We start from the raw sequence: 56,269 nt of genomic DNA on the forward strand, positions 1-56,269 counted from the left end.
CGGTTGCTCCGGTGCGCGCATCTCTGGCACCCTGTTGAACGTGATGAAGCAGAACGGCGGTGCTCTGGGCGTGTCCACCATGTGTGTGGGGCTTGGCCAGGGGATCACCACGGTGTTCGAGCGCGTCTGATCGCGTATCGTCGACCGAAACCGGGGCCACGTGCCCCGGTTTTTCTTTTTGAGGACGGCACATGCAAATACAGCCCGGGCGCTATCGCCATTACAAGGGGCCCGAATACCGTGTGTTCGCCGTGGTCCGCCACTCCGAGACCGAGGAAGCGCTGGTGTTCTATCAGGCGCTGTATGGCGAGCAGGGCCTCTGGGTTCGCCCGCTGTCGATGTTCACCGAGACGGTGGAAGTCGATGGCGAGACAGTTCCGCGCTTTGCCTTGATCGAGGCCGAACCGGCCCGTTTCTGACGCAAAGGGCAGGACGCTCGGCAGGCCATGCGCTTGACCTCGGCTTCGTCGCCACTATATATAGCGGTGCTTTTGCGGCTCCGTGAATCCGCCAATGCCTGTTCTGGCACCCGGCGATGGGCCGCACACCCTGGCGTCATCGTGTCGCTTCAGCTCTGGCTGCGCACGAACGCCGGTTTGCTTTACTGCAGTTCGGGCATCTACCGCCTTCACATCTCGATTCAGGAACTCTCCTCTCCATGGGTAAATCGCTGGTCATCGTGGAATCACCGGCCAAGGCCAAGACCATCAACAAGTATTTGGGCAACCAGTACGTGGTGAAGTCGAGTATCGGCCACATCCGCGACCTTCCCACCAGCGGCTCGGGCACTGCCAACAAAGAGCCGGCCAAGCGCACCAAGAGCGCCGAAACCGCTGCCCTGTCGCCAAAGGAAAAATCCAAGCGCCAGCTCTTCGCACGCATGGGTGTCGACCCCGAGGCGGGATGGAAGGCCAAGTACGAGATCCTGCCGGGTAAGGAGAAGGTGATCGAGGAACTGCGGCGCCTGGCCAAGGAAGCCGACACCATCTATCTCGCGACCGACTTGGATCGCGAGGGGGAAGCCATTGCCTGGCACCTGCGCGAGTCCATCGGTGGCGACGACAGCCGCTACAAGCGCGTGGTGTTCAACGAAATCACCAAGAAGGCGATCCAGGAGGCCTTCTCCAAGCCTGGCGACCTGGACATCAATCGCGTCAACGCCCAGCAGGCGCGCCGCTTCCTCGACCGCGTCGTCGGTTACATGGTCTCGCCGTTGCTCTGGCAGAAGATTGCCCGCGGGCTCTCGGCTGGCCGCGTGCAGTCGGTGGCGGTAAAGCTGGTGGTCGAGCGCGAGCGTGAGATCCGCGCCTTCGTGCCCGAGGAATACTGGGAAGTCCACGCCGATCTGGCGACCGCGAAAAAGGCCACCGTGCGCTTCGAGGTCGCCAGGCAGAATGGCGAAGCCTTCAAGCCGCTCAACGAAGCCCAGGCCAACGCGGCGCTGGAGAAGCTCAAGGGCGCCAGCTATAGCGTCGTCAAGCGCGAGGACAAGCCCACCAGCAGCCGTCCCTCGGCGCCGTTCATCACCTCCACGCTGCAGCAGGCGGCGAGCAACCGCCTCGGTTTTGGCGTGAAGAAGACCATGATGATGGCCCAGCGTCTCTATGAGGCCGGCTACATCACCTACATGCGTACCGACTCGACCAACCTCTCGGCCGACGCCCTCGGCATGGCCCGGGGCTTCATCGAAAGCGAATTCGGATCGCAGTATCTGCCGGAGAAGGCGAACGTCTACTCCAGCAAGGAAGGCGCGCAGGAGGCCCACGAGGCGATCCGCCCGTCTGATGTGAATCTGCGGCCGAACCAGCTTTCAGGCATGGAGCGCGACGCCGAACGCCTCTACGATCTCATCTGGCGCCAGTTCGTCGCTTGTCAGATGCCGCCAGCCGAGTACCTGTCCACCGGCGTAACGGTGGCCGCCGCCGATTTCGAACTGCGCGCCAAGGGCCGTATTCTCAAGTTCGACGGCTACACCCGGGTGCTGCCGCAGCAGAGCAAGTCCGGCGAAGACGACGTGCTCCCTGAGATGAAGCAGGGCGATGCGATGACCTTGCTCAAGCTCGACCCGAGCCAGCATTTCACCAAGCCGCCGGCGCGCTACTCCGAAGCCAGCCTGGTCAAGGAAATGGAGAAGCGCGGCATTGGCCGACCTTCGACCTATGCGGCGATCATCTCGACCATCCAGGACCGCGGTTACGTCTCGCTGCATAATCGCCGGTTCTACTCGGAAAAGATGGGCGATATCGTCACCGAGCGCCTGTCGGAGAGCTTCAACAATCTGATGGACTACGGCTTCACTGCCGCCATGGAAGAAAACCTGGACGACGTCGCCCAGGGCGAGCGTGAGTGGAAGCACCTGCTCGATGAGTTCTATGGTGATTTCAGGGGCAAGCTCGAGGCGGCTGAAAGCGGTGAGGGTGGCATGCGAGCCAACCAGCCGACGCTCACTGACATTCCCTGCAAGGTCTGCGGGCGTCCGATGATGATCCGCACCGCGTCCACCGGCGTCTTCCTTGGTTGCTCCGGTTATAGCCTGCCGCCGAAAGAACGCTGCAAGTCGACGGCCAACCTGATTCCGGGTGACGAGATCGCTGCCGATGACGAAGGCGAATCGGAATCGCGAGTGTTGTTGGGCAAGCACCGCTGCCCGATCTGCAGCACGGCGATGGATGCCTATCTGCTCGACGAAAAGCACAAGCTGCATATTTGCGGCAACAACCCCGATTGCTCCGGCTACGAGGTCGAAGAGGGGCAGTACCGTATCAAGGGCTACGAAGGTCCGAGCCTGGAATGCGACAAGTGCGGCAGCGAAATGCAGCTCAAGACTGGCCGCTTCGGCAAGTTCTTCGGCTGCACCAACAGCGAGTGCAAGAACACCCGAAAGCTGCTGAAAAGTGGTGAGCCTGCGCCGCCCAAAATGGACGCAGTGAAGATGCCCGAGCTCAAGTGCGAGAAGGTCGACGATACCTACGTTCTGCGCGACGGTGCCTCTGGGCTGTTCCTCGCTGCCAGCCAGTTCCCCAAGAACCGAGAAACCCGTGCGCCGCTGGTGGTCGAGCTACTGCCGCACAAGGACGAGATCGACCCGAAGTACCACTTCCTGCTGCTGGCGCCGCAAAAGGATCCGGAGGGGCGTCCCGCGGTGATTCGCTTCAGCCGCAAAACCAAGGAGCAGTACGTGCAAACCGAGGTCGAGGGCAAGCCGACCGGCTGGCGCGCCTTCTACGACGGTGGCAAGTGGAAGGTCGAAGACAAGCGCTGAGCCGAGCGCCCTGAGAGCAGTCGCCCAGCGGCGACTGCCTTCAGTCTCTATCGGCTTGCCGTCTGGGCGTCGCCGAATCATGCTGCTTTCGATCCTGTTGCGGAGAATGCCCCATGGCCCACGAGCTCTATACCCGAACGAATCAGAAGATGTACTTTGCCGGTCTGTCGCTGGAGAGCTGGCGCCAGGGCGAGCAGGGCGGATCAATGAATGCCCAGGGCCTGATTCAGGCGGAGCGGGAAGCCTGCCTGTTTCACCTGTACGGCGCGCTGCTAGGCCTCTGTCACGAGATCGCCGGCTATTACCGCTCAGCCGATGCCGGCGCGCCACAGGCCGAAGCAATGCTTACGCCTGCTTCATTGGAGGCGTATCCGAGTCCGGAGCGTGGTGAACTGGTGGAGCTGGCAAACCACCCGGAAACCTGGCTCGGACAGCTGTTGGCGGCTTATGCGGCGCTGTTCCAGCCTCCCCAGGTTCCTGCAAAAGTCAAAGTCGACCCTCGCACTCCCTTGATCGAAGCGGTCAGCATGGATGCCGAGGAGGAGGCACCTGGCCTGTCCCGCGAAGAGGTCGAGGCATGGCGGCAAAACCTCAAGCGCCTGGCGCTGCGCTTTCGCGAGTCGATGACTGAGTGGTGATGCCGGCGGCGGGCGCTGGGCTCGACTACTGAGGCGAGCCTGTGGCAATCGCGCTCGGCTGGTACAATGGGCTCTTTCATGGAGAGTGATCTCATGCCTACGTCTTTTCTGGAAATTGTCGAACTGCCCGACGGGCGCATCGTCCTGCGCCGTGCGGACGACGAAGAAGCGCTGCTTACGCTGGACTTTTCAAGCGACGCGAAACTCTTTCTGCAGGGGCAACACGTTGAAGTTGCCAAGGCGATGATCAATGTTGGGGTGCAGATGGCGGGGCGGATGTCGGAAGGGGAGTTGGAGCGGGAAGAGGAAGGGTCGCGGGTCTTGCATTGAGGTCGGCACGTCCCTGTGCTGACAGATTTAGCAGCCCAGCCTGATATTGAGGCTCTGGGCGCTTCCCCTACGTGCCGCAGCACGCAGCTTCTGTCGTGTGGCACCGTCGAGTTTTCCGAGCCAGCTGATAACCGTATGGCTGCAGCCTGACATCAGGGCTTTGCAGGCCAGGTCGAGCGCATTGTGCGTGCCCCTTGGCTGCAATAGCAGAATACGTTCGCGATTGAGCCCGTTTTCCTTCAGCCATTCCTGAGTCAACACCGAGGGTGGTGCGATCAACGTCAACCAGCGGCTGTCGGCCGCTTCGCTCAGATCCCGCAGGATCGGAGCCAGCAGCAACTGGCAATGCGTGCTGCTGCCGCTGAGGCTCATCTCGCTGAGCCTTTCCGATTCGGATTCACTGTCCTTGAGCGGCAGCGTCGAGAAAGACGCCATGTTGTGGGCCAGGAAGCCCTCGAACAAGGACAGCTGCGAGCGTGATGGAATGCTCTGATACTGCATGGTTTCTCCTCAGCGGCGAATTACGCCGACACTCAAACCTTCGATGACCAGTTCCTGCTGCTCGAGGTCGACCTCGATTGGAGCGAATTCGGGATTTTCCGCAACTAGCCAGACCTTCTTGCCGTCGCGCTTGAAGCGCTTGACGGTGACCTCGTCACCGACGCGGGCGACGACGATCTGGCCGTTGCGGGCTTCACGGGTGGTATGCACGGCAAGCAGGTCGCCATCGAAAATCCCGACGTCCTTCATGCTCATGCCACGCACCCGCAAAAGGTAGTCGGCACGTGGATGGAAAAATGCAGGGTTGATCTGGCAGGATTCCTCGACATGTTGCTGGGCCAGGATGGGCGCGCCAGCAGCCACGCGGCCAATGATCGGCAGGCCGGTCTCTTCGTTCGCCGCTTCGAAGCCTGGGATGCGGATGCCGCGCGATGCGCCGGGAGTCATCTCGATGGCGCCTTTCTTGGCTAACGCCTTGAGGTGATCCTCCGCGGCATTGGGCGATTTGAAGCCAAGCGCCTGGGCTATCTCGGCACGGGTCGGGGGATAGCCGTTGTCTTCCAGGCAGCTTTTGATGAAGGCTAGGATTTCCGATTGGCGCGGCGTCAGCTTGATCATGGCGGGCTCTGTGCGTTTATCCAGTAGCTGGGATTATATACAGTGGCCTGTGGTTGGCAATCGCTGTTTTGCCTCGTCAGGGTTTGCCCTGTGGCACTTTGGGATATGATCCTGGACCCGGCGAGCAGGTTGTCTGTTGACTTGGCGCCGTTTGAAACGTAAGTTTCAAACAGGTGTTTGTCTGGCGGAGGGGTCAATGGCGCAGTCCGAAACGGTGGAGCGCATTCTGGATGCTGCGGAACAGCTGTTCGCGGAGAAAGGCTTCGCCGAAACGTCGCTTCGCTTGATCACCAGCAAGGCCGGCGTCAATCTGGCTGCGGTCAACTATCACTTCGGCTCGAAGAAGGCCCTCATCCAGGCCGTTTTCTCGCGCTTCCTCGGACCGTTCTGCGCCAGTCTGGAAAAGGAGCTCGATCGGCGAGAATCCGAGTCGGATGTACCCGACACGCTCGAGCAGCTGCTGGAAATCCTTGTCGAGCAGACCATAGCGGTGAAGCCGCGCAGCGGCGACGACCTGTCGATCTTCATGCGTCTTCTGGGACTTGCCTTCAGCCAGAGCCAGGGCCATTTGCGGCGTTACCTGGAAGACATGTACGGCAGGGTGTTTCGCCGCTACATGCATCGGGTACACGAGGCGGCCCCGTCGATCCCTCCGATCGAGCTGTTCTGGCGCGTCCATTTCATGCTTGGCGCTGCCGCGTTCAGCATGTCGGGCATCAAGGCGCTGCGTGCCATCGCTGATAATGATTTCGGTGTCGATACTTCCATCGAACAGGTGATGCGCATGATGGTGCCGTTCCTGGCCGCTGGTATGCGTGCCGAGAGCGGGATACAGGACGCCTCGCTCGCCGGCGCCCATCCGCGCGCACGTCGCAACGCGGTAGCCATGCCGGCCAAGGCCTGAGCCTTCGGCTGGGCAGCAGTTACCGCCTCGCCCGAGTTTGCGGCGCCTGTTAAGCTTGCCGCCATGGCTACTCTCGATCACCTCCATATTTCCATCGCCGATCAGCAGCTCTATGGCTTTTGCCAGGGTCGGCTGCGCTGCCGGCTGCCTGTATCGACTGCCCTGAACGGGGCTGGCGAGCGCAATGGCTCCGGTTGTACGCCGCGCGGACGACATGTGGTGCGCGCCCGTATTGGCGACGGGCTGCCGGCCGGCGCGGTGTTGCGGGGCAGGCGCTGGACTGGCGAAACCTGGACGCCGGAGCTGCATGAGCAGCATCCCGGTCGTGACTGGATACTCAGTCGTATCCTCTGGCTAAGCGGTTGCGAGCCGGGCTTCAATCGCCTTGGCGCGGTCGATACCTTCCGTCGCTACATTTATCTGCATGGCACGCCCGACCGTGAACCGCTGGGCGTACCGCTCTCCCACGGTTGCGTGCGCCTGCACAGCGCCGACCTGCTCGAGCTGTTTCCGCAAGTTCCGGCCGGTTGCTCCGTGCAGATCGAGGAAGACAGCCGCCCAGACTGGGCAACGGCCCCTCTCGAATAAGGATTAAGCAAGACATGCAAGGCTCTCTGATGCTGGACATCGCCGGCACCTGGCTCACCGCCGAGGACCGTCATCTGTTGCGCCAGCCGCAGGTCGGTGGGCTGATCCTGTTTGCCCGCAATATCGAGGACCCTGCGCAGGTCCAGCAGCTTTGCCGCTCGATTCGTGCGGTGCGCCCGGACCTTCTGCTCGCGGTCGATCAGGAAGGCGGGCGGGTCCAGCGGCTGCGCCAGGGCTTCGTGCGCCTGCCGGCAATGCGCCGCTTGGCTGCCTGTGCCGATGCGCTGGCGCTGGCCAAATCCTGCGGCTGGGTAATGGCCACTGAGGTGTTGGCAGTCGGGCTGGACATCAGTTTCGCGCCGGTGCTGGACCTCGATCACCAGCGTAGCGCGGTGATTGGTGCTCGGTCATTCGAGGCCGACCCTCGGCGGGCGATCGAGCTGATCGGCGCCTTTATCGAAGGCATGCACGAGGCCGGCATGGCCTGCACCGGCAAGCACTTCCCCGGACACGGGTGGGCCGAGGCCGACTCGCATGTGGCCATTCCCGTCGACGAGCGCGACCTGGCGACCATCCGCAACCATGACATGCTGCCGTTCCAGGCGTTGAGCTCGAAGCTGGATGCGGTGATGCCCGCCCATGTCATCTATCCGCAGGTGGATGATCAGCCGGCAGGCTTTTCCCGCCGCTGGTTGCAAGACATCTTGCGCGGCGAACTCGGTTTCGACGGCGTGATTTTCAGCGACGACCTCTCCATGGCCGGCGCCCATGTCGCCGGCGATGCAGCCGGCAGGATCGAGGCAGCGCTGGACGCCGGCTGTGACATGGGGCTGGTCTGCAACGACCGTGGCGCCGCCGAGCTCGCGCTGGTCGCCTTGCAGCGCCGCTCGGTTCAGCCGGCTGCGCGCCTGGCTCGGATGCGCCGTCGCACCAGCGTTTCGCTCGACTACAAGCAGGACCCACGCTGGCTCGCCGCCATCGGTGTGCTCAGGTCCGCTGACCTGATCGACTGAGGTCCACGCCTCCACGTTTGCAAGACCAAGGATAACGCCATGACCATTCACGCCATCATCGGCGGCACGGGCCTGACCCAGCTGTCCGGGTTCAATCTGCGCGATGCGATCGCCATCGACACGCCTTACGGAGCGCCTTCGGCCCCCATCCTGCGCGGTGAATTCGCGGGTCGCGACGTGTTGTTCCTGGCCCGTCACGGGCATCCGCATCGCATTCCACCGCACCAGGTGAACTACCGGGCCAACCTCTGGGCACTCAAGGAAGCGGGTGCCGAGGCGGTGCTTGCGATGAATGCCGTGGGCGGGATCCATGCGGCGATGGGTGCCGGGCACTTCTGTGTGCCGCATCAACTGATCGACTACACCTCGGGGCGCGATCACACCTTCTTCGAGGGGGAGCTCGAACATGTTACCCACGTGGATTTCAGCTACCCCTATGACGAGGCGCTGCGCAGCCGTCTGGTCGCCGCGCTGGCAGTCGAAGGCTACGCGTTCAGCAGTCATGGCGTGTATGGCTGTACTCAGGGGCCCCGGCTGGAAACGGTCGCCGAGATCGCCCGCATGGAGCGCGACGGCTGTGACATCGTCGGCATGACCGGCATGCCCGAAGCGGTACTGGCGCGGGAGCTGGAGCTGCCCTACGCGTGCCTGGCGCTGGTGGTCAACCCTGCTGCGGGTAAATCCACCGGGATCATCACCATGGAAGAGATCGAGGCCGCGTTGGCCGAGGGGATCGGCAAGGCGCGCGCCGTGCTCGGTCGCGTATTGGCCGGCTAGCCGGGTCAGGGCAGGGGGGCGAGCAGGGCGTCGATGTCGCTTTGCTGCAGGTTCCAGCCTTCCTTGTCGCTGCCTTCGAGCAGTCCGGCGGCCAGATCGGATTTCTCCGCCTGCAGCTGCAGGATGCGTTCTTCGACGGTGCCCCGTGCGATCAGCTTGTAGACGAACACCGATTTATCCTGGCCAATGCGGTGCGCGCGATCCGTGGCCTGGTTTTCGGCGGCCGGATTCCACCAGGGGTCGTAATGGATCACGGTGTCGGCGGCGGTCAGGTTAAGCCCGGTGCCGCCAGCCTTGAGGCTGATCAGGAAGACGGGAACCTCGCCAGCCTGGAAGCGCTCGACGGGCTGACGCCTGTCCTTGGTGGCGCCAGTGATCTGCACGTAGTCGATGCGACGCTGCTTGAGCTCGCCCTCGATCAGCGCGAGCATCGAGGTGAACTGGGAAAACAGCAGCACCTTGCGGCCCTCGGCCAGCAGGCGCTCGAGCATTTCCACCAGACGATCCAGCTTACCCGAGGTGGTCCCGCGTGCCGGCTTGGCATCGCTTGCGACCAGGCGAACATCGCAGCACACCTGGCGCAGTTTGAGCAGGGCCTCGAGGATGATCAGCTGGCTGCGCGCCAGGCCCTTGCGGTCGATTTCTTCCTGGACCTTGCGGTTCATCGCCTGGCGCACGTTCTCGTAGATCTCACGCTGCGCCGCGTTCAGTTCGATCCATTGGATGATTTCGTTCTTCGCTGGCAGTTCGCGCGCCACGTCTTCCTTTTTGCGACGGAGCAGGAACGGGTTGATCCTGCCTTTGAGATGCGCGAGACGGGCGCTGTCGCCATGCTTCTCGATCGGGATGCGGTAGTCCCGGTTGAAGGCATTGGCTTCGCCGAGCCAACCGGGCATGAGGAACTGGAACAGAGACCACAGCTCCCCCAGGTGATTTTCCAGGGGTGTGCCAGTCAGGCACAGTCGCTGGCGCGCGACCAACTGACAGGCCGCGACCGCAGCCTTGCTGCCGGGATTCTTGATGTTCTGCGCCTCGTCGAGAATCAGCACGTGAAAAGCCTGCAGCTTGAGCTTTTCGATGTCCCGGGGCAGCAGCGCATAAGTGGTCAGCAGCAGGTCATAGTCGGCGAGCTTGGCGAAATGGGCCTTGCGCCCTGCACCGTGTAGGGCAGCAACGCGAAGTTGCGGGGTAAAGCGTGCCGCTTCGTCCTGCCAGTTGGGGATCAGGCTGGTGGGCATGACCACCAGCGCCGGTCGGTCCAGGCGCCCGGCGTTCTTTTCCTCCAGCAGGTGGGCAAGGCTCTGCAGGGTCTTGCCCAGGCCCATGTCGTCGCCGAGGATGCCGCCCACCTGCAACTGGCGAAGCGTCTGCAACCAGCCAAGCCCCTCGCGCTGATAGGGGCGCAGCGCGGCGCCCAGTCCGCTCGGTTCGTCGGCGCTTGGCCGGTCCGCCAGTGCGTGTGCGAAATCCAGCAGTTGCGATCCTTCATGCCAGTGCAGTCCCGCCTCTTCGAGGCCGCTCAGGCGGGCGGCGTCGGCCGTGCTCAGCTCCAGCGTGTCGGCCATCGGTTGCTCGGAAAGGTAGAGCTCGCCAAGGGTGGCGAGGATCGGTTTGATCCGTGCTAACGGGACCGCCACCTGCAGCGGACGGCTGTCCCGATTGCTGCGATCGAGTTGCAGGCGTACCCATTCATCGTCGCTGCGGCGCTTGAGCTGCAGCGGGGCGAACTGGCCGGGCTTCTGGTGAACCAGACGGGCCAGCAGGGGCAGCAGGCTGACGCGCTGCCCCCTGATCAGGATGCCCACCTCGAGCTCGAAGCGCAGGGCGTCCGCGTCCGGGCGGGCGCTGGCGTACCAGCCATCCACCGGCGTCAGGTCGAACAGAAAGCCTGGACGCACGTCCACTTCCCAGCCTTGCGCGCGCAGCTGCGGCAACTGCTCGATGGCGAAACGCAGCCAGTCTTCCTCGCTGGCGCGGTCGAACATTTCCGCCGAATCCTTGGGTAGCGCCAGGCTCTGGCGCAGCGCGGTTCTGAAGCCGAGCTGCAACAGCTGCTGGCGCAGCGCCTGTTCGGCCTGGGGCTGTCGGTCGACGGTCGGGCGCGGTTCGCTTCGCAACGTGGGGCCGTGTACGGCGCTATCGCCGTAGATGAAACTCAGGCCGGCGCGATGCTGGTGCTCGCTGACCATCCGCCCGTTGCCCGCGTGATAGTGGGTCGTGAGGCAACTGCCCAGGGTCAGGCGCGGTGTCGGCGCCTGGTCGCTGCTCGGCTGACGCTCCGCTTGGTGCATCATGTGTTCCCGCCGGGATAAGTCCGGCGAGCCCGGTCGGGACCGGGCTCGCCGTCGGACAAAAGTGGGAAGCGGCGCGGCGGCTGTATCGGCAATCGAGGCATGCGGTTCCTAATCAGGTGGGTGCCAGGCGTTCCATCAGCGCCTCGAGGGTATTGAAGCGCTCTTCTGGGCGTTCCATGGGAACCTGGAATTTGAACACGGTAGCGCCTTCGAACTTGTAACGGTTGGGCTGACTCTGGATCAGCTTGATCAGCACCAGCGGATCGACCCGGGTGTCGGCGGCGAACTCGATACGTCCGCCTTGCGGACCGGCATCGATCTTGGTGATGCCAAGCGTTTCGGCTTGCAGCTTGAGCAAGGTCAGACGCACCAGGTTCTTGGTCGGTTCCGGCAGCAGACCGAAGCGGTCGATCATTTCCACCTGTAGTTCCTTCAAGCCGTCTTCATCGGCGGCCGAGGCGATGCGCTTGTAGAGAATCAGCCGCGCATGAACGTCCGGCAGGTAATCCTCGGGGATCAGCGCCGGCAGCCTGAGGTTGATCTCCGGTCCGCCGCCCAGCGGCTGGTCGAGGTTGGGTTCCTCGCCCTTGCGTATCGACTTGACGGCGCGCTCGAGCATTTCCATGTAGAGCGTGAAGCCCACTGCCTGGATCTGCCCGCTCTGGCCTTCGCCAAGCAGCTCACCGGCGCCGCGGATTTCCAGGTCGTGGGTGGCCAGCACGAAGCCGGCGCCCAGATCCTGAGCGTTGGCGATGGCTTCCAGCCGCTTTTCCGCATCCGGCGTCATCGCCTTGCGCGGCGGCGTCAGCAGATAGGCGTAGGCCTGGTGATGGCTTCGGCCGACCCGTCCGCGCAACTGATGCAGCTGGGCCAGGCCGAACTTGTCCGCGCGTTCGATGATGATGGTGTTGGCGTTGGGCACGTCGATTCCGGTCTCGATGATGGTCGAGGCGACAAGCACGTTGAAGCGCTTGTGGTAGAAGTCGCCCATCACCTGTTCCAGCTCGCGCTCATGCATCTGACCATGTCCGACGGCAATGCGCGCTTCGGGCACCAGCGCTGCAAGGTCCGCGGCGCATTTCTCGATGGTCTTCACTTCGTTGTGCAGGTAGTAGACCTGGCCGCCACGCAGCAGCTCGCGCAGCAGGGCCTCCTTGATCACGGTGTTGGCCTGCTCCATGACGAAGGTGCGCACCGACAGTCGGCGCGCCGGCGGGGTGGCGATAATCGACAGGTCGCGCATGCCGGCCACCGCCATGTTCAGCGTGCGTGGAATCGGCGTGGCGGTGAGGGTCAGAATGTCCACCTCGCTGCGCAGTGCCTTGAGCTGCTCTTTCTGGCGCACGCCAAAACGGTGCTCTTCGTCGATGATGACCAGGCCAAGGTTCTTGAACTGGACGTCGCCCTGCAGCAGCTTGTGGGTGCCGATGAGGATGTCCACCTTGCCTTCGGCCAGCTCCGCGATGGCGGCTTGCACGTCCTTGGCGGACTTGAAACGGCTCATCACCTCGACCCGCACGGGCCAGTCGGCGAAGCGGTCGCGGAAGCTGTTGTAATGCTGCTGGGCGAGCAGTGTGGTCGGCACCAGCACGGCGACCTGTTTGCCGCCATGTACGGCGATGAACGCGGCGCGCATGGCCACTTCTGTCTTGCCGAAGCCCACGTCGCCGCAGACCAGACGGTCCATCGGCTTGGCGGCCAGCATGTCCTCGCGTACGGCTTCGATCGCGGACTGCTGGTCGGGGGTTTCCTCGAACGGGAAGCCGGCGCTGAAAGTGGCGTAATCGGCCTGCGGATCCTTGAAGGCGTAGCCCTCGCGCGCGGCGCGTCGGGCATAGATATCGAGCAGTTCGGCTGCCACGTCGCGCACCTGCTCGGCCGCCTTGCGCTTGGCCTTCTGCCAAGTCTCGGAACCAAGTCGGTGCAGCGGCGCCAGCGCATCGTCACTGCCGGTGTAGCGGGCGATCAGGTGCAGGCTTGAAACCGGCACGTAGAGCTTGGCCTCGTCGGCGTAGGCAAGCATGAGAAATTCAGCGGCCTGGCCTTCGACCTCGATGGTGACCAGGCCCTGGTAGCGGCCGACACCGTGATCGATATGCACCACCGGTGCGCCTTCGCGCAGTTCGGTGAGGTTCTTGATGACGTTCTCGCCAGCATCGCGGCCCTTCTCGCGGCGACGGCGTTGCATCACGCGCTGGCCGAACAGCGGGCTTTCGGCGATCAGTGCCAGTCCGGGTTGCTCGAGCAGAAGTCCCTCGTCGAGCGGGGCGATGGCGATCGCCAGACGCTCGTCACTGTCGATGAACTCCGGCCAGCCTTCCAGCGTCTGAGGGCGCAGCTTGAGCCTGGCGAGCAGTTCTAGCAGCACCTCGCGACGGCCGGCCGACTCGGCGGTAAACAGGACGCGGCCGGGGAACTCATCGAGAAAGCGGCGCAACGCGCCCAGTGGCTCGCTGGCCTTGGCTTCTATCGCCAGCTCCGGCAGCGCCTTGGCGGGGAAGCGCTCGCGGCCGATACCGGTTTCCACGTCGTCGCGACTAGCGACCACGCGTGGCCAGCGCTTGAGCAGGGCAAAACAATCCTCGACGGGAAGGAACAGATCGGCGGGCGGCAACAGCGGGCGTTCCGGATCGACTCGGCGTTCCTCATAGCGATTGCGCACATCGTTCCAGAACTGCTCGGCGGCCTGCTCGATGCCCGGCAGCGAGAACACCTGAGTATCTTCGGGCAGATAGTCGAACAGTGTGTCCGTCTCGTCGAAGAACAGCGGCAGGTAGTACTCGATGCCCGCTGGCGTGATACCGGTGGAAAGGTCCTGATAGATCGGGCAGCGGCGGAAATCCACGTCGAAACGCTCGCGAAACCGTGCGCGAAAACCGGTGACCGACTCTTTCTTCAGCGGGAACTCGCGCGCCGGCAGCAGGCGGATGGACTCCACCTTGTCGATCGAGCGCTGGTTTTCCGGATCGAAAGTGCGCAGCGTCTCGATCTCGTCGTCGAACAGGTCGATCCGGTAGGGCAGGGCGCTGCCCATTGGATACAGGTCGATCAGCGCGCCGCGCACGGCGAACTCGCCATGCTCGTAGACGGTATCCACGCAGCGGTAGCCCGACGCCTCCAGGCGCAGCCGCATCTGCTCGACGTCGAGCGTCTGGCCGACGTCCAGCACCAGGCTCGATCCGAGCAGGAAGCGCCGCGGTGCGAGTCTGTGTAGGGCCGTGGTGATCGGGACTACCAAAACACCGTGACTGAGCTCCGGCAATTGGTAGAGCGCCGCGATGCGCTGCGAAATGATGTCCTGGTGCGGCGAGAACAGGTCGTAGGGCAGGGTTTCCCAGTCGGGGAAATGCAGTACGGGCAGCTGCGGCGCGAAGAACCCCAGCTCCTGTTCGAGGCGCTCGGCGCTCTGGCTGTCGGCGGTCAGCAGCAGGGTAAAACGTTGGGCGGCGCTGGCGGCTTCGGCAATGGCGAGGCTTAGCGCGGCCCCTGGGAGGTTGCCCCAGAGTTGCTTGCCGCTGGCGGCAGGCAAGGGCGGAAGGCGCAATACGGACACGAGAGGGCGTGACTCCGGTCTTAAAAATGGACCGGGTCGATTGTAACTATCCGCACGCTTCGCTGTCAGTGTTTCGTCCGCTGCAGATTGCCGGCGCTAGGGTGCGTCGTCATAATGTAGCCCCTTTTATCAGCCCCTACATGTGGAAGGAACTGCCCCGTGACCCAGAAGCCCGACCAGTGCCTTGGTGAATGGATTGATCGAGAAGCGCTCGCTGAAGCGATGATCCCGTTAATTGGTCAGCTGTATCGCAACAACAACGTGGTGACATCGATTTACGGCCGTGGGCTGATCAATCGCTCGGTCATCGACATCCTCAAGGCGCATCGTTTCGCGCGCCATCGTCAGGCTGACGAGGCCGAACTCTCGGTACATGAGACCTTCCAGATCCTCAAGACCATGAGCGACATGAACCTGGGCGCGGCTTCGGTCGACCTGGGCAAGGTTGTCGCCAAGTTCAAGGCCGAGGGCAACGGTCGTAACCTTGAGCAGTTCGTTCGCGAAGAACTCGCCGAAGTGGCCGGCAAGCGTCCGAGTGGCGCGCAGAAAGGCACCGACGTGGTGCTGTATGGCTTCGGTCGTATCGGGCGTCTGCTGGCCCGTATCCTGATCGAGAAAACCGGCGGCGGCGAGGGGCTGCGCCTGCGCGCAATCGTGGTTCGCAAAGGGGCGGAGAACGATCTGGTCAAGCGCGCCAGTCTGCTGCGTCGCGACTCGGTACACGGCCCGTTCGACGGCACCATCACCGTCGATGCCGAGAACAACACGCTCACCGCTAACGGCAACCTGATCCAGGTGATCTACTCCAACGATCCTTCGTCGGTGGATTACACCCAGTACGGGATTCAGAACGCATTGCTGGTGGACAACACCGGCAAGTGGCGTGATGCCGAAGGTCTGAGCCAGCACCTCAAGTGCCCGGGTGTCGACCGGGTGGTGCTCACCGCTCCGGGCAAGGGTGCACTGAAGAACATCGTGCATGGCATCAACCATGGCGAGATCACGGCTGACGACAAGATCGTCTCGGCGGCCTCGTGCACCACCAACGCGATCGTGCCGGTACTCAAGGCGGTCAACGACCAGTACGGCATCGTCAATGGCCATGTCGAGACCGTTCACTCGTATACCAACGACCAGAACCTGATCGACAACTTCCACAAGGGCGATCGTCGTGGCCGCAGCGCGCCGCTGAACATGGTGATCACCGAGACCGGAGCGGCCACCGCCGCCGCCAAGGCGCTGCCTGTGCTCAAGGGCAAGCTGACCGGCAATGCGATTCGCGTACCGACACCCAACGTGTCGATGGCGATTCTCAACCTGTCCCTGGAAAAGCCGACCAGCCGCGAAGAAATCAACGAATACCTGCGCCAGATGGCGATGCACTCGGATCTGCAGAAGCAGATCGACTTCGTCAGTTCACAGGAAGTTGTTTCTACCGATTTCGTCGGCTCGCGCTATGCCGGCGTGGTCGATGCCGAGGCCACCATCTGCAACGACAATCGTGTGGTGCTCTATGTCTGGTATGACAATGAGTTCGGTTACAGCTGCCAGGTGGTCCGCGTGATGGAAGAAATGGCAGGAGTCAATCCGCCCGCCTTCCCGCGCTAAGGTCGTCTGACGAAAAACGGGAGCTTCGGCTCCCGTTTTTCGTTTCTGATGGATGGAAAAAGCCTGACGCCGTCGGACCATTTTCGACAATTCCGCTTGTCTGCGGCAGCGCTTGCTCCATGGTCTATGGGGATTTGTCGAATAGAAAAAATGGATCGCCTTGGGTGGTCAGTTCCGGTGCATGACCTCTATAATCGGGCGGATTTTTTACCTGAGTCCGCCGCAGAAACCGCGTCATTACTGCAATGACGGGGATAGCGCAATGCGACTTTGCGCCAATGCCGGCTCTGAAAGTTTTCCAAATCAGTGGTTAGGCAAACCGATGATCAAAATAAAACGTGGGCTTGATTTGCCCATAGCGGGAGCGCCGGCGCAGCACATCGAGGCCGCAAGGCCGGTGCGCAGCGTCGCCGTGATTGGCTTCGACTACCCGGGGATGAAACCGACCATGGCCGTTCAGGTCGGTGATCGGGTCAAGCTGGGGCAGTTGCTCTTTTCCGACAAGAAGACCGAGGGCGTACACTTCACGGCCCCTGGGGCGGGTGTCGTCAGCGCCATCCACCGAGGCGAGAAGCGGGTTCTGCAGTCGGTGGTGATTGACCTCGAAGGGGACGAAGAGCTGACCTTCGCCCAGTACGAGGCGTCGGCTCTGGGAGCTCTGACGGCTGAGCAGGTGCGCGAGAATCTCCAGCAGTCGGGTCTATGGACCGCGCTGCGGACGCGTCCGTTCAGCAAGGTGCCGGCGATCGATGCCACGCCGAACTCGATATTCGTCACCGCCATCGATACCCATCCGCTGGCAGCGGACCCGACGGTGATCATCGGCGAGCAGGCGCAGGCTTTCGAAGCGGGCTTGAGCGTCCTCGGAAAACTGGCTCGCGTGTTCCTCTGCAAGGCTGAAAACGCCTCGCTGCCCGGTGAAACGCTGGCCAACGTCAAGACTGAAGTCTTCTCCGGCCCGCACCCGGCGGGACTGGCAGGAACGCACATTCACTTCCTCGATCCGGTCAGCGCCTCCAAGAGCGTCTGGCATATCGGCTATCAGGATGTGATCGCGATCGGCAAGCTGTTCACCACCGGCCGTCTTTCGGTCGAGCGCGTCGTGGCGCTGGGCGGTCCCGTCGTCGAGAAACCCCGTTTGTTGCGCACCCGCCTGGGTGCCAATCTCGAGGAGCTTACGGCAGGTGAGCTGCAGGCAGGCGTCAATCGCGTGGTTTCCGGCTCCGTGCTCGGCGGGCGCACCGCCCGGGGCGCATTCGCCTTCCTCGGTCGCTATCACCAGCAGGTGTCCTGCCTGCGCGAGGGTAACGAGCGGGAAATGCTGCACTACCTGCGTGCCGGTGGCGACAAGCATTCGATTCTCAACATCTATATCTCCAAGCTGATGGGCAGCAAGAAATTCGCGCTGTCCACCACGACCAATGGCAGTCCTCGCGCTATGGTGCCGGTCGGCAATTACGAAGAAGTGATGCCGCTCGACATTCTGCCGACGCAACTGCTGCGGTACTTGATCGTCGGCGATACCGAGTTGGCTCAGAAGCTCGGTTGCCTCGAGCTCGATGAAGAGGATCTGGCGCTGTGCACCTATGTCTGTGCCGGTAAATACGAATACGGCCCGATCCTGCGGGACAACCTGACCCGTATCGAGAAGGAGGGTTAAGTCATGGGCATTCGCGCATTCCTCGACAAGATCGAGCACCACTTTGAAAAAGGTGGCAAGCACGAGAAGTGGTACGCCCTCTACGAGGCGCTGGACACCTTTCTCTATCGCCCCGGTAGCGTGACCAAGACCACGGCGCACGTGCGTGACGGCATCGACCTCAAGCGGATGATGATCACCGTCTGGCTGTGCACCTTCCCGGCGATGTTCTTCGGCATGTGGAACACCGGCTACCAGGCCAACCTGATCTACGCCGCCAACGGTGAACTGCTGCAAGCCCAGGAAGGCTGGCGTTTCGCACTGATCGGCGCACTGGCGGGCTTCGATCCGAACAGCTTCTGGGATAACTTCATCCAGGGCGCTGCCTACTTCCTGCCCGTCTACGCGGTGACCTTCATTGTCGGCGGATTCTGGGAAGTACTGTTCGCCACCATACGCAAGCATGAAGTCAACGAAGGGTTCTTCGTTACCTCCGTGCTGTTCGCGTTGATTCTTCCGCCGACCATTCCGCTCTGGCAGGTCGCGCTGGGTATCAGCTTCGGTGTGGTGATCGGCAAGGAACTGTTCGGCGGTACCGGCAAGAACTTCCTGAACCCGGCCCTGACCGGCCGTGCGTTCCTGTTCTTCGCTTACCCGGCGCAGATGTCCGGTGACGAGGTCTGGACGGCGGTCGACGGTTTCTCCGGCGCCACCGCTCTCAGCCTCACGGCCGCAGGCGGCATCGAGAACGTGATCGGCAACGGCATCAGCTGGATGGACGCTTTCGTGGGCACCATCCACGGTTCGATCGGCGAGACCAGCACGCTGGCGATCCTGATCGGTGGCGCCGTGCTGCTGTCGACCAAGATCGCCTCCTGGCGCATCGTTTCGGGCGTCATGCTGGGCATGATCGCGTTGAGCTCGCTGTTCAACCTGATCGGCTCGGAGACCAATCCGCTATTCGGCATGCCGTGGTACTGGCACCTGGTCGTGGGTGGTTTCGCCTTCGGTCTGATCTTCATGGCCACCGATCCGGTTTCGGCCTCGATGACCAATACCGGCAAATGGATCTTCGGCGCCCTCATCGGGGTGATGGTGGTGCTGATCCGCGTCGTCAACCCGGCTTTCCCGGAAGGCATGATGCTGGCGATCCTGTTTGCCAACCTGTTTGCACCGCTGATTGACCATTTCGTCATTCAGGCCAACATCAAGCGGAGGCTGGCACGTAATGTCTAGTCAGAAAGAATCCACCGCCCGCACGCTGACGGTAGCGCTGCTGGTCTGCCTGGTCTGCTCGGTCTTCGTGGCCGGTGCGGCCGTGGCCCTCAAGCCCACGCAAGTGGAAAATCGCCTGCTCGACAAGCAGCGCAGCATTCTGGCCATCGCTGGCCTGAGCAAGCCTGGCATGTCGGCGAACCAGATCAAGGAGCTGTACCAGAGCACCATCACCGCTCGTGTTGTCGAACTAGAAACCGGCACCTACAGCGACGCGCAGGATCCGGAAACCTTCGATCCGCTGCGCGCGGCGCGTGATCCATCGCTGTCCAGCCCGGTCCCGCCCGAGCAGGACATCGCCTCGATCAAGCGCCTGGAGCGTTACTCCACGGTGTATCTGATCGAGAACGATGGCGAACTCGATACCATCATCCTGCCGGTTCGCGGCTACGGTCTGTGGTCGACGCTCTATGGCTTCATCGCGCTCAAGGGCGACCTCAATACCGTGGTCGGCATGGGCTTCTACCAGCACGGCGAGACGCCCGGCCTGGGAGGTGAAGTCGACAACCCGCGCTGGACGGGCCAGTGGCCCGGCAAGACCATTTTCGACCAGAACGGCGACCTGGCCGTACAGGTCGTCAAGGGTGGTGTCGATCCGCGCAGTCCGAACGCCGAACATCAGGTTGATGCGCTGGCCGGGGCAACGCTAACCAGCAATGGTGTCAACCATTTGCTGCATTTCTGGCTGGGGCAGGATGGCTTCGGTCCCTTCATTCGAAACCTGCGTGCAGGGGAGGCTTGATCCATGTCGCTTCCAACCTATCGTGAAGTCCTGTTCAACCCGGTCTTCAACAACAACCCCATCGGCCTGCAGATCCTCGGGATCTGTTCCGCGCTGGCGGTAACCTCCAACCTCAAGACCGCTCTGGTGATGTCGGTCTGTCTGACCATGGTGACGGGGTTCTCCAACCTGTTCGTCTCGATGATCCGTCGGCAGATCCCGAGCTCCATCCGCATGATCGTTCAGATGGTCATCATCGCCTCGCTGGTGATCCTGGTGGATCAGATACTCAAGGCGTATGCCTTCAGCCTGTCCAAACAGCTGTCGGTATTCGTCGGCCTGATCATCACCAACTGCATCGTGATGGGGCGTGCCGAAGCCTTTGCGATGCAGAATCCACCGCTGCTGTCGTTCTTCGACGGGATCGGTAACGGTCTGGGCTACAGCGCCATGCTCATCGCGCTAGGAATCATTCGTGAGCTGTTCGGCTCGGGCAAGCTTGCGGGCTACACCATCCTGCCGGTCGTGAACGACGGGGGCTGGTACCTGCCCAACGGCATGCTGCTGCTTCCGCCTTCGGCGTTCTTCCTGATCGGTCTGTTCATCTGGGGCATTCGCAGCTGGAAGACTTCTCAACTCGAGCAACCGGCATTCAAGATGGCGCCCCAGGTTTCGAACAAGGAGGCCTACTGATGGAACATTACATTAGCCTGTTCGTCCGCGCGGTGTTCGTCGAGAACATGGCGCTGGCGTTCTTCCTCGGCATGTGTACGTTCATCGCGATTTCCAAGAAAGTGGAGACCGCCATCGGGCTCGGCATCGCGGTGGTTCTGGTGCTCGGCATCACCATGCCGGTCAATAACCTGATCTTCAGCTACTTCCTGAAGGAGGGCGCGCTGGCCTGGGCCGGTCTGCCTGATGCGGACCTGAGCTTTCTCGGCCTGTTGACCTTCATCGGCGTGATCGCGGCCATCGTGCAGATCCTTGAAATGACGCTGGATAAGTACGTGCCGTCGCTCTACAACGCCCTTGGGGTGTTCCTGCCGCTGATCACGGTGAACTGCGCCATCCTCGGTGGTTCGCTGTTCATGGTCGAGCGGGACTACAACCTGGCTGAGAGCGCCGTTTACGGCGTCGGCGCCGGTGTGTCCTGGGCGCTGGCGATCGCCGCGCTGGCCGGTATTCGCGAGAAGCTCAAATACAGCGATGTTCCGGCCGGCCTCCAAGGGCTGGGGATCACCTTCATCACCATCGGGCTGATGTCGCTGGGCTTCATGTCTTTCTCTGGCGTACAGCTGTAAGGACGGATGAACAGATGAGTTACGAAATCTTCCTCGCCATCGGCATGTTCACCGTGATCGTGCTGTTGCTGGTGGCGATCATTCTCGCCGCCCGCGCCAAGCTGGTTAATAGCGGCGACGTGAGCATCGAAATCAACGGCGAGAAAACCATCACCGTACCGGCTGGCGGCAAGCTGCTGCAGACCCTGGCGGCCAACAATATCTTCCTCTCGTCCGCCTGTGGCGGCGGCGGTACCTGCGCCCAGTGCAAGTGCATCGTCGAGAGCGGTGGTGGCGAGATGCTTCCCACCGAAGAGTCGCACTTCACCCGCCGTGAAGCCGGCGAAGGCTGGCGCCTGTCGTGCCAGACGCCGGTCAAGGCAGACATGAAGATCGACGTTCCCGAAGAGGTGTTCGGCGTCAAGAAATGGGAGTGCACCGTCGAGTCCAACCCCAACGTCGCCACCTTCATCAAGGAACTTACCCTCAGGTTGCCCGAGGGCGAGAACGTCAACTTCCGCGCCGGTGGCTACGTGCAGCTGGAGTGCCCGCCTCACGAGGTTCGCTACAAGGACTTCGATATCCAGGAAGAATATCGCGGCGACTGGGACAAGTTCGACCAGTGGAAATACGTGTCCAAGGTCGACGAGACGGTCATTCGGGCCTATTCCATGGCCAACTATCCCGAAGAAGTCGGCATAGTGAAGTTCAACATCCGTATCGCATCGCCGCCGCCGGGCAAGGATCACTTGCCGCCGGGCAAGATGTCGTCCTGGGTGTTCAGCCTCAAGCCGGGCGACAAGGTCACGGTATACGGGCCGTTCGGTGAGTTCTTCGCCAAGGATACCGATGCCGAGATGGTCTTCATCGGCGGCGGTGCCGGGATGGCGCCGATGCGCTCGCATATCTTCGACCAGCTCAAGCGCCTGAAGTCCAAGCGCAAGATGAGTTTCTGGTATGGCGCGCGCTCCATGCGCGAAGCCTTCTATGTCGAGGAATACGACCAGCTGCAGGCCGAGAACGAGAACTTCGAGTGGCATCTGGCGTTGTCCGATCCGCTACCCGAAGACAACTGGCAGGGCCCCACGGGCTTCATCCATAACGTGCTGTACGAGAACTACCTCAAGGATCATCCGGCACCCGAGGACTGCGAATTCTATATGTGCGGTCCGCCGATGATGAACGCTTCGGTGATCAAAATGCTGACCGACCTGGGTGTGGAGCCGGAGAACATCCTGCTCGACGACTTCGGCGGCTAGCATGTCGGTAGCGCTGATCCGGCCCGTCATCGCTGTCGCTCTGGCGACAGCCCTGACGGGCTGTTTATTTCAAGACACGATCCAAAGCTTTTCCGGGCCGACCCAAGGCAGCACCTATAGCGTCAAATACGTGAAGTCCCACGGCGTGCCCGACAAGGCGGAATTGCAGAGGGCGACAGAGGCGATTCTCGAGCAGATCGACCAGGAGCTTTCGACCTATCGAAACGATTCCGATATCGAGCGGTTCAACGACATGCCGGCAAGCAGTTGCCAGTCGATGCCCGCTTCGATATTCGAACTGCTTGAAGTCAGTCGCCAGCTATCTGCCCAGGGCGACGGGGCATTCGATCCCACCCTGGAGCCGCTGCTGAATCTCTGGGGCTTCGGTCCCCGAGCCAAGGGGGAGGGCGTGCCGAGCGACGAGGCTATCGCCGAAGCCAGGGCATTGACCGGCTTGGGGCATTTTCGGCGTGACGGTGAGCAGCTTTGCAAGGATGCGCCGGCGCAGCTGGAATTCAACAGCATCGCTGCCGGATATTCGGTCGATCGCGTCTCCGAGCGCCTTAAGTCGCTCGGGGTGACCAGCTATCTCGTCGAGATCACTGGGGAGCTCAAGGCCGAAGGGCTCAAGCCGGACGGTTCGGCATGGCGTATCGGTGTCGAGGAGCCGCGTGATGACCAGCGTGTAGCCCAGCGGGTGATCGAGCTGGACGGGTATGGAATTTCGACATCGGGCGACTATCGCAACTATTTCGAGCGCGACGGGCAACGATATTCTCATACCATCGATCCCCGTACCGGTGCTCCAATAGCCCATAGGCTCGCCGCTGTAACCGTTGCCGACCGCTCGACTCTTCTGGCTGATGGGTTGTCTACCCTGCTCATGGTTCTGGGACCGGAGCGCGGCTTCGACTTTGCTACCGAAAATTCCATTCCTTCTTTCTTTGTGATTCGTGAAGGAGAAGGGTTTGTAACCAAAAGCACCGAGGCTTTCGACAAGTTGTTCGGTGCGGGAGGTAATCAATGACCTGGCTTCTGGTTTTTTCCGTCATGCTGATCGTTGTGTTCGGTATGGCCATTGGCGTGATCATGGGGCGCAAGCCCATTGCCGGCTCGTGTGGCGGCATCGCCAACCTCGGTATCGAGAAAGAGTGTTCGATCTGTGGTGGTAGTCGCGAGAAATGCGAAGAAGTGAATGCCGAAGGTAAGGGCAATCCCAACGCGGCATTGGCATACGACGCTACCAAGCAATAGAAAATGACAGGGCGGTGCTGCACCGCCCCTGTTTTTCGGCCTCGCCGGTCAGGCATAGTGCGCCGTTCTAGAGGCCCTGCCTCAACCCCGTTTCATCTACGGATTGGTCGACTGCGCTGGCGCCCCAAGGGCACGCCGGCGCGTTATCAGGAGTAAATATGGCTGTCTATAACTACGATGTGGTCGTTCTGGGCTCGGGTCCGGCGGGAGAAGGGGCGGCAATGAACGCCTCGAAGGCCGGGCGCAAGGTGGCAGTGGTCGACAGTCGACCGCAAGTGGGGGGCAACTCCACCCATCTGGGGACCATCCCCTCCAAAGCCCTGCGCCATTCGGTTAGGCAGATCATGCAGTACAACACCAACCCGCTGTTTCGCCAGATTGGCGAGCCACGCTGGTTCTCTTTCCCTGACGTGCTGAAAAGCGCGGAGAAGGTGATCTCCAAGCAGGTCACCTCGCGGACCGGCTATTACGCGCGCAACCGTATCGATCTCTTCTTCGGCACCGCCAGCTTCGCCGATGAGTCCTCCGTCGAGGTGGTCTGCAACAACGGCGTGGTAGAAAAACTCGTTGCGCCTCAGATCATCATCGCTACCGGTTCACGGCCTTATCGCCCTGCGGATATCGACTTCAGTCACCCGCGTGTCTACGACAGCGATACGATCCTGACACTGAGTCACACCCCGCGCCGCTTGATCATCTACGGAGCCGGTGTGATCGGCAGCGAATACGCCTCGATCTTCAGCGGCCTTGGCGTACTGGTCGATCTGATCGACAACCGCGACCAGCTGCTCAGCTTCCTCGATGCTGAAATTTCCGACGCCCTGAGCTATCACCTGCGTAACAACAACGTACTGATTCGCCACAACGAGGAGTACGAGCGTATCGAGGGCTTGGACAATGGCGTGGTCCTGCACCTGAAGTCAGGCAAGAAGATCAAGGCCGACGCGCTGCTCTGGTGCAACGGTCGGACCGGCAATACCGACAAGCTGGGCCTGGAAAACATCGGGGTCAAGGTCAACAGTCGTGGCCAAGTCCAGGTCGACGAGCACTACCGGACCGAGGCCAGCAACATCTATGCAGCCGGTGATGTGATCGGTTGGCCGGCGCTGGCCAGTGCCGCTTACGACCAAGGGCGCTCGGCTGCCGGCAGCATCGTGCAGAACGACAGCTGGCGGTTCGTCGACGACGTACCGACCGGGATCTACACCATTCCTGAGATCAGTTCGATCGGCAAGAACGAGCGTGAGCTGACGCAGGCCAAGGTCCCGTACGAAGTCGGCAAGGCATTCTTCAAGGGGATGGCGCGTGCGCAGATATCCGGCGAGCCGGTCGGCATGCTGAAGATCCTTTTTCACCGCGAGACGTTGCAGGTCCTGGGTGTGCATTGCTTCGGTTATCAGGCGTCGGAGATCGTCCACATCGGTCAGGCGATCATGAACCAGCCGGGCGAAGCCAATACCGTGAAGTACTTCGTCAACACTACCTTCAACTACCCGACGATGGCTGAAGCTTATCGGGTCGCTGCGTTCGATGGTCTGAACCGGCTTTTTTGAGCGGCTCCGCCCGGTGGCCTGAGCCGGGTGGGGGCGACCCCTTCGAGCATTCTCGCGACTGGCAGTGGCCGAACCGGGAAAGCTTCTGATCAGGAACCGGCGCGTGGGCAAGCCACGCGCCATGGCGGTCGGTTCTATCCAAGCGTTGTGCTGGCAAGCCCAGGGAAGTCTGTGATCAGACTGTCGACACCCTGGTCGGCCAATCGGCGCATCAACGCCGGATCGTTGACCGTCCATACCGAGACGTGAAGGCCTTGCTGCTGCGCCTTGGCGACACGCTCGGGGCTGCACAAGGTCCATTTCAGCGCCAGCAGCTCGCAATCGTACTGTTTGGCGACCTTCAGCGGGTCGAGCCAGGTGTATTCGGCCACCAGGCCGCGCGAGAGCTCTGGTGCGGCACGCTGAAGGGCTTTGAGTACTTCGCGCGAACTCGAGGTGACGGTGATCTTGTCCAGCAGCGCATAGCGCTCGGCCAAGGCCTTGATCGCCAGCACAGTACGCTCGGCGCGTGCCCGCGAAGCACTCTTGACCTCCAGCTGCCAATGCTCGAATGCGCATTTTTCGAACAGTTCTTCCAGGCGCGGGATTGGGCAGACCTGTTTCCAGGCGGGGCCGGCATATCGGGCATCGTATTCGATGAGCTCGTCCGCAGTGTGCTCCACCACCTTGCCGCGGCGCCCAGTAGTGCGCTTGAGGGTGGGGTCGTGGATCACCATCAGCTCGCCATCGCGCGAGAGGTGCAGGTCCAGTTCGCAGCGGCGCACGCCGTGCTCGAGGCATTTCTGGAAGCTGGCCAGAGTATTTTCCGGGGCTTCGCCTTTGGCGCCGCGATGGCCGTAGATGAGGGTCACGGCAGTTGTCCCGTCTGAGGCTGGGTTCGAGGTCGATGATGGATCACGCTGTTTATCACCCGATCACTCTCGAAATAGACCGTGAACTCCCGGTAGTCCCAGCGCGTGATAGGTGGTTTACCAACGCTGGGATGTTCCTTGTCCGCCAGGCCAAAGCGCTCGAGCACACGGCTTTTGGATTCGCCACGGTGCGGTAGGGGCAGGCTGGGGGCGCCTTGTTCGCCGACTGGAATGTAGAGGGTGTCGGCAAAGGCGACTGACGAAAACAGGAGGACTAGCGATAACGATAGCGGGCGGAGCATCTTAAATCCCTTCAGGAAGTTCGCGGGCCAGGCGTCTCTGTTGCGCCTGTTTTTTCAGGATATGCCGAGCCAGCAATTGCCGCTGTGCATCAGTCAACGCTTCGAATTCGGTTCCGATCTCATATTGCCCGTCTTCGCAGGCCTGGCAGTAGAGAACCCGTGCCTGCAGCGCGAGGCCCATCGCCTGGGGCATCAATACCATTTTGAGCAGCAGCCGCTCGCCTTTTTCGAACGGCTTCGGGTGACCGAACCTGAGGCCGCCCTCGGACAGCACTACGGCTCTGGATTCGCCTAGATCCTTCAGCAGGTCTTGCGCCAGTGCCTGGCCGATCAGGTCGATGCGCCTGTTCTGTACCTTGAGGTAGTTCACCAGCGTGCGATTGCTCTCGCCGATCTGGCGTAGCAGGTGCTGCGCTTCGAAGTCGAGCCGGTGCAGTTCGCTGAGCAGATTGAACAGCGGCGGGGAGTGGCCGATATTGTCATCTTCAGCTACCTGGTCCCGGGGTAGCGGGACGATTTCCAGTGCGACCCTATCCTCTATGCGGTAGTATTCGCGGCGTTCTTCATTGTCTTGTGTCGACATGGCGATACCATGGCCAGCAGTGGTCGCCTGAGTGTATCAGTCGCCGGTCGCGTCAGTCAGAAGCACGTATTCCTTCCGCCAGCGAACCCGTCCTTTATGTTCAGACCGCTGTCCGTTTACATCGGGGCGCGCTATACACGCGCCAAGCGCCGCAGCCTCTTCGTTTCCTTCATCTCCTTCACCTCCATGGTCGGGCTGGCGCTCGGCGTGCTGGTGATGATCCTCGTGCTCTCGGTCATGAACGGTTTCGACCATGAGATGCGTACCCGCGTGCTGGGCATGGTGCCCCATGCGACCCTTGAGAGCGCTCAGCCGATCGACGATTGGCGAACGCTTGCCGAGCGTCTCCAAGATCAACCCCAGGTCACCGGTATCGCTCCCTTCATCCAGATGCAGGGGTTGTTGACCAACGAGGGCAACGTCCAGAAGGTGCTGATCAATGCGGTCGATCCAGCCCTCGAGCGCAACGTGTCGATCATCGACCGCTTCTTCCAGCAAGGGTCGCTCGATTCGTTGCAGCCCGGCGAGTTCGCCATCGTCATTGGTGATCGAGCGGCGCAGAAGCTCGGCGTGGGCATTGGCGACAAGATCACCTTCGTCGCGCCCGAAGTGACGGTAACGCCGGCCGGTATGTTTCCCCGGATGAAGCGCTTCACGGTCAGTGGCATCTTCCATGTGGGGGCGGGCGAGATCGATGGTTTCGTGGCGATGGCCAATATCACCGATCTGGCTCGCTTGCATCGCTGGAAGCCCGATCAGGTGCAGGGGCTGCGGCTGCGTTTCGAGGACCTGTTCCAGGCGCCTCGGATCGCCTGGGAACTGGCGGGGCAGGCCGGGCAGGACTTCTATTCGCGCGACTGGACCCGTACCCATGGCAACCTGTACCAGGCGATCCGAATGGAAAAGGCCATGATCGGTCTGCTCCTTCTGCTGATCGTCGCGGTGGCGGCGTTCAACATCATCTCGATGCTGGTGATGGTGGTGACCGACAAACGCGGCGACATTGCCATTCTGCGCACCCTTGGCGCGACGCCGCGCCAGATCATGGGCATCTTCATTGTCCAGGGCACCGTGATCGGCGTGGTCGGCACCCTGATCGGCGCCGTGCTGGGAATGCTCGCGGCGCTCAACATCAGCAGCTGGATCTCTGCCCTCGAGCGCGTGCTCGGGCACAAGTTTCTCAGTGCCGACGTGTACTTCATCGATTATTTGCCTTCGCGGCTGATGGCCGAGGACGTAGTGCTGGTCTGCGGTGCAGCGCTCGTCCTGAGTTTTCTCGCGACCCTTTACCCCGCCTGGCGCGCCGCACGAACCCAGCCGGCAGAGGCGCTACGTTATGAGTGAGCAGTTATGCATGAAAAAGCCGTTCTGAGTTGCCGCAACCTGGGCAAGCGCTACGAGCAGGGCCCTGAATCGGTCAACGTGCTTTCGGATCTGCAACTCGAGCTGTTCCCCGGCCAGCGAGTGGCCATCGTCGGCAGCTCCGGCTCGGGGAAAAGTACGCTGCTGAATCTCCTGGGTGGCCTCGATACGCCGAGCGAGGGCAGTGTCTGGCTGGCAGGCGAAGAGCTTTCCGCGCTGAGCGAGAAGGGACGCGGGCTTCTGCGTAACCGCGCGCTCGGTTTCGTTTATCAGTTCCATCACCTGTTGCCCGAGTTCACCGCGCTGGAAAACGTGTGCATGCCGCTGCTGATCGGCAAGACCGGCATTCCCGAGGCGCGCCGTCGCTCCACCGAGCTGCTGGAGCGTGTAGGACTCGGCCACCGACTGGCCCACAAGCCCGCCGAACTCTCGGGTGGCGAACGCCAGCGCGTCGCCATCGCCCGGGCGCTGGTGAACCAGCCGGCCCTGGTGTTGCTCGATGAGCCCACCGGCAACCTGGACCACCACACCGCGCAAGGCATTCAGGATCTGATGCTAGAGCTGAGCGCGTCGCTGCGGACCGCCTTTCTGGTGGTGACGCACGATCAGCAACTGGCGGCGCAAATGGACCACGTGCTGCGTCTGGAAGACGGTCGTCTGGTGGCTGCCTGATGTTCCGGCCCCTGAGTCTTTTTATCGGCAGCCGCTATACGCGGGCCAAGCGCCGCAACCATTACATCTCGTTCATTTCGCTTACCTCGATGATCGGCCTGGTTCTGGGCGTGCTGGCGATGATCGTGGTGCTCTCGGTGATGAATGGATTCCAGCGCGAAATGAGTTCACGCATCCTCGGGATGGTGCCGCATGCAACCATCGCCGGAGCGGGTCCGCTGGACGATTGGCAGTCGCTGGCCAGGCGGGCGCAGTCGCATCCAGAAGTGCTCGCCACGGCGCCGCTCACTCAGCTCGAGGGGATGCTGTCCTACAAGGGGCACATGCAGCCTATCCAGGTCAGCGGCGTCGAACCTTCGGCCGAGGCCGGGATTTCCATTGCCGCGTCGCGAATGGTCGCCGGTAGTCTGGAGAATCTGAAGGCCGATGAGTTCGGTGTGGTCATCGGGTTGGCGACGGCGCGTCGTTTCGGACTTTCCCTCGGCGACAAGCTGACCCTGATCGTGCCCGAAGTGAGCTCCGCGCCGGGTGGTATCACTCCGCGGATGCAGCGCCTGAACGTGGTTGGCGTGTTCAAGGTAGGGGCCGATCTCGATGGGACGATGGCGATGATCCATCGCTCCGATGCCGCGCGCATCCTGCGCTGGGAGCCGGGCCAGGTGCAGTCGGTGCGATTGAAGCTTGCGGAGCTGTTCCGGGCGCCTCAGGTCTCGAGCCAGATCGCTGCCGAACTTGGCGCGGAGTATCGCGCCGAGGACTGGACCCACAGCCAGGGTAGCCTGTTCAGTGCGATGAAAATGGAAAAGACCATGATCGGTCTGCTGCTGATGCTCATCGTCGCGGTCGCGGCGTTCAACATCATCGCGACGCTGATCATGGTGGTCTCTGACAAGCGCGCCGACATTGCCATCCTGCGCACGCTGGGGGCGACGCCGCGTCAGATCATGGCAATCTTCATGGTCCAGGGAAGCATCATTGGTTTTACCGGCACCTTCGCCGGCACGCTGCTGGGTGTGCTGGCTGCGCTCAACGTCAGCGAGTTGGTCTCCTGGCTGGAGCGCCTGACCGGGCAGCACGTATTCAGTTCGGAGGTATACGTCATCAACACGTTGCCCTCCGAGTTGCAGGTCGCCGACGTTGCGCTGGTCGCCTTTGCGGCGTTGACCATGAGCTTTCTGGCGACGATCTATCCTGCCTGGCGGGCAGCGCAGACGCAGCCGGCCGAAGCGCTGCGCTACGAATAGCTGGTGCTCCGCGGCCTTTAGTGGCCGCGGGCCTGGCGTGCGGCGCGGCGCTTGCGCCAGTTGTTGCCGACCCACCAGCGCCAGTAGGCCTGCGTAAGCACGTAGCCGAGGACCGCCAACACCACGCCGAGCACCAGTGACCCAAGATAAAGGGGTTGCCAGTGCGTCTCCAGCAGCCTGCGGATCCAGGCCAGGCTCAGTTCGGCAGGCATGTCGAAGGCCGGCGTACCCATCAGCCAGGTGCCGACCTTGTAGTTGCAATAGAAGACAGCCGGCATCGTCAGCGGATTGGTCAGCCATACCAGCCCGACGGCCATCGGCAGGTTGGCCCGGGCGGGCACAGCCGAGGCGGCGGCAGTGAGCATCTGCATCGGAATCGGAATCATCGCCCAGAACAGGCCGATGGCCATCGCTCTCGAAACCGAATGACGGTTCAGATGCCAGAGGTTCGGGTCGTGGATCAGCGTGCCCAGAAATCGCAGGGATTTGTTTCCCTTGATGCGATCCGGGTGCGGCAGATAGCGTTTGAAAAAGCGACGCGGCATGAGATTCTCTGGCAGCCTGAAGCCTGTTGATTATGCCTTGAAACGGGCAGCGACGTTGGCCACGTTTGTGACAATACGTCTATGCGAAACGGCGGTTGTGGTTGGTTCGACCATGCAGGTACTGCATCGGAACCCAAAGCGCAGGATGCGCGATGTGTCGTGCTGGTTTAACGGCGTGCGGTTGCCGTTCTTGAGGATGGAGTCTCGATATGCGCACAGGGATGTTGGCGCTGGCGGCTGGACTGGTCCTGCTTCGCTTTCTGCCCACACTGCCGCCTCTCTGGGGTGTGATCGCGTTATTGTCGGCTGGGCTGCTACTCGCATGGCCAAGGCTGCGCCTGCTCGGGCTCCTCTGTATCGGGTTCGGTTGGGCCTGCCTCAACGCGCACTGGGCGATGAATGATCGCCTGCCGGCATCGCTGGATGGCCGCACCTTCTGGCTCGAAGGCACGGTGGTCGGGTTGCCGGCAGTCGAGTCGCGCGTGGTGCGATTCGAACTCGAGCAGATCGACTCGCGTCACGCCGGGCTGCCCTCGCGCCTCCGGCTCGCCTGGTATGGCGGTCCGTCGATTCAGGCCGGAGAGCGCTGGCGGGTAGCGGCAACGCTCAAGCGTCCCCACGGACTGATTAATCCGCAGTCGTTCGATTACGAAGCCTGGCTCCTCGCGCGTCGCATCGGCGCCACCGGAACCATCAAGGCCGGACACCGATTGCAGGCCGCGCAGGGTGTACGTTCCGTTCGCGATGCGCTGCGCAGCCGGTTGATGTGCGTCGATGCGTTCGGGCGAGAAGGGGCTCTTGCAGCGCTGGTGGTTGGCGATTCATCGGGCCTCACTGCTGGCGACTGGCGCGTCCTGCAGGACACCGGCACCGTCCATCTGATGGTCATATCCGGCCAGCATGTCGGCATGCTGGCCGGGTTGTTGTATGGCGCGGTTGCACTGCTCTCGAGGTTCGGGCTCTGGCCACGGCGACTGCCCTGGTTGCCATGGGCGTGCGGGCTCGCGCTGGGCGGCGCACTGGGCTACGCCTGGCTAGCCGGATTCGATGTTCCGGTACGTCGGGCCTGTCTGATGGTCGCGGCGGTGTTGCTCTGGAGGTTGCGATACCGGCAATTGGGCGTCTGGATGCCGCTGTTGTGTGCCTTCCTCGTCGTGCTGGTGCTCGAGCCGCTAGCGGTTCTTCAGCCCGGCCTGTGGTTGTCATTCGGCGCGGTCGCGCTGCTGGCATGGGTGTTTCGTGGCCGACTCGGCGCCTGGAGCGGATGGCAAACCCTGCTCAGGGCTCAGTGGAGCATGGCGTTAGGGCTGGTGCCCTTGATGATGGCGCTGGGTTTGCCGGTGAGCCTGACTGCGCCCCTGGCTAACCTGATCGCCGTGCCAGGCGTTTCGCTGCTGGTGGTGCCTACGGCGCTGCTCGGTTCTTTGTTGTTACCGCTGCCCTGGATAGGCGAAGGTCTGTTGTGGCTTGCAGGCGGCCTGTTATCGCTGCTTTTCACCTTTCTCGGCTGGGTTTCGACTTTGCAGCCGGCCTGGCTGCTGCCGGCCATACCGCTCTGGGGCTGGATACTGGTCGCGCTTGGAACGCTCGTGTCGTTGCTGCCGACGGGGGTGCCGTTGCGCCCATTGGGTCTGGTATTGCTGTTGCCGCTATTTTATCCCTCCCCGCAGAGCCCGGCTGAGGGCAGGGCGCAGGTCTGGATGTTCGACGTAGGGCAGGGCAATGCGCTGCTGATAAGAACCCGTGGGCATGCGTTGCTCTACGATGCCGGTCCCCGTTTCGGCGATTTCGATCTGGGGGAGCGTGTCGTGGGTGCCTCGTTGCGTAAGCTCGGCATCCAGCATCTGGATACGATGTTGCTCAGTCATGCCGACAGTGATCATGCTGGCGGAGCACTTGCGGTGAGACGTATGGTGCCCGTCGCTCGGGTTCTGAGCGGCGAGCCACAACGTCTGCCCCGCACGCTGAAGTCCGAGCAGTGTACGGCAGGCGAGCACTGGGAGTGGGATGGCGTCCGGTTCACGACCTGGCTGTGGGCGGGGGCTCGCAACGGTAACCAGGCGTCCTGCGTGCTGTTGGTCGAGGCCAATGGCGAGCGGCTGCTGTTGACGGGTGACATCGATGTGGCCGCCGAGCGCGCTTTGCTGCGCAGTGGTTTCGATGTGCAGGCTCGCTGGCTGCTGGTTCCGCATCACGGCAGCCGCAGCTCGTCATCGCCAGCCTTCGTCGAAGCCGTAGCACCGCAGGCCGCACTGCTTTCGCGCGGGTTGCACAACAACTTCGGGCATCCTCATCCCAGCGTCGTCCAGCGCTTCGACGCCATTGGTGTTTCCCTCCTGGATACGGCGAAAATGGGCGCGGTGAGGTTTGAGCTTGGCGACTGGTCGGGTGCCGAGGGGCTGCGCGCCGAGCGCAGGTTCTGGAGGGAAAAATGAGAACGGCGGCCAACGGCGGTTCCCCGACCCTATGCTAGAGTGGCGCCACTTTTCGGAGGGGGATTCATCTCGTGTGGGAGTTGGTGAAAGCGGGCGGCTGGATCATGCTGCCGATCATTCTGTGTTCCATCGCCGCCGCCGGCATCATCGCCGAGCGCCTTTGGACGCTGCGTCCTAGCCGGGTTACACCACCGCATCTGCTAGGGCAGGTATGGAAGTGGATCAAGGAAAAGAAGCTCAGCAACCAGAAGCTGAGGGAGCTGCGCGCCGATTCGCCGCTGGGTGAGATCCTCGCGGCCGGTCTGGCGAACTCCAAGCATGGCCGTGAGATCATGAAGGAATGCATCGAGGAGGCCGCCGCTCGTGTCGTCCATGACCTCGATCGCTACCTCAACGCCCTCGGTACCATCGCTGGCATCGCACCGCTGCTGGGTCTGCTGGGCACGGTGCTGGGCATGATCGAGATTTTCAGTTCCTTCATGGGCTCAGGAATGGCCAACGCGCCGTTGCTGGCCGGCGGTATCGCAAAGGCGCTGATCACCACGGCGGCCGGTTTGATGGTTGGCATTCCTGCGCTGTTCTTCCATCGCTATCTGCAGCGGCGGGTGGAGGAGCTGGTCATCGGCATGGAGCAGGAGGCCATCAAGCTGGTGGAAGTGGTGCAGGGCGATCGCGACGTCGACCTGGGCGAGGGCAAGGCGTGAAATTTCGGCGTAAACCCCGGGAGAACGTCGAGATCGGCCTGGCGCCGCTGATCGATGTGGTGTTCATCCTGCTACTGTTCTTCGTCGTCACGACCACCTTCACCCGTGAAACGCAACTGAAGGTCGACCTGCCCGAGGCCGCCAGCGGTACCCCGCCTCAGGAGACCGATGTCAAGCAGCTTGAGGTCGTGATCGATACCGAAGGCAACTACTCGCTCAACGGGCGTGCCTTGCTCAAAAGCGACCTGGCGACCCTGATGGCTGCGCTGAACAAGGAGTCCGGTGGCGACAACAGCCTGCCGATGGTCATCAGCGCTGACGGCAGGACGCCTCACCAGGCGGTCATTACCGCCATGGATGCCGCCGGCAAGCTGGGGATCGCGCATCTGCGCATCACCACCGTCGAGGCCCAGGCGACCCCCTGATGTCTCTTGCCGATCGCTTGCAGCAGGCCTGGTATCAGGGGCATCCGGCGCTGGCGCTGCTGAAGCCGCTGGAGGCGCTGTACCGCGGTGTGGTCACCCGACGCCGCCAGCGCTTTCTCGATGGCGAGGGGGATATCTATCGACCATCGGTTCCGCTGATCGTGGTGGGCAACATTACGGTCGGCGGGACTGGCAAGACGCCACTCATTCTCTGGCTCATCGAGCATTGCCGCGCCCGCGGGTTGCGAGTGGGGGTTGTCAGCCGCGGTTACGGTGCGAATCCGCCCAACCACCCCTGGAGGGTCGAGGGGGGGCAGTCGGCCGCCGAGGCGGGTGACGAGCCGCTGCTGATCGTAGAGCGTACGGGCGTGCCGCTGATGATCGATCCACAGCGTGCTACAGCCGTGCAGGCATTGTTGGAAAGCGAGCCACTGGATCTGGTGCTCAGCGACGATGGATTGCAGCACTACCGACTCGCTCGGGATCTCGAGTTGGTGCTGGTCGACGCTACGCGAGGGCTGGGCAATCGTCGCTGCCTACCGGCAGGCCCGTTGCGCGAGCCGATCGAGCGGCTCGGCGAGGTCGATGCCGTGCTGTACAACGGTGCGGCGGCGGACTCGGCAGATGGTTTTTCGTTCAGGCTGCAGCCGTTGGCGCTGGTGGAGCTGTGCAGCAATCAAGTCTTTCCTCTTGACCATTTTCCGGCTGGCCAGTCGGTGCATGCCGTGGCCGGGATCGGCAATCCGCAACGTTTCTTCACCACGCTCGAGGCGCTACACTGGCGCGCGATCGCACATCCCTTCGCCGATCACGCCGCGTTCACGCCGGAGCAGCTGGCTTTCAGCCCCGACCTGCCTGTGGTGATGACCGAGAAGGACGCGGTGAAATGCAGGGCCTTCGCACCGCCTGGCTGGTTCTACCTCAAGGTGCAGGCTTCCCCGTCGGATGCCTTTGTCGCCTGGTTCGACGCCCAGCTGGCTCGCATGTTGCCCACTCATTCATAGCGGTCCGATCTGCCTGCGCAGTCGGCTGCGTATCAAGGACTGCCCATGGACACCAAACTGCTCGATATCCTGGCCTGCCCGCTTTGCAAGGGGCCGCTGCGTCTTGAGGCCGACAAGACCGAACTCGTGTGCCGCGCCGATGGCCTGGCCTTCCCGGTGCGCGATGGGATTCCGGTGATGCTGGAAAGTGAAGCGCGCACATTGGACGTGGATGAGCGCCTGGACAAATGAGCGACCTCTATACCGTGGTGATCCCGGCGCGCTACGCTTCGAGCCGACTGCCTGGCAAGCCCCTGCAGGAGATTGCCGGCAAGCCGATGATTCGCCACGTATGGGAGCGTGCCAGCAGCAGTTCTGCCGCGCGGGTAGTGGTCGCGACTGACGATGCGCGCATTCTCGATGCATGCCGCGGCTTTGGTGCCGAGGCGCTGATGACGCGTGCCGACCACAACTCCGGTACCGATCGTCTGGCGGAGGTCGCCGCGCAGCTCGGCCTTGCCGCGGATGCGATCGTGGTCAATGTGCAGGGTGACGAGCCGTTGATTCCGCCAGCGGTCATCGATCAGGTGGCGGCGAACCTCGCAGCTCATCCCGAGGCGGCGATCGCGACGCTGGCCGAGCCGCTGCATGACGCGGCGAGCCTGTTCAATCCCAACGTGGTCAAGGTCCTGACCGACCGCGATGGGCTAGCACTGACGTTCAGTCGGGCGCCCTTGCCCTGGGCGCGCGACGATTTCTCCAGTAGCCGTGATCGGCTTCCTGCTGACGTGCCCTACCGGCGTCATATCGGCATCTACGCCTACCGTGCGGGCTTTCTCGCCGACTTCGTCGCCTGGGGGGCTTGCTGGCTGGAGAACACCGAGGCGCTGGAGCAATTGCGGGCGCTGTGGAATGGGCAGCGTATCCATGTTGCCGACGCGGTGGAGCCGCCGCCCGCTGGCGTCGATACCCCTGAGGATCTGGAGCGGGTGCGACGGTTGCTGGGGGGCTGATGCGAATACTCTTCGTCTGCCTCGGCAACATCTGCCGGTCGCCCACCGTCGAGGCAGTGTTTCAGCACAGGTTGCGCCAGGCCGGGCTCGACAGCGTGGTCGTTATCGACTCCGCAGGCACGGGGAACTGGCACGTAGGCAAGGCGCCCGATAGCCGGGCGACTGTCGCCGCCGGCCTTCGCGGTTATGACTTGAGCCCACTAAGGGCGCGTCAGGTCTCACCGGAGGACTTCGACCGGTTCGACCTGATCCTGGCGATGGATGCGCAGAACCTGGCGGACCTGCGGTCGATCAGGCCGGCTGCCAGCGCGGCGAGACTGGATCTGTTCCTGCGTCACGTTGGCATGATGCCGGAGGATGTGCCCGATCCCTATTACGGTCAGGATGACGGCTTCGATCGGGTCCTCGATCTGGTCGAGCGGGGGAGCGAGGTATTGCTCGATGACATCCGGAGGCTTCTGTGAGTCTGGCGCTGCAGGAATGGGTGAGCCTACGTCCCTACAATACGTTTGGCCTGGACGTGCGGGCGCGCTGGTATGCAGAGGCCGGCTCGCATGAGGACGTCCCGCGGATACGCGCCGCAGCACGCGAGCTGGGCATGCCGCTGTGGATACTGGGCGGCGGCAGCAATCTGTTGCTGACTTCCGATGTGCAGGCGGTGGTGGTGCGAATGGTCAACCGGGGCATCGGCGTCGTCGCCGACCACGGCGATCAGGTCATTCTGGAGGCGCAGGCAGGCGAGCCCTGGCATCCGCTCGTGTTGCGCAGCCTTGAGCTGGGTCTGGTCGGTCTGGAAAACCTGAGTCTGATTCCCGGTACCGTAGGCGCGGCGCCGGTGCAGAATATCGGCGCCTATGGTGTCGAGTTCAAAGACGTAATGCACAGCTTGACGGCTGTGAACCTCCACTCGGGAGAGGTGTATGAGTTTTCCGTGGAGCAATGTGCCTTCGATTACCGCGACAGCCTGTTCAAGCGCGAGCCGGGCCGCTGGCTGATCCTGAGTGTGCGTTTCGCGCTGGAGCGCAAAGGGCGGCTGCACCTCGACTATGGCCCGATTCGCCAGAAGTTGGCAGAGCAGGGCGTCACCCAGCCGACGGCGATCGATGTGAGTCGTGCAGTTTGTGCCATACGCAGCGAAAAATTGCCGGATCCGCGCGAGCTGGGGAATGCAGGCAGCTTCTTCAAGAATCCTCTGGTGGCGTCGTCGCTGGCTGCGACGTTGCGCGAGCGCTATCCGGATCTGGTCGCTTATCCGCAGCCGGACGGGCGGGTGAAGCTCGCTGCGGGCTGGCTTATCGAGCGAGCCGGATGGAAGGGCTTCAGGGATGGCGATGCGGGCGTGCACAGCCTGCAGGCGTTGGTACTCGTCAATTATGGCAATGCTACCGGCGGTCAGCTGCTTGGCCTGGCCAGGCGCATCCAGGCCGACATCCTTGAGCGTTTCGGTGTGGAGCTGGAAATCGAGCCGAACCTGCTTTAGGGCGCGGTACGAGCGGGGCCGATCGGGTGTGCCTCCGCGACGTGTACGAACTTTCGGAGCCAAAAAAAAAGGGATGCCTAAGCATCCCTTTTTCTCGTTCAAGGATCAGCCTTGGGGCTTGTCCTTGTCTGCTTCGGTCTCGCCGTCAGCCGGCTGCTCATCCGTCACAGATGTTTCAAGCGGTGCGCGCGCAGGCGTCTGCTCTAGCGTCTGCTCGGTTTCGCCAGGCGCGGTTGCGTCAGGCTGCGCGACGACCTGCTCGGGCAATGGCTCGGCTGTGGGCTGCTCGAGTTCCACGGGGGCGCTGGCAACGATCTCTGGTGTGGCGAGAGGTTGCTCTACTGCCACTGCCGGTTCGGATGCCGCTGCGGCCTGCGCTTCAGCTGCTTCGCGCGCCAGGCGCTCGGCTTCGCGCTTGCGACGACGCACTTCGCGTGGGTCGTTAGGCGCACGGCCGGTGCTCGACGGGACCACTGCTTCGCTCTTCACAGCCTCGACCGGTTGAGGTACGGCTGGCTCGGCAGCGGGTTCCGACACCGGAGCGGGCGCAGGTTCAGCCAGCGCGGGCGTCTCGGCTACCATCGGGACTGCCGGAGCGGTGGGCTCCAGCAGCGGCTCGGGCGTCGGTTCCTCAGAGACCTGCTCCCGCGCGGCCGGCGCCTCGACTTCCGCGTTCGGCGACAGCGATTCACTTACCGCAGCGACAGGTACCGCCTCGGCTTCGATCGGCGTGTGCTCGGCAGGTGCTTCTTCGAAGGGCTGCGCATCGGTATCGGCGGTATTGGCGGCGATTGCAGCAGCCGTGGCGGCAATGGCCACATCGGCCGATTTCACCGGAGCTTCACGCTCGGCGTCCGCACTGGTCTTATCGCCTTCGCTGCCTTCGCTGCCTTCTGCCGATTCGATCTCGTTGCCGTTGGCATCATGCTGGCGTTCGCGGCGATTGCTGCGGCGACGCTGGCCACGGGAGCGGCGGCGAGGACGCTCGCCATCGGCCGAGGATTGTTCGTCGTCGTGGCCTTCTTCCTGCTGCTGCAGCTCGTCTTCGGTCACTGTCTCTTCGACACGCGGCTTGCGCTCTTCGCGCGGTACGCGCGGCTTGCGTTCGGTGCGTTCTTCGCTGGCCACGGCTGGCGATTCGCCGGCCTCGTCGAGCGGTGCGCGCAGTTCACGCTTGCGTTCTTCACGAGGCTGACGGTCTTCGCGTGGAGCGCGCTCGCGGCGCGGTTGCTGCTCCTGGGCCTCGACAGTTTCGTTCTGCTCGCGAGGCTCACGTGTTTCACGGGGCTCGCGCGGTTTGCGCTCTTCGCGCGGCGGACGCGGCTGGCGCTCCTCGCGGCTCTGGCGTTCTTCACGAGGCTTGCGCTCTTCGTCGCGAGGACCACGGCCGTCGCGGCTGTCACGGCGACGGTTCTGCTGGCGGCCGTTGCGTCGCTCATCATTGCGCGGTTGGCGTGGCGAAGCGGGCTTCTTTTCAACTTCAACCGGCTTTGGCTCTTCCTTGCCGGCAAACAGGCTGACCAGCGACTTGACCAGGCCCTTGAACAGGCTCGGCTCGGGCTTCTGCTCGGTCGCTACGGTTTGCGCCGGCTCGGTCGGAACCGGAGCGCTGCGCTGAGGCGCTGCCTTCACAGCCGCTTCCTGGCGAACCAGTGTGCGGGTGGAACTGATCGGCTGAGCCTCCTCGACTTCTGGTGGGCTCATTTCATAGCTGGCCTGGCCGGCCAAAATTTCCGGGCTGTCGTCACGCAGGCGTACCACTTCGAAATGCGGTGTTTCCAGGTGGTCGTCCGGAAGAATGAAGATGCGCGCACGGGTGCGCAGTTCGATCTTGGTGATCGCGTTGCGCTTCTCGTTGAGCAGGAAGGCGGCAACCTGGAACGGCACGCGGGCGCGGACCTCGGCGGTGCGATCCTTCAGGGCTTCTTCTTCGATCAGGCGCAGAATGGCCAGCGAGAGGGATTCGACGTCACGGATGATGCCTTGTCCGTTGCAGCGTGGGCAGACGATACCGCTGGTTTCGCCGAGGGAGGGGCGAAGGCGCTGGCGGGACATTTCCAGCAGGCCGAAGCGGGAAATACGGCCGACCTGCACGCGGGCGCGATCGGCCTCGAGTGCTTCGCGAACCTTCTCTTCCACCGCGCGCTGATTCTTGGCCGGAGTCATGTCGATGAAGTCGATCACGATCAGGCCGCCGATGTCGCGCAGGCGCAGCTGGCGGGCGATTTCCTCGGCCGCTTCGAGGTTTGTCTGCAGGGCGGTTTCTTCGATGTCGCCACCCTTGGTGGCGCGTGCCGAGTTGATGTCGATGGACACCAAGGCCTCGGTCGGGTCGATCACGATCGAGCCGCCCGACGGAAGCTTCACTTCGCGCTGGAAGGCAGTCTCGATCTGGCTTTCGATCTGGAAACGGTTGAACAGCGGAACGCTGTCTTCGTACAGCTTGATCTTGCTCGCGTACTGCGGCATCACCTGGCGGATGAAGGTTAGGGCTTCTTCCTGGGCTTCGACGCTGTCGACCAGTACTTCGCCGATGTCCTGGCGCAGGTAATCACGGATGGCACGAATGATGACGTTGGATTCCTGGTAGATCAGGAAGGGCGCGCGATCTTGCGACGCGTCCTTCACTGCACCCCACAGTTGGAGCAGGTAATCCAGGTCCCACTGCAGCTCTTCGCTGCTGCGGCCAAGACCGGCGGTACGCACGATCAAACCCATGTCGGCCGGAATGTCGAGGCCGTTGAGCGCTTCGCGCAGCTCGTTGCGTTCCTCGCCCTCGATGCGGCGAGAAATGCCGCCCGCACGCGGGTTGTTCGGCATCAGCACCAGATAACGGCCGGCGAGGCTGATGAACGTAGTCAGAGCAGCGCCCTTGTTGCCGCGCTCTTCCTTTTCTACCTGAACGATGACTTCCTGGCCTTCGGACAGAACATCCTTGATGTTCACCCGGCCTTCGGGGCTCTTCTTGAAATATTCGCGGGAGATTTCCTTCAGCGGAAGGAAGCCGTGGCGCTCGGCACCGAAGTCGACGAAAGCCGCTTCGAGGCTTGGTTCTACGCGGGTAATCTTGCCTTTGTAGATGTTGGCTTTTTTCTGCTCACGGGCGCCCGATTCGATATCGAGGTCGAACAGACGTTGTCCATCGACCAGTGCGACACGCAACTCTTCGGGCTGAGTTGCGTTAATTAGCATTCTTTTCATGTAGTACCGTCGGTTTCCGGGCTTCCGGAAACGGCGTTCGGCACACACGACTCTCACGGTCGGTGTCAGGTGCGTCAGGAATGGTTGTAAGGCATTCCAGTGTCTAGCGATGTGAGGCCAGTAGGGCCAGCGTCGCGACGACGTCTCCTGCTAACTGTCGGAACAGCAGCTGCGGTCAGGGAGGAGGAATCAGCCATGGTAGCGGACGGAATGACGCGTCTGTGAAAGCCTTTGCTACGCAATCCGATGGCTGTGCATCTCCACCCAACACTTATCCTTTGAAAATCGGGTGCCGCCCGCAGAATCCAGAGCGGGTTGGCGATTGTCACGATTCCCCAGCGGGGGCACGCATCATGTCGTTGGGCTTGTTTCGGGGCTTTGCACTTGAAGAAAGCCCCGTCGGACAGCCTCACGTCCTCAAACATTTGCTTCGTCAGGGATGGCGATATGACAGGCATCCGCAGACACTCCGCTTTTGGCGGCGTTCGGGACTATAACAGCAATGTTTGAGTGCTTCAAACTGGCGAAATTGCTATGATGCCGCGATGACCAATACCCCATCCCAGGCCTCCGGCGTCCAGCTGATCGAGGTCTCGCCGGAACTTGCCGGCCAGCGCATTGACAACTTTCTCCGCACGCAGCTCAAGGGTGTCCCCAAAACCCTGATCTACCGCATTCTGCGCAAGGGCGAAGTGCGAGTGAACAAGGGGCGCATCAAGCCCGAATACAAGCTGCAGGCCGGCGATGTGGTGCGCGTGCCGCCGCTTCGTCTACCCGAGCGCGACGAGCCCGCGCCGCTGGCTGCTGGTCTGCTCGAGCGCCTCGAGGCGTCCATCGTTCACGAAGACAAGGCGCTGATCGTGATGAACAAGCCGGCCGGGATCGCCGTGCATGGCGGCAGCGGGCTCAGCTTTGGCGTGATCGAGGCGCTGCGTCAGTTGCGTCCCGATGCCAAGGAGCTTGAGTTGGTCCATCGGCTCGATCGCGATACGTCCGGGCTGCTGATGATCGCGAAGAAGCGCAGCATGTTGAGGCATCTGCATCAGGCCCTGCGGGGCGATGGTGTGGACAAACGCTATATGGCGCTGGTACGCGGCCGCTGGGAAACCAGCAAGAAGCAGGTCAATGCGCCGCTGGAAAAGAACACGTTGCGCTCCGGGGAGCGCATGGTGGAGGTCAGTGAGGAGGGTAAGGATGCGTTGACCCTGTTTCGTGTGCTACGCCGTTTCGGTGACTTCGCCACTCTGGTCGAGGCCAAGCCGATCACCGGGCGCACTCATCAGATCCGGGTCCATGCCCGGCATGCCGGTCATAGCATCGCGGGCGACAGCAAATACGGAGACGAGACGTTTACCCAGGAAATTCGTGAGCTGGGCGGCAAGCGACTTTTCCTGCATGCCTACGCATTAAAGGTGCCGCTGCCCGATGGGGGCGAGCTGGCGCTGGAGGCCCCGGTGGACGAGATGTGGGCGCATACCTTGGAGCGCCTGGGTGAGTAATTGCGAACTGCTTATCTTCGATTGGGATGGCACGCTTGCCGATTCCATCGGCCGGATCGTCCAGGCGATGCATCAGGCTGCGGACGCCTGCGATCTGCCTCGGCTCGACGATGCGGCGGTCAAGGGTATTATCGGGCTCGCCTTGCCCGAAGCGATTGCTCATCTCTATCCGCAGCTGACCGGTGCGGCTTCGATCGAGGTGTTCCGTCAGCGTTACAGCGAGCAGTACCTGGCGCTGGAACATCAACCGTCGCCTCTGTTTCCCGGCGTGGTCGAATTGCTTGCGAAGTTTCGCGAGCAGGGTTTGTTGCTGGCGGTTGCAACGGGTAAGAGTCGTCGTGGTCTGGATAGGGTGCTCGCGGCGCATCGCTGGGAAGATTATTTCGATATCACCCGCTGCGCCGACGAGACGGCCAGCAAACCCGATCCGTTGATGCTCGACGAGATTCTTGCCCATTGCGGCAAGCGCTCCGATCAGGCGGTAATGATTGGGGATTCGATTTTCGATCTGCAGATGGCGCAGCGTGCCGGAATGGATGCAATTGCTGTGAGTTATGGTGCTCAGGCGCCAGAAGTGTTGGCGCTGCATTCGCCACAACGAATGATCAATCGTTTCGAGGAGCTGAGCGGCTGGCTCGCTGCTCGGAATGCCAGTGAGGTGGAATGTTATGTCGGATGAGTGGAATTCACCGGACGGAGACAAGGAGGACCGCAGAAGCTGGCGTCTGCTGGAGAAGACGTTGCTGGCCGGTGTGCAAGAGCAGCGTCGCGCCAGGCGCTGGGGTATCTTCTTCAAGCTGTTGACCTTCGCCTATTTGTTCGGCGCGCTGCTGATGTTTTCACCGCTGTTGCAATTGGGTAAGGAGAAGAGCAGTACCAGCCATACGGCGGTCATCAATGTGCGCGGCATGATTGCCGATGATGAGGCGGCCAGTGCCGATAACGTCGTGGGTGCTTTGCGCGCGGCGTATGAGGCTGAAGGGACGAAGGCCGTGATACTGCGGATAAACAGTCCGGGTGGAAGTCCAGTGCAGTCTGGCTATATCTATGACGAGATTCGTCGTCTGCGTGGGGAATACCCAGCCATCAAGCTTTACGCCGTAATTACCGACTTGGGTGCCTCTGGTGCCTATTACATCGCCAGTGCGGCTGATGAAATCTATGCCGACAAGTCCAGTCTGGTCGGGTCCATCGGGGTGACGGCTGCCACCTTCGGCTTCGTCGATGCCATGCAGAAGCTTGGTGTGGAACGACGCGTGTATACCTCGGGCGAGCATAAGGCATTTCTCGACCCCTTCCAGCCGCAGAAACCGGAAGAAACCGAGTTCTGGACGAGTGTGCTGGGTACTACTCATCGCCAGTTCATCGACAGCGTCAAGCAGGGGCGGGGTGATCGGCTGCAGGATGCCGAGCATCCAGAGTTGTTCTCCGGCCTGATCTGGTCGGGAGAACAGGCGTTGGAGCTTGGGCTTATCGATGGCTTGGGCAGTACGGGGTATGTCGCCCGTGAGGTGGTTGGCGAGCCTGAAATCGTGGACTACACGGTAAAAGATTCGCCCTTTGACCGCTTCACAAAGCGCCTCGGCGCGAGTGTCGCCGAGCACCTGGCTCTATGGGTCGGTTTGCAGGGACCTACGCTGCGCTGATGCCAGTCAGGGAACCTCGATGCCTTCGTTGGCGAGCATGTCGACCAGTCTGATCAGTGGCAGGCCGATCAGGCTGGTAAGGTCGGCGCCTTCGGTTGAGCGGAGCAGGCTGATGCCCAGTCCTTCCACCTTGAAGCTGCCGGCGCAATCGTAGGGCTGCTCGGCTTCGAGGTAGCGGTCGATCTGCGCTTCGCTCAATTGTCGGAACTGAACGCTGAAGGGGATGCAATCCACCTGCAGGTGGCCGTTCTCGGCGTTAAGCAGTGCTAGTGCGGTAAGGAATCGTACCTGCTTGCCGCTGGCGGCTTGCAGTTGCTGGCGGGCGCGCTCGAAGGTGAGAGGCTTGCCGAGGATTTGCTGGTCGAGCACCGCAACCTGGTCGGAGCCTATGATCAGGTGCTGTGGGTAGCTCTGCGCAAGCGCACGTGTCTTCTGTTCTGCCAGTCGTCGCGCGAGCGCTTCGGCCGTCTCCTGTGGGTGCGGTGTTTCGTCTATGTCCGGGGCTGCGTGGTCGAAGGGCAGGCGCAGGCGTGAGAGCAACTCTCGCCGATAGATCGAGCTGGATGCAAGCAGCAGGTGGCGCATTATTTCCTTCCTTTATATATAGGCAGCGGCTGTAGGTTACGGCTGTAAAAGACGGGATGGAATTCCTTTGACAGGGACAGAGTGCATCCCTAGAATGCCGCGCTTATGTTTAAAGGACCGATACCTTCGCACGTTGATCCGCGCAAGCACGCCGACCGGGAAACCACCTTTGAAGGTGAGATTCCTCTGGCGAGCCTCAAGCGGCTCACCGATCCTCTTGAGGATGATCGGGGTGCGGTGCGCGCCCGTTTGATCTTTGGGCGCGACGAGCAGAAGTCTGTGGTGATCCACAGCGAGCTCGAGGTGGATGTCACAATGATTTGCCAGCGTTGTCTGGAGCAGGTTGTTCTGCCGATTCACAGTGAGTGCGATTACGCGGTCGTGAATGAAGGCGCGAATATCCAGCACCTGCCCAAGGGCTATGACGTGCTGGAAGTAGGAGAGGATCCTCTGGATCTGCTGGCGCTGGTCGAAGACGAGCTTTTGCTCGCGCTACCGATTGTTCCACTCCATGACCCTGAAATTTGCCAGCCGCCGGCTGGGCTGGAAGAGCCCGAGCCGACAGAGGACGAGGTTAAGCGGTCCAACCCGTTCAGCGTGCTGGCGCAGTTAAAGCGTGACCCAAACGTTTAGGAGTTGATCCAGATGGCTGTTCAGCAGAACAAAAAATCCCGTTCCGCCCGTGACATGCGTCGTTCGCACGACGCGCTCGAGCCGAACGCCCTGTCGGTAGAAAAGAGCACCGGTGAAGTTCACCTGCGCCACCACGTTTCTCCGGAAGGTTTCTACCGTGGTCGCAAGGTGATCGACAAGGGCTCCGACGAGTAATCCTTGTCCGCCCCGATCATCGCGATTGATGCAATGGGTGGGGACTTTGGTCCCCACTGCATTGTTCCGGCCAGTCTCGACTGTCTGGCTGAATTCCCCTCGCTGCATCTGACCCTTGTCGGTCAACGTTCCCTTATCGAATCTCTTGTCGGCGCCACCCTCGGTGTCGATCGGTCGCGCCTGCAGATTGTCGATGCCGATCAGGTCATCTCCATGGATGAGCGTCCGGCGCTGGCTTTGCGCGGCAAGCCTAGATCGTCGATGCGGCTGGCGCTCGAACTGGTGCGCGACGGTCAAGCGCACGCGTGCGTCAGTGCGGGCAACACCGGTGCGCTGATGGCGTTGGCACGCCACTTGTTGAAAACACTCCCTGGAATCGATCGGCCGGCCATAGTGACGACAATTCCGACCCGTCATGGCGGTTCCTGTCTGTTGCTGGATCTGGGTGCCAATGTCGATTGTGATGCACGGCAACTCTATCAGTTCGCCTTGATGGGGTCGGTTGCAGCCAGTGCCATGGGCGTGGATCGCCCAAGGGTCGCCTTGCTCAATGTCGGGACCGAGGAGATCAAGGGGAATCAGCAGGTCAAGCTCGCGGCTAAACTGTTGCAACAAACCCCTGCACTCAATTACCGGGGATTCATAGAAGGCGACGGGTTGTTTCGTGGTGATGCCGATGTGGCGGTCTGCGACGGCTTCGTCGGCAATCTGCTGCTCAAATCCAGCGAAGGACTGGCCGAGATGGTCGGCGAGCGCGTCGAGGCACTGTTCAAGCGTTCGATGGGCGCGCGTCTGGTCGGTATTCTGGCGTTACCGCTGCTGCGGCAGTTGCGTGGCGAGCTGACGCCCGCCGCGCACAATGGTGCCAGCTTCTTGGGGTTGCAGGGAATCGTGGTTAAAAGTCATGGTGCTGCCGGGCGCGAAGGATTTCGTACGGCGCTGCGCCATGCCGTGCAGGAAATCGAGCAGAATCTTCCTGACCAGCTTCGCCGCCGGCTAGAGCTTCTGCTCTAACGTGCCCAGCGATGTGACCCTGTTGGACGGCTCGCCATCCAACTGACTAATTGGTGCGTCCAGCTCGTTGGGCGCTTTTCCAAGACGAACAGAACCACAAGAGATCCGTTATGTCCGCATCATTTGCTTTCGTCTTTCCCGGTCAGGGCTCCCAGGCAGTCGGGATGCTCGCCGAGCAGGGTGCGCAGCACGCTGTCGTTCTCGATACCTTCGCCGAAGCCTCGCAAGCGCTGGGCTACGACCTCTGGGCGCTGGCGCAGCAAGGCCCCGAAGAGCGGCTGAACCAGACCGACAAAACGCAGCCGGCGATCCTCGCCGCCTCGATTGCCCTTTGGCGTCTCTGGCTGGCAGAGGTCGGTGCGCGGCCTGCCTATGTCGCTGGGCATAGCCTGGGTGAGTATTCAGCCCTGGTTGCCGCGGGAAGTCTGCCATTCGCCGATGCCGTCAGGCTGGTCGAACGCCGAGGGCAATTGATGCAGCAGGCCGTGCCGGCCGGGCAGGGGGGGATGGCTGCCATTCTCGGGCTTGAAGACGCCGATGTACTGGCGGCCTGTTCCGAAGCGGCCCAGGGCGAGGTTGTGAGCGCGGTGAATTTCAACGCGCCAGGCCAGGTGGTCATTGCCGGTTCCGCTGCTGCCGTCGAGCGTGCCATCGAGGCGTGCAAGGCCAAGGGCGCGAAGCGGGCCATGGCCCTGCCGGTCAGCGTCCCGTCGCACTGCGACCTGATGCGTCCCGCCGCCGAGCAGTTCGCCGCTGCGGTCCAGGCGATCGCGTGGAAGGCGCCGGAGATCGCTCTGGTACAGAACGTGAGCGCGGCGGTCGTAACGGATCTGGAAACGCTCAAGCGCGATCTGCTGGCGCAGCTCTATAGTCCGGTTCGCTGGGTCGAATCAATGGTCGGTCTGCATGCCCATGGGGTGACGGATCTGGTCGAGTGCGGCCCGGGCAAGGTGCTTTCGGGGCTCAATAAGCGCTGCGTCAAAGGCATTAACACCTACAATCTGGACACCCCAGAGGCTTTCGCGGCGGCTCGCGCGGCGCTGGCCTGAACAAGGAGATATCTATGAGTCTGCAAGGCAAAGTCGCACTGGTCACCGGCGCGAGCCGTGGCATCGGCCAGGCGATCGCTCTCGAACTGGGCCGCCAAGGCGCTACCGTTATCGGAACCGCGACATCCGAGTCAGGTGCCGAGCGCATCACGGCAACCCTCAAGAGTCAGGGCATCGAAGGCCTTGGAATGGTCCTCGACGTGGGCAGTGACGAATCGGTGTCCGCCGCGCTCGAGCAGATCCAGCAGCAGCTCGGTCAGCCGGCTATTTTGGTGAACAACGCCGGCATCACGCGCGATAACTTGATGTTGCGGATGAAGGATGACGAGTGGGACGACGTCATCAATACTAATCTCACCAGTCTGTATCGTCTGACCAAGGGCGTCTTGCGCGGCATGACCAAGTCGCGCTGGGGGCGCATCATCAACATTGGCTCGGTGGTGGGCGCGATGGGGAACGCCGGCCAGGTGAACTACGCGGCGGCTAAGGCCGGCCTGGAAGGTTTCGGTCGTGCATTGGCTCGTGAAGTCGGCTCGCGCGGAATCACCGTGAACTCGGTCGCCCCTGGATTTATCGACACCGACATGACACGTGAGCTGCCTGAGGCGCAGCGTGATGCGTTGACCGGCCAGATCCCGCTTGCCCGTCTGGGGCAGCCGGAAGAGATCGCAAAAGTAGTCGCTTTTCTGGCTTCAGAAGGTGCAGGCTACGTCACCGGAGCTACTATTCCGGTCAATGGCGGGATGTACATGAGTTGAATGTGTGACGCCGATCAGTCGAGCTCAGTCATAAAAGCCGTCTGAAAATAGTTATTAAGACGTAGCTGGTTTATAGACAGATGGTTGAACGCGGGATGATGCTGATCCGCTTTCAGCTTGAAATGCGGAAAAAGCTTTCTATACACTACCGCGCAGACCAGCTGCCTGGATTTTTCCATAGGAGTGAAAACAAGGTATGAGCACCATCGAAGAACGCGTCAAGAAAATCGTTGCCGAGCAACTTGGCGTCAAAGAAGAGGAAGTCACCAATAGCGCTTCCTTCGTCGAAGACCTGGGTGCCGACTCTCTTGACACCGTTGAACTGGTGATGGCTCTGGAAGAGGAATTCGAAACCGAAATCCCGGACGAGCAGGCCGAGAAGATCACCACCGTTCAGGAAGCTATCGATTACATCAATGCGCACGCGCAATAAGCTGTAATCCGCTTCGAACCTGGAAAGCCGCACTGCCTTGAATGAGGTAGTGCGGCTTTTCTTTGGTATTGATTTGTACGCAGGCGCTGCCGCTTGGTGGCAACTGTAGGGGTGCTGCCCGCGACCGTCCTTCGAGGGGCGCGACACGACGGCGTCACCAAACGATAATGGTAAGGAGATTGCTGTGTCGCGTAGACGCGTCGTAGTCACCGGGATGGGGATGGTATCGCCTCTGGGTAACGATGTGCCGAGCAGCTGGCAGGGAATTCTGGCCGGCCGCAGTGGGATCGGCCTGATCGAGCACATGGATCTTTCAGCTTATTCGACCCGCATCGGCGGTTCGATCAAGGGCTTTGATGTCGAGCAGTACCTGCCGGCCAAGGAAGCACGCAAGATCGACTTGTTTATTCAGTACGGTCTGGCTGCGAGCTTCCAGGCGTTCAGGGACTCCGGGCTCGAAGTCACTGACGCCAACCGCGAGCGCATCGGTGTGGCCATGGGTTCGGGCATTGGTGGGCTTACCAATATCGAGAACAACTGCAAATCGTTGTTCGACCAGGGCCCGCGCCGGATTTCCCCCTTTTTCGTCCCCGGCTCGATTATCAATATGGTTTCGGGCTTCCTGTCGATCCACCTGGGTCTGCAAGGGCCCAATTACGCTATTGCGACAGCCTGTACCACGGCGACTCACTGTATCGGCATGGCGGCACGCAACATCGCCTATGGCGAGGCGGACGTGATGATTGCTGGTGGCTCAGAGATGGCTGCGTGTGGGCTGGGTATCGGTGGCTTTGGAGCCGCACGGGCCTTGTCCACGCGCAACGACGATCCGACTGCGGCGAGCCGCCCGTGGGATCGTGGTCGCGACGGTTTCGTCCTGTCCGATGGTGCCGGTGCGCTGGTGCTCGAAGAGCTCGAACATGCCAAGGCGCGCGGTGCGACCATCCATGCCGAGCTGATCGGATTCGGCATGAGCGCCGATGCGTTCCACATGACCTCGCCGCCGGAAGACGGCGCTGGCGCCAGTCGCTGCATGCGCAGCGCGCTCAAGGATGCGGGGATCGATGCGAGCAGCGTCGACTACATCAATGCCCATGGCACCTCCACGCCGGCAGGTGACAGGGCTGAGGCTGCCGCGGTCAAGTCGGTGTTTGGCGAGCACGCGTATAGCCTATCCGTCAGTTCGACCAAGTCGATGATTGGGCATCTGTTGGGCGCCGCTGGCGCTGTCGAAGCGATCTTCAGCGTTCTGGCGATTCGCGATCAGGTGGCTCCTCCGACGATCAACCTGGACGATCCCGATGACGGTTGCGACCTTGACTTCGTGCCGTACGAGGCCAAATCGCGCCGCATCGAGGTCTCGCTGTCCAACTCCTTCGGCTTTGGCGGCACCAACGGCTCGCTGGTGTTCCGCCGGTTCGCCGAGTGATATCGAGCTGGGTGAACGGGTATCCCGCCGATGGGGTGGCCGTTCACGATCGGGGTCTGGCCTACGGCGATGGCCTGTTCGAGACGATCCGCGTCGTCGATGGCTCGCCTCGATACGCCGAGCGTCATCTGCGGCGCCTTGTGCATGGTTGCCAGCGACTGTCGATTCCCTGCGAGCCCGACCTCGTCAGGTCGGAACTGCAGGCTTTTGCTCGGTCGCTCGGCGACGGTGTCGCCAAGCTGGTCCTGACGCGCGGCGCCGGGCAGCGGGGCTATGGCTCACCTGATCCTTGTCATCCCACTCGTCTGCTGCTTGCCGCGCCGGCGCCGGCCTATCCCAGTGAAAATGCCGACGAGGGCGTGGCGCTCTACCCCTGCACGACTCGCCTGGCGGAGCAGCCGCTGCTGGCTGGCCTCAAGCACCTCAACCGCCTCGAACAGGTTCTCGCTCGCGCCGAGTGGCAGGATCGGCGCTATGCCGAGGGCTTGATGTGCGACACTTCCGGAAGGGTCATAGAAGGGGTGTTCAGCAACCTGTTCATGGTTATCGATGATCGACTGACGACTGCGAGCCTGGCGCGCTGCGGCGTGGCGGGCATCATGCGCGAGCGAATCCTAGATATCGCCGGTCAGCAGGGCTGGCAGGTCGAACAGGAAGATATCGACCTGGGGCAGTTGTGGCACGCCAGCGAGGTGTTCTGCTGCAACAGCCAGTACGGTATCTGGCCGGTGCGATCGCTGCAGTCGCACGCCTGGCCTGTCGGGCCGATGACCCTTAAACTTCAATCCCTTATTGCCGAGCCTGACATCCCGTGATTCGTAAATTGCTTCTGTTGATGATCGTCGTGGTGGGCCTGGGTGTAGCCGGCCTCGGCGTGCTGGCCTGGAAGCAATACGCTTCGCTCGAACAGCCCCTCGCCCTGGAACAGGATCGCCTGCTCGAGGTGCTGCCGGGCGATACGCCCGGTGGCATCTTCAAGCAGCTGGAGGCCGAAGGGCTGCTCCAGGACGCCTTTTCGCTGCGCCTCTACTGGCGTCTGAATCTCTCCGGGCAGACCTTGCACAGCGGTGAATATCAGCTGCGTCCCGGTATGACGGTGCGCGAGATGATCGGACTCTGGCAGCGCGCCGAAGTGGTCCAGTACACCCTGACACTGGTCGAGGGCTGGAATTTCCGCCAGCTGCGCGCAGCGCTGGCCGCCCAGCCTCGCCTGAAACAGACCCTGCAGGGTATGAGTGATCAGGAAATCATGGCGCAGCTGGGTCAGCCCGATCTGCACCCGGAAGGGCGTTTCTTTCCGGACACTTACAGCTATACCCGCAGCGTGAGCGACCTCGATCTGCTCAAGCGCGCCTATGCGCGCCTGGAAAAGGTTCTCGCCGAGGAATGGGAAAACCGCGCCGAGGGCTTGCCGTATGCAGACTCCTACCAAGCGTTGATCATGGCATCGATCATCGAGAAGGAGACTGGCGTGCCGCACGAGCGGGGCGAGATCGCCGGGGTGTTCGTGCGCCGCCTCGAGCAACGTATGCTGCTGCAGACGGACCCCACCGTGATCTACGGCCTCGGGGAGCAATATCAAGGGCGCATCACTCGCGCGCATCTGCGCCAGCCGACGCCCTACAACACCTACACCACGGCGGGCCTGCCGCCAACGCCGATCGCCATGGTCGGTCGCGAAGCCATTCATGCGGCGCTGCATCCGAAGGAGGGAACCAGTCTCTACTTCGTGGCCCGTGGCGATGGCAGCCACGTGTTCTCCGACAATCTGGCCGACCATAACCGCGCAGTCCGCGAGTATCAGCTCAAGCGACGCGCGGACTATCGCTCCAGCCCAGCGCCGCAACCAAAGCCGGAAGAGAGCGAGGCCGCTCAGTGACGGGACTGTTCATTACCCTGGAAGGGCCCGAGGGCGCCGGCAAAAGCACCAACCGCGAGTATCTCGCCGAGCGCCTGCGCAAAGCTGGCTGCAGCGTCGTACTGACCCGCGAGCCCGGTGGCACGCCGCTGGCCGAGCGGATTCGCGAGCTGCTGCTGACGCCGGCCGAGGAGGCGATGGCGGTCGACACCGAATTGCTGTTGGTCTTCGCCGCACGAGCACAGCACCTGACCGGTGTCATCCGGCCAGCCCTGGCGCAGGGGTCGATAGTGCTCTGCGACCGCTTCACCGATGCCACTTATGCCTATCAGGGGGGTGGGCGGGCCATGGATATTGACCGTATCGCGCTGCTGGAGACGTTCGTGCAGGGCGAGCTGCGCCCGGATCTGACTTTGCTGTTCGATCTGCCGGTGGATATCGGTCTGAGCCGGGCCGCGGCGCGTGGCCGTCTCGATCGCTTCGAGCAGGAGAAACGCGAGTTTTTCGAAGCTGTCCGGCGGACCTATCTGATGCGGGCCGAAGCGGCGCCGGCGCGTTACCGGGTGCTTGACGCAGCGCAGCCCCTTGCGAGCGTGCAGGCGGCGTTGGATGGGTTGGTGCCTAGCATCCTGGAGCGCGCCCGTGGCTGATGCCTACCCCTGGCAGGCCGGGCTCTGGCAGCAGCTGGCCGGTAGAACTCAGCATGCTCATGCCTATCTGCTGCATGGCCCCGTCGGAATCGGCAAGCGTGCGCTGGCCGAGCGTCTGGCGGCGTTGCTGCTGTGCCAGCGTCCGGCGCCGGAGGGCGCATGTGGTGCCTGCAAGAGCTGCCTACTGCTCGCCGCCGGCACGCATCCGGATCACTATGTGCTCGAGCCCGAAGAGGTAGACAAGGCGATCCGGGTCGATCAGGTACGCGATCTGGTGGGCTTCGTCACCCAGACCGCTCAGCTCGCCGGGCGTAAGGTGATCCTGCTCGAGCCTGCCGAGGCGATGAACCTGAACGCTGCCAACGCGCTGCTCAAAAGTCTGGAGGAGCCTTCGGGCGATACGGTCCTGCTGTTGATCAGCCACCAGCCCAGCCGGCTATTGCCAACCATCAAGAGTCGCTGCGTCCAGCAGGCCTGCCCGTTGCCTGGACGCGAAGCGAGCCTTGCGTGGCTCGAAACGGCGCTTCCGGAGCTGACGCCGCAGGCGCGGACGGATCTGTTGGCACTGGCAGCCGGATCTCCGCTGGCAGCGGCCAAGCTGCATGCTCAGGGTGTGCTGGAGTTGCGCGCGTTGATGGTGGACGGCGTCAAGAAGCTGCTCAAGCAGCAGCAGTCGCCGAGCCAGTTGGCCGAAGCCTGGAACGCGCTGCCGCTGTTGCTGGTGTTCGACTGGTTCAGTGAGTGGGCCTACCTGATTCTGCGCCATCAGATGACCGGCGACGACGATGCGCTCGGCGCGGTCGACATGTGCAAGGTCGTGCAGTACCTGGCGCAGAAGGCGCCCCGCAACAAGGTTCTGGCGCTGCAGGACTGGCTGCTGTCGCATCGGCAGAAAGTGCTGGCCAAGGCCAACCTCAACCGTGCCTTGCTTCTCGAAGCGTTGCTGGTGCAGTGGGCAAGCTTGCCATCAGCGGGCTAGAATCCTTGCAAATCGTACGCTAGGTACATCGAATGAATTTGCCACCGAATCTGGGGCCGCGTAACGGGATCATGTCCTTGACCATCAAGGATAAATCCGTGCTGTATGCGGCCTATATGCCCTTCATCAAGCATGGCGGGCTGTTCATACCCACCAACAAGAGCTACAAGCTCGGCGACGAAGTGTTCATGCTGCTCAACCTGATGGACGAGCCGGAAAAGATCCCGGTCGCAGGCAAGGTCGTCTGGATCACCCCCAAGGGGGCCCAGGGGAACCGCGCCGCCGGGGTAGGCGTCCAGTTCAACGAGGGCGACAATACCGCTCGCAACAAGATCGAGACCTACCTGGCCGGTGCGCTGAAGTCCGATCGTCCGACCCATACGATGTAGATCTCATGCAAACGCAGCCGCCATTTACATCCTCTCTGAGATTCCCGCACTTTCGATGCTCGTAGACTCGCATTGCCACCTCGATCGACTCGACCTCACCGCTCACGATGGCTCCCTCGATGCTGCGCTGCAGGCGGCTCGCCAGCGTGGGGTGGGGCATTTCCTGTGTATCGGCGTGAGCGCCGACAACGCTGCGGCGGTCAAGGCGCTCGCCGATAGCCATGATGATGTGGACTGTTCGGTCGGGGTTCATCCGCTTGACCTGGAGCCCGGTGCCGAGCCGGCGCTGGGCTGGTTGGTGGGGGAGCTCGCGCACCCGCGGGTGGTCGCCATTGGCGAGACCGGGCTGGATTATCACTATGAGCCGGAGGCGGCGCAGCTGCAGCAGCAATCCTTTCGACTGCATCTCGAGGCTGCCCGGATTACCGGCAAACCGGTGGTCATCCACACCCGCGCGGCTCGCCTGGACACTCTGGCACTGCTGCGCGAGGCCGATCTACCCCAGGCTGGCGTGCTGCACTGCTTCACCGAGGATTGGGAGATGGCTCGGTCTGCGCTGGACATGGGCTACTACATCTCGTTGTCGGGCATCGTCACGTTCCGCAATGCCGAAGCCCTGCGTGAAGTGGCGCGCCAAGTTCCGGCCGACCGACTGCTGGTGGAAACCGACTCGCCCTATCTGGCGCCGATACCGCACCGTGGTAAGCCGAACCTGCCGGAATACGTGCGCGACGTGGCGGAGTTTCTCGCCCAGCTGCGAGGCGTCGGCTTCGATGAGCTGGCTGCGCAGACCACGGCCAATTTCCAGCGGCTGTTCCCCCTGGCGCGGGTTCGCAAGGCATCCGCGACGCCATGACGTCTCGGGCGTCGTGCCCGCCATGTACAATGCGCGCCTCCTGACCCGTAGCCCCGTTTCTCCATGAGTTCCAGACCCTTCGCGGCAGCGCGGCGGGCTTGCGTCATGTTCCGTATCGAAGGTTGATCGATGAACGATAGTTTGCACACCGGTCCGCTCAAGCGTGGATTGAAAAACCGGCACATCCAGTTGATCGCCTTGGGCGGCGCCATCGGCACGGGCCTGTTCCTAGGCTCGGCCGGAGTGCTCAGGAGTGCCGGGCCGTCGATGATTCTGGGATACGCCATCGGCGGGTTCATCGCCTTCCTGATCATGCGCCAGCTCGGCGAGATGATCGTCGAGGAGCCGGTGGCCGGCTCGTTCAGTCATTTCGCCCATCGCTACTGGGGCCGCTATGCAGGCTTCCTGTCGGGCTGGAATTACTGGGTGTTGTACGTGCTGGTGGGCATGGCCGAGCTGACTGCGGTCGGCAAGTATGTCCAGTATTGGTGGCCCGAGATCCCGACCTGGGTGACCGCGGCGGCCTTTTTCATACTTATCAATCTGATCAACCTGAGCACGGTCAAGGCTTTCGGCGAGGCCGAATTCTGGTTCGCCATCATCAAGGTTGCCGCGATCGTCGGGATGATCCTGCTCGGTCTGTTTCTGCTGTTCGGTGGGGCAGGGGGCGAGCAGGCCAGCGTCAGTAACCTGTGGAGCCATGGAGGATTCTTTCCCAATGGCATCAGCGGGATGGTGATGGCGCTGGCGTTCATCATGTTCTCGTTTGGCGGGCTTGAGCTCGTTGGCATCACTGCCGCCGAGGCGGAGAACCCGCGGGAAGTCATTCCCAGAGCCATCAATCAGGTGGTCTACCGGATCCTGATTTTCTACATCGGGGCCTTGAGCGTGCTGCTCGCACTGTATCCCTGGGACAGCCTGTTGCAGACTCTTGGTGCGGCTGGCGACCCTTACAGCAGCAGCCCCTTCGTGCAGATCTTCTCTCTGATCGGTAGCGACACCGCCGCGCACGTGCTCAATTTCGTCGTGCTGACGGCGGCGCTGTCGGTCTACAACAGCGGCGTGTACTGCAACAGCCGCATGCTTTACGGGCTGGCCGAGCAGGGCGATGCGCCGAGAGCGCTGATGAAGATCAATCGCCGGGGCGTGCCGGTCCTGGCGCTAGGGGTTTCGGCACTGGTCACCTTCCTCTGCGTGCTGGTCAACTACCTGTTGCCGCAGGGAGCCTTGGAATTGTTGATGTCGCTGGTGGTGGCCTCGCTGGTGATCAACTGGGCGATGATCAGCCTGACGCATCTGCGCTTTCGTCGCAGCATGCAACAGCAGGGCCTGGAGCCTGGGTTCAAGGCGTTCTGGTTCCCCTTCACCAACTACCTGTGCCTGGCCTTCGTAGTGCTGATCGCCGGCATCATGCTGCTGATTCCGGGCA

General features: G+C 62.2%; 57 protein-coding genes (2 of these 57 cut by a window edge). 47 read left to right on the plus strand and 10 right to left on the minus strand.

The genetic code is table 11. From position 1 onward, the window contains the following. The 5 genes from fadA to G7026_RS05080 form a co-directional block, all read left to right on the plus strand. A protein-coding gene (gene fadA / locus G7026_RS05060) for an acetyl-CoA C-acyltransferase FadA (protein ID WP_181069664.1) crosses the window boundary here: on the plus strand, positions 1-130 show its 3' end. The gene continues 1,046 nt to the left of window position 1, outside the view; only the last 130 of its 1,176 coding nucleotides appear in the window; the start codon falls outside the window, past its left edge; it ends in the stop codon at positions 128-130. Positions 131-191: 61 nt separating this feature from the next. Next, on the plus strand, positions 192-419 hold the full coding sequence (locus tag G7026_RS05065) for a DUF1653 domain-containing protein (RefSeq protein WP_181069665.1): 228 nt from the start codon (positions 192-194) through the stop codon (positions 417-419). Positions 420-658: 239 nt separating this feature from the next. Continuing rightward, positions 659-3,262 carry a type I DNA topoisomerase gene (gene topA, locus G7026_RS05070; protein WP_181069666.1) on the plus strand — a complete coding sequence of 868 codons (2,604 nt, stop codon included), beginning with the start codon at positions 659-661 and terminating at the stop codon, positions 3,260-3,262. Positions 3,263-3,375: 113 nt separating this feature from the next. Then, positions 3,376-3,900: a DUF6586 family protein gene (locus G7026_RS05075; protein ID WP_181069667.1), complete on the plus strand. Its 525-nt coding sequence runs from the start codon at positions 3,376-3,378 to the stop codon at positions 3,898-3,900. Between the two features lie 93 nt (positions 3,901-3,993). Beyond that, positions 3,994-4,230, plus strand: coding sequence for a hypothetical protein (locus G7026_RS05080; RefSeq protein WP_181069668.1), 237 nt, complete (start codon positions 3,994-3,996; stop codon positions 4,228-4,230). A 27-nt stretch (positions 4,231-4,257) separates the two neighbouring features. Here G7026_RS05080 and sulA read toward each other — a convergent pair whose 3' ends face one another. After that, entirely contained in the window at positions 4,258-4,731 is a 474-nt protein-coding gene (sulA, locus tag G7026_RS05085; protein WP_181069669.1) for an SOS-induced cell division inhibitor SulA, read from the minus strand. Between the two features lie 9 nt (positions 4,732-4,740). Further along, the gene (lexA, locus tag G7026_RS05090) at positions 4,741-5,349 is read right to left on the minus strand and encodes a transcriptional repressor LexA (RefSeq protein ID WP_181069670.1); all 609 of its coding nucleotides are present in this window, start codon (positions 5,347-5,349) and stop codon (positions 4,741-4,743) included. A gap of 196 nt (positions 5,350-5,545) precedes the next feature. Here lexA and G7026_RS05095 point away from each other — a divergent pair, with 196 nt between their 5' ends. The 4 genes from G7026_RS05095 to G7026_RS05110 all read left to right on the plus strand — a co-directional run bounded on the left by G7026_RS05095 (position 5,546) and on the right by G7026_RS05110 (position 8,631). After that, positions 5,546-6,253, plus strand: a complete 708-nt coding sequence (locus G7026_RS05095) for a TetR/AcrR family transcriptional regulator (RefSeq protein ID WP_181069671.1) — start codon at positions 5,546-5,548, stop codon at positions 6,251-6,253. 63 nt (positions 6,254-6,316) lie between these two features. Then, entirely contained in the window at positions 6,317-6,841 is a 525-nt protein-coding gene (locus G7026_RS05100; RefSeq protein WP_181069672.1) for a L,D-transpeptidase, read from the plus strand. Positions 6,842-6,855: 14 nt separating this feature from the next. Further along, complete coding sequence (gene nagZ / locus G7026_RS05105) at positions 6,856-7,854, plus strand: beta-N-acetylhexosaminidase (RefSeq protein WP_181069673.1); 999 nt, start codon at positions 6,856-6,858, stop codon at positions 7,852-7,854. Positions 7,855-7,893: 39 nt separating this feature from the next. Beyond that, positions 7,894-8,631, plus strand: a complete 738-nt coding sequence (locus G7026_RS05110; RefSeq protein WP_181069674.1) for an S-methyl-5'-thioinosine phosphorylase — start codon at positions 7,894-7,896, stop codon at positions 8,629-8,631. 5 nt (positions 8,632-8,636) lie between these two features. On the opposite strand, the gene G7026_RS05115 is transcribed toward G7026_RS05110, so the two are convergent. Together G7026_RS05115 and mfd are read right to left on the minus strand one after the other, a co-directional pair. Then, on the minus strand, positions 8,637-10,925 hold the full coding sequence (locus G7026_RS05115; RefSeq protein WP_181069675.1) for a DEAD/DEAH box helicase: 2,289 nt from the start codon (positions 10,923-10,925) through the stop codon (positions 8,637-8,639). Positions 10,926-11,037: 112 nt separating this feature from the next. Then, positions 11,038-14,478 carry a transcription-repair coupling factor gene (gene mfd, locus G7026_RS05120; protein WP_181069676.1) on the minus strand — a complete coding sequence of 1,147 codons (3,441 nt, stop codon included), beginning with the start codon at positions 14,476-14,478 and terminating at the stop codon, positions 11,038-11,040. Positions 14,479-14,637: 159 nt separating this feature from the next. Here mfd and G7026_RS05125 point away from each other — a divergent pair, with 159 nt between their 5' ends. From G7026_RS05125 to sthA, 10 genes are all read left to right on the plus strand, one after another. Then, positions 14,638-16,086 carry a glyceraldehyde-3-phosphate dehydrogenase gene (locus tag G7026_RS05125; protein WP_181069677.1) on the plus strand — a complete coding sequence of 483 codons (1,449 nt, stop codon included), beginning with the start codon at positions 14,638-14,640 and terminating at the stop codon, positions 16,084-16,086. 322 nt (positions 16,087-16,408) lie between these two features. Further along, positions 16,409-17,746 carry a Na(+)-translocating NADH-quinone reductase subunit A gene (locus G7026_RS05130; RefSeq protein ID WP_181069678.1) on the plus strand — a complete coding sequence of 446 codons (1,338 nt, stop codon included), beginning with the start codon at positions 16,409-16,411 and terminating at the stop codon, positions 17,744-17,746. Between the two features lie 3 nt (positions 17,747-17,749). Next, positions 17,750-18,961, plus strand: a complete 1,212-nt coding sequence (locus tag G7026_RS05135) for an NADH:ubiquinone reductase (Na(+)-transporting) subunit B (protein ID WP_181069679.1) — start codon at positions 17,750-17,752, stop codon at positions 18,959-18,961. Then, the gene (locus tag G7026_RS05140) at positions 18,954-19,742 is read left to right on the plus strand and encodes a Na(+)-translocating NADH-quinone reductase subunit C (RefSeq protein ID WP_181069680.1); all 789 of its coding nucleotides are present in this window, start codon (positions 18,954-18,956) and stop codon (positions 19,740-19,742) included. The genes G7026_RS05135 and G7026_RS05140 overlap by 8 nt, the downstream gene beginning before the upstream one ends. Positions 19,743-19,745: 3 nt before the next feature. Beyond that, the gene (locus G7026_RS05145; protein WP_181069681.1) at positions 19,746-20,414 is read left to right on the plus strand and encodes an NADH:ubiquinone reductase (Na(+)-transporting) subunit D; all 669 of its coding nucleotides are present in this window, start codon (positions 19,746-19,748) and stop codon (positions 20,412-20,414) included. Continuing rightward, positions 20,414-21,022: an NADH:ubiquinone reductase (Na(+)-transporting) subunit E gene (gene nqrE / locus G7026_RS05150; protein ID WP_138407231.1), complete on the plus strand. Its 609-nt coding sequence runs from the start codon at positions 20,414-20,416 to the stop codon at positions 21,020-21,022. Before G7026_RS05145 ends, nqrE begins: the two co-directional genes overlap by 1 nt. Positions 21,023-21,036: 14 nt before the next feature. Further along, complete coding sequence (gene nqrF / locus G7026_RS05155) at positions 21,037-22,260, plus strand: NADH:ubiquinone reductase (Na(+)-transporting) subunit F (RefSeq protein WP_181069682.1); 1,224 nt, start codon at positions 21,037-21,039, stop codon at positions 22,258-22,260. A gap of 1 nt (position 22,261) precedes the next feature. Further along, positions 22,262-23,287, plus strand: a complete 1,026-nt coding sequence (locus tag G7026_RS05160; protein WP_181069683.1) for an FAD:protein FMN transferase — start codon at positions 22,262-22,264, stop codon at positions 23,285-23,287. Further along, the gene (gene nqrM, locus G7026_RS05165) at positions 23,284-23,514 is read left to right on the plus strand and encodes a (Na+)-NQR maturation NqrM (RefSeq protein ID WP_181069684.1); all 231 of its coding nucleotides are present in this window, start codon (positions 23,284-23,286) and stop codon (positions 23,512-23,514) included. Before G7026_RS05160 ends, nqrM begins: the two co-directional genes overlap by 4 nt. 158 nt (positions 23,515-23,672) lie before the next feature. Continuing rightward, positions 23,673-25,067 (plus strand): Si-specific NAD(P)(+) transhydrogenase, encoded by a 1,395-nt coding sequence (gene sthA / locus G7026_RS05170; protein WP_181069685.1) that lies wholly within the window; start codon positions 23,673-23,675, stop codon positions 25,065-25,067. A 134-nt stretch (positions 25,068-25,201) separates the two neighbouring features. On the opposite strand, the gene G7026_RS05175 is transcribed toward sthA, so the two are convergent. From G7026_RS05175 to G7026_RS05185, 3 genes are read right to left on the minus strand one after another with little or no spacing between them, the layout of a single operon-like run. Next, a complete protein-coding gene (locus tag G7026_RS05175) occupies positions 25,202-25,918 on the minus strand; it encodes a glycerophosphodiester phosphodiesterase (protein ID WP_181069686.1) in 717 nt (238 codons plus the stop codon). Then, on the minus strand, positions 25,915-26,220 hold the full coding sequence (locus tag G7026_RS05180; RefSeq protein WP_181069687.1) for a phosphodiesterase: 306 nt from the start codon (positions 26,218-26,220) through the stop codon (positions 25,915-25,917). Before G7026_RS05180 ends, G7026_RS05175 begins: the two co-directional genes overlap by 4 nt. A 1-nt stretch (position 26,221) precedes the next feature. Beyond that, entirely contained in the window at positions 26,222-26,803 is a 582-nt protein-coding gene (locus tag G7026_RS05185) for a PilZ domain-containing protein (protein ID WP_181069688.1), read from the minus strand. A 96-nt stretch (positions 26,804-26,899) separates the two neighbouring features. Between G7026_RS05185 and G7026_RS05190 the strand changes: the two genes are divergently transcribed. Genes G7026_RS05190 through G7026_RS05200 form a run of 3 tightly spaced genes read left to right on the plus strand, consistent with a single transcriptional unit; the run spans position 26,900 to position 30,081 of the window. Then, the gene (locus G7026_RS05190) at positions 26,900-28,147 is read left to right on the plus strand and encodes a lipoprotein-releasing ABC transporter permease subunit (protein WP_181069689.1); all 1,248 of its coding nucleotides are present in this window, start codon (positions 26,900-26,902) and stop codon (positions 28,145-28,147) included. A 6-nt stretch (positions 28,148-28,153) separates the two neighbouring features. After that, entirely contained in the window at positions 28,154-28,837 is a 684-nt protein-coding gene (gene lolD, locus G7026_RS05195; protein ID WP_181069690.1) for a lipoprotein-releasing ABC transporter ATP-binding protein LolD, read from the plus strand. Beyond that, positions 28,837-30,081: a lipoprotein-releasing ABC transporter permease subunit gene (locus G7026_RS05200; protein WP_181069691.1), complete on the plus strand. Its 1,245-nt coding sequence runs from the start codon at positions 28,837-28,839 to the stop codon at positions 30,079-30,081. The genes lolD and G7026_RS05200 overlap by 1 nt, the downstream gene beginning before the upstream one ends. 17 nt (positions 30,082-30,098) lie before the next feature. On the opposite strand, the gene G7026_RS05205 is transcribed toward G7026_RS05200, so the two are convergent. Beyond that, complete coding sequence (locus G7026_RS05205; RefSeq protein ID WP_181069692.1) at positions 30,099-30,626, minus strand: DUF2062 domain-containing protein; 528 nt, start codon at positions 30,624-30,626, stop codon at positions 30,099-30,101. Between the two features lie 209 nt (positions 30,627-30,835). Between G7026_RS05205 and G7026_RS05210 the strand changes: the two genes are divergently transcribed. From G7026_RS05210 to murB, 8 genes are all read left to right on the plus strand, one after another. Continuing rightward, positions 30,836-33,061: a DNA internalization-related competence protein ComEC/Rec2 gene (locus G7026_RS05210; protein ID WP_181069693.1), complete on the plus strand. Its 2,226-nt coding sequence runs from the start codon at positions 30,836-30,838 to the stop codon at positions 33,059-33,061. 71 nt (positions 33,062-33,132) lie between these two features. Continuing rightward, positions 33,133-33,765, plus strand: coding sequence for a MotA/TolQ/ExbB proton channel family protein (locus tag G7026_RS05215; protein WP_181069694.1), 633 nt, complete (start codon positions 33,133-33,135; stop codon positions 33,763-33,765). Continuing rightward, on the plus strand, positions 33,762-34,190 hold the full coding sequence (locus G7026_RS05220) for an ExbD/TolR family protein (RefSeq protein ID WP_181069695.1): 429 nt from the start codon (positions 33,762-33,764) through the stop codon (positions 34,188-34,190). The genes G7026_RS05215 and G7026_RS05220 overlap by 4 nt, the downstream gene beginning before the upstream one ends. Continuing rightward, entirely contained in the window at positions 34,190-35,194 is a 1,005-nt protein-coding gene (gene lpxK / locus G7026_RS05225; RefSeq protein WP_181069696.1) for a tetraacyldisaccharide 4'-kinase, read from the plus strand. Before G7026_RS05220 ends, lpxK begins: the two co-directional genes overlap by 1 nt. 45 nt (positions 35,195-35,239) lie before the next feature. Then, positions 35,240-35,425 carry a Trm112 family protein gene (locus G7026_RS05230; protein ID WP_181069697.1) on the plus strand — a complete coding sequence of 62 codons (186 nt, stop codon included), beginning with the start codon at positions 35,240-35,242 and terminating at the stop codon, positions 35,423-35,425. Next, a complete protein-coding gene (kdsB, locus tag G7026_RS05235; RefSeq protein ID WP_181069698.1) occupies positions 35,422-36,186 on the plus strand; it encodes a 3-deoxy-manno-octulosonate cytidylyltransferase in 765 nt (254 codons plus the stop codon). The genes G7026_RS05230 and kdsB overlap by 4 nt, the downstream gene beginning before the upstream one ends. Next, complete coding sequence (locus tag G7026_RS05240; RefSeq protein WP_181069699.1) at positions 36,186-36,650, plus strand: low molecular weight protein-tyrosine-phosphatase; 465 nt, start codon at positions 36,186-36,188, stop codon at positions 36,648-36,650. The genes kdsB and G7026_RS05240 overlap by 1 nt, the downstream gene beginning before the upstream one ends. After that, positions 36,647-37,666, plus strand: coding sequence for a UDP-N-acetylmuramate dehydrogenase (gene murB / locus G7026_RS05245; protein WP_181069700.1), 1,020 nt, complete (start codon positions 36,647-36,649; stop codon positions 37,664-37,666). Before G7026_RS05240 ends, murB begins: the two co-directional genes overlap by 4 nt. 105 nt (positions 37,667-37,771) lie before the next feature. Here murB and rne read toward each other — a convergent pair whose 3' ends face one another. Then, complete coding sequence (gene rne, locus G7026_RS05250; RefSeq protein ID WP_219858303.1) at positions 37,772-40,867, minus strand: ribonuclease E; 3,096 nt, start codon at positions 40,865-40,867, stop codon at positions 37,772-37,774. A 545-nt stretch (positions 40,868-41,412) separates the two neighbouring features. Here rne and rluC point away from each other — a divergent pair. Genes rluC through G7026_RS05265 form a run of 3 tightly spaced genes read left to right on the plus strand, consistent with a single transcriptional unit; the run spans position 41,413 to position 44,012 of the window. Next, positions 41,413-42,366: a 23S rRNA pseudouridine(955/2504/2580) synthase RluC gene (gene rluC, locus G7026_RS05255; protein WP_181069701.1), complete on the plus strand. Its 954-nt coding sequence runs from the start codon at positions 41,413-41,415 to the stop codon at positions 42,364-42,366. After that, the gene (locus G7026_RS05260; RefSeq protein ID WP_181069702.1) at positions 42,359-43,045 is read left to right on the plus strand and encodes an HAD-IA family hydrolase; all 687 of its coding nucleotides are present in this window, start codon (positions 42,359-42,361) and stop codon (positions 43,043-43,045) included. The genes rluC and G7026_RS05260 overlap by 8 nt, the downstream gene beginning before the upstream one ends. After that, positions 43,035-44,012: a S49 family peptidase gene (locus G7026_RS05265; RefSeq protein WP_181069703.1), complete on the plus strand. Its 978-nt coding sequence runs from the start codon at positions 43,035-43,037 to the stop codon at positions 44,010-44,012. Before G7026_RS05260 ends, G7026_RS05265 begins: the two co-directional genes overlap by 11 nt. Positions 44,013-44,018: 6 nt before the next feature. On the opposite strand, the gene G7026_RS05270 is transcribed toward G7026_RS05265, so the two are convergent. After that, on the minus strand, positions 44,019-44,597 hold the full coding sequence (locus tag G7026_RS05270; RefSeq protein WP_181069704.1) for a Maf family protein: 579 nt from the start codon (positions 44,595-44,597) through the stop codon (positions 44,019-44,021). Positions 44,598-44,702: 105 nt separating this feature from the next. Here G7026_RS05270 and G7026_RS05275 point away from each other — a divergent pair, with 105 nt between their 5' ends. From G7026_RS05275 to G7026_RS05340, 14 genes are all read left to right on the plus strand, one after another. Further along, the gene (locus G7026_RS05275; protein WP_181069705.1) at positions 44,703-45,230 is read left to right on the plus strand and encodes a YceD family protein; all 528 of its coding nucleotides are present in this window, start codon (positions 44,703-44,705) and stop codon (positions 45,228-45,230) included. A 12-nt stretch (positions 45,231-45,242) separates the two neighbouring features. Then, complete coding sequence (rpmF, locus tag G7026_RS05280; RefSeq protein ID WP_138409915.1) at positions 45,243-45,425, plus strand: 50S ribosomal protein L32; 183 nt, start codon at positions 45,243-45,245, stop codon at positions 45,423-45,425. 3 nt (positions 45,426-45,428) lie between these two features. Further along, a complete protein-coding gene (gene plsX / locus G7026_RS05285) occupies positions 45,429-46,439 on the plus strand; it encodes a phosphate acyltransferase PlsX (RefSeq protein WP_181069706.1) in 1,011 nt (336 codons plus the stop codon). A gap of 110 nt (positions 46,440-46,549) precedes the next feature. Beyond that, a complete protein-coding gene (gene fabD, locus G7026_RS05290) occupies positions 46,550-47,488 on the plus strand; it encodes an ACP S-malonyltransferase (protein ID WP_181069707.1) in 939 nt (312 codons plus the stop codon). A 14-nt stretch (positions 47,489-47,502) separates the two neighbouring features. Then, entirely contained in the window at positions 47,503-48,246 is a 744-nt protein-coding gene (fabG, locus tag G7026_RS05295; RefSeq protein ID WP_181069708.1) for a 3-oxoacyl-ACP reductase FabG, read from the plus strand. Positions 48,247-48,442: 196 nt separating this feature from the next. After that, a complete protein-coding gene (gene acpP, locus G7026_RS05300; protein WP_003283670.1) occupies positions 48,443-48,679 on the plus strand; it encodes an acyl carrier protein in 237 nt (78 codons plus the stop codon). Between the two features lie 184 nt (positions 48,680-48,863). Further along, on the plus strand, positions 48,864-50,108 hold the full coding sequence (gene fabF, locus G7026_RS05305) for a beta-ketoacyl-ACP synthase II (protein WP_181069709.1): 1,245 nt from the start codon (positions 48,864-48,866) through the stop codon (positions 50,106-50,108). Further along, the gene (gene pabC / locus G7026_RS05310) at positions 50,108-50,923 is read left to right on the plus strand and encodes an aminodeoxychorismate lyase (protein WP_181069832.1); all 816 of its coding nucleotides are present in this window, start codon (positions 50,108-50,110) and stop codon (positions 50,921-50,923) included. Before fabF ends, pabC begins: the two co-directional genes overlap by 1 nt. Continuing rightward, the gene (gene mltG, locus G7026_RS05315) at positions 50,920-51,987 is read left to right on the plus strand and encodes an endolytic transglycosylase MltG (protein ID WP_181069710.1); all 1,068 of its coding nucleotides are present in this window, start codon (positions 50,920-50,922) and stop codon (positions 51,985-51,987) included. Before pabC ends, mltG begins: the two co-directional genes overlap by 4 nt. Then, positions 51,984-52,616, plus strand: a complete 633-nt coding sequence (tmk, locus tag G7026_RS05320) for a dTMP kinase (protein ID WP_181069711.1) — start codon at positions 51,984-51,986, stop codon at positions 52,614-52,616. The genes mltG and tmk overlap by 4 nt, the downstream gene beginning before the upstream one ends. Beyond that, positions 52,609-53,595 (plus strand): DNA polymerase III subunit delta', encoded by a 987-nt coding sequence (locus G7026_RS05325; protein ID WP_181069712.1) that lies wholly within the window; start codon positions 52,609-52,611, stop codon positions 53,593-53,595. The genes tmk and G7026_RS05325 overlap by 8 nt, the downstream gene beginning before the upstream one ends. A 32-nt stretch (positions 53,596-53,627) precedes the next feature. After that, complete coding sequence (locus G7026_RS05330) at positions 53,628-53,984, plus strand: PilZ domain-containing protein (RefSeq protein WP_178077661.1); 357 nt, start codon at positions 53,628-53,630, stop codon at positions 53,982-53,984. 55 nt (positions 53,985-54,039) lie between these two features. After that, a complete protein-coding gene (locus tag G7026_RS05335) occupies positions 54,040-54,840 on the plus strand; it encodes a TatD family hydrolase (protein ID WP_181069713.1) in 801 nt (266 codons plus the stop codon). A 129-nt stretch (positions 54,841-54,969) separates the two neighbouring features. Then, positions 54,970-56,269: the 5' portion of an amino acid permease gene (locus G7026_RS05340; protein ID WP_181069714.1), read on the plus strand. 101 nt of this gene lie beyond the right edge of the window; the window shows 1,300 of its 1,401 coding nt (coding positions 1-1,300); its start codon is at positions 54,970-54,972; its stop codon lies off the right edge, out of view.

Origin of the sequence: Stutzerimonas azotifigens (genome assembly GCF_013522725.1) — a bacterium.
Lineage (GTDB): Bacteria > Pseudomonadota > Gammaproteobacteria > Pseudomonadales > Pseudomonadaceae > Stutzerimonas > Stutzerimonas azotifigens_A.

Excerpts from the sequence above, each read along its gene's own strand:
- G7026_RS05065 (WP_181069665.1), top strand. The coding sequence starts at position 192 with ATGCAAATACAGCCCGGGCGCTATCGCCATTACAAGGGGCCCGAATAC.
- topA (WP_181069666.1), top strand. The coding sequence starts at position 659 with ATGGGTAAATCGCTGGTCATCGTGGAATCACCGGCCAAGGCCAAGACC.
- G7026_RS05075 (WP_181069667.1), top strand. The coding sequence starts at position 3,376 with ATGGCCCACGAGCTCTATACCCGAACGAATCAGAAGATGTACTTTGCC.
- G7026_RS05080 (WP_181069668.1), top strand. The coding sequence starts at position 3,994 with ATGCCTACGTCTTTTCTGGAAATTGTCGAACTGCCCGACGGGCGCATC.
- sulA (WP_181069669.1), bottom strand. The coding sequence starts at position 4,731 with ATGCAGTATCAGAGCATTCCATCACGCTCGCAGCTGTCCTTGTTCGAG.
- lexA (WP_181069670.1), bottom strand. The coding sequence starts at position 5,349 with ATGATCAAGCTGACGCCGCGCCAATCGGAAATCCTAGCCTTCATCAAA.
- G7026_RS05095 (WP_181069671.1), top strand. The coding sequence starts at position 5,546 with ATGGCGCAGTCCGAAACGGTGGAGCGCATTCTGGATGCTGCGGAACAG.
- G7026_RS05100 (WP_181069672.1), top strand. The coding sequence starts at position 6,317 with ATGGCTACTCTCGATCACCTCCATATTTCCATCGCCGATCAGCAGCTC.
- nagZ (WP_181069673.1), top strand. The coding sequence starts at position 6,856 with ATGCAAGGCTCTCTGATGCTGGACATCGCCGGCACCTGGCTCACCGCC.
- G7026_RS05110 (WP_181069674.1), top strand. The coding sequence starts at position 7,894 with ATGACCATTCACGCCATCATCGGCGGCACGGGCCTGACCCAGCTGTCC.
- G7026_RS05115 (WP_181069675.1), bottom strand. The coding sequence starts at position 10,925 with ATGATGCACCAAGCGGAGCGTCAGCCGAGCAGCGACCAGGCGCCGACA.
- G7026_RS05130 (WP_181069678.1), top strand. The coding sequence starts at position 16,409 with ATGATCAAAATAAAACGTGGGCTTGATTTGCCCATAGCGGGAGCGCCG.
- G7026_RS05135 (WP_181069679.1), top strand. The coding sequence starts at position 17,750 with ATGGGCATTCGCGCATTCCTCGACAAGATCGAGCACCACTTTGAAAAA.
- G7026_RS05140 (WP_181069680.1), top strand. The coding sequence starts at position 18,954 with ATGTCTAGTCAGAAAGAATCCACCGCCCGCACGCTGACGGTAGCGCTG.
- G7026_RS05145 (WP_181069681.1), top strand. The coding sequence starts at position 19,746 with ATGTCGCTTCCAACCTATCGTGAAGTCCTGTTCAACCCGGTCTTCAAC.
- nqrE (WP_138407231.1), top strand. The coding sequence starts at position 20,414 with ATGGAACATTACATTAGCCTGTTCGTCCGCGCGGTGTTCGTCGAGAAC.
- nqrF (WP_181069682.1), top strand. The coding sequence starts at position 21,037 with ATGAGTTACGAAATCTTCCTCGCCATCGGCATGTTCACCGTGATCGTG.
- G7026_RS05160 (WP_181069683.1), top strand. The coding sequence starts at position 22,262 with ATGTCGGTAGCGCTGATCCGGCCCGTCATCGCTGTCGCTCTGGCGACA.
- nqrM (WP_181069684.1), top strand. The coding sequence starts at position 23,284 with ATGACCTGGCTTCTGGTTTTTTCCGTCATGCTGATCGTTGTGTTCGGT.
- sthA (WP_181069685.1), top strand. The coding sequence starts at position 23,673 with ATGGCTGTCTATAACTACGATGTGGTCGTTCTGGGCTCGGGTCCGGCG.
- G7026_RS05180 (WP_181069687.1), bottom strand. The coding sequence starts at position 26,220 with ATGCTCCGCCCGCTATCGTTATCGCTAGTCCTCCTGTTTTCGTCAGTC.
- G7026_RS05185 (WP_181069688.1), bottom strand. The coding sequence starts at position 26,803 with ATGTCGACACAAGACAATGAAGAACGCCGCGAATACTACCGCATAGAG.
- G7026_RS05190 (WP_181069689.1), top strand. The coding sequence starts at position 26,900 with ATGTTCAGACCGCTGTCCGTTTACATCGGGGCGCGCTATACACGCGCC.
- lolD (WP_181069690.1), top strand. The coding sequence starts at position 28,154 with ATGCATGAAAAAGCCGTTCTGAGTTGCCGCAACCTGGGCAAGCGCTAC.
- G7026_RS05200 (WP_181069691.1), top strand. The coding sequence starts at position 28,837 with ATGTTCCGGCCCCTGAGTCTTTTTATCGGCAGCCGCTATACGCGGGCC.
- G7026_RS05205 (WP_181069692.1), bottom strand. The coding sequence starts at position 30,626 with ATGCCGCGTCGCTTTTTCAAACGCTATCTGCCGCACCCGGATCGCATC.
- G7026_RS05210 (WP_181069693.1), top strand. The coding sequence starts at position 30,836 with ATGCGCACAGGGATGTTGGCGCTGGCGGCTGGACTGGTCCTGCTTCGC.
- lpxK (WP_181069696.1), top strand. The coding sequence starts at position 34,190 with ATGTCTCTTGCCGATCGCTTGCAGCAGGCCTGGTATCAGGGGCATCCG.
- G7026_RS05230 (WP_181069697.1), top strand. The coding sequence starts at position 35,240 with ATGGACACCAAACTGCTCGATATCCTGGCCTGCCCGCTTTGCAAGGGG.
- kdsB (WP_181069698.1), top strand. The coding sequence starts at position 35,422 with ATGAGCGACCTCTATACCGTGGTGATCCCGGCGCGCTACGCTTCGAGC.
- G7026_RS05240 (WP_181069699.1), top strand. The coding sequence starts at position 36,186 with ATGCGAATACTCTTCGTCTGCCTCGGCAACATCTGCCGGTCGCCCACC.
- rne (WP_219858303.1), bottom strand. The coding sequence starts at position 40,867 with ATGAAAAGAATGCTAATTAACGCAACTCAGCCCGAAGAGTTGCGTGTC.
- rluC (WP_181069701.1), top strand. The coding sequence starts at position 41,413 with ATGACCAATACCCCATCCCAGGCCTCCGGCGTCCAGCTGATCGAGGTC.
- G7026_RS05265 (WP_181069703.1), top strand. The coding sequence starts at position 43,035 with ATGTCGGATGAGTGGAATTCACCGGACGGAGACAAGGAGGACCGCAGA.
- G7026_RS05270 (WP_181069704.1), bottom strand. The coding sequence starts at position 44,597 with ATGCGCCACCTGCTGCTTGCATCCAGCTCGATCTATCGGCGAGAGTTG.
- G7026_RS05275 (WP_181069705.1), top strand. The coding sequence starts at position 44,703 with ATGTTTAAAGGACCGATACCTTCGCACGTTGATCCGCGCAAGCACGCC.
- rpmF (WP_138409915.1), top strand. The coding sequence starts at position 45,243 with ATGGCTGTTCAGCAGAACAAAAAATCCCGTTCCGCCCGTGACATGCGT.
- fabD (WP_181069707.1), top strand. The coding sequence starts at position 46,550 with ATGTCCGCATCATTTGCTTTCGTCTTTCCCGGTCAGGGCTCCCAGGCA.
- fabG (WP_181069708.1), top strand. The coding sequence starts at position 47,503 with ATGAGTCTGCAAGGCAAAGTCGCACTGGTCACCGGCGCGAGCCGTGGC.
- acpP (WP_003283670.1), top strand. The coding sequence starts at position 48,443 with ATGAGCACCATCGAAGAACGCGTCAAGAAAATCGTTGCCGAGCAACTT.
- G7026_RS05330 (WP_178077661.1), top strand. The coding sequence starts at position 53,628 with ATGAATTTGCCACCGAATCTGGGGCCGCGTAACGGGATCATGTCCTTG.
- G7026_RS05335 (WP_181069713.1), top strand. The coding sequence starts at position 54,040 with ATGCTCGTAGACTCGCATTGCCACCTCGATCGACTCGACCTCACCGCT.